Raw genomic sequence first — 57,671 nt, 5'->3', positions numbered from 1 at the left:
TTCGACGGCGCATCATCGATGTCGTAATAAGCCGTCTTTAAACCACCGCCTTTGACAAGCTCTTCCGGATCTCCTGCAGGCCATCGTTCCGGATGAAAATTATGGATCAGCAGCAGGTCTTTCCATCGAACACTGCGCATAGGATACCCCATATTATCATACCGGGAAAAGGAATGCCGTTCGCGCCCCGCATATGTTGCCGCTGCAGTATATGCTCCGGGTTTGCCGGTTATAAGGGGTAACAGGCTTTGTCCGCTCAATGATGCCTGCGCCTTTAATCCGGTGGCGGCAAGGATTGTAGGCGCAAAATCGATCGAGCTCACCAGTGTTTTAATCACCTGGTTGGATCTTACTTTGTTACCCCAGCAAATAGCAAGGGGTACATGAATACCTGCATCTGTACAATTGGCTTTAGCATATGGAAAAGACATTCCGTTATCTGCCGTAACGATGATGATGGTATTTTCCAGTTCACCGATCCGTTCCAGTTCATTGATGCATTTTGCCAGATGTGCATCAAACCAGGAAATTTCTGTAGCATAATCCAGCAGGTCACTTTTAATGCTATCCCTGTTGGGAAGAAAACCCGGAACCTGCGCCTGGTCCATTGTATAGCCCTGTTTTACCCAGGCAGCATTCTCAAAGGGGCGGTGTGGCTCATGGGTGCCCATCCAGAAATAAAAGGGCTGTCCCGGTTTCCGCTCTTTCAGAAACTGTTTAAAATTTGCTGTATAATCGATCCTTGACAGCCCGCTATATGGAGGTTCTAATACCTGGGTATTATATTCCGGACCTGCCGGATTGTGTTTACGACCCGAAACCTCCCAGTTGCCCGGTCCCCATCCCTTACCTGTATAACCGATATGATAGCCCGCGTTTTTTAGTATATCCGGGAAACACTGGTATTTGGATGAAAAAGAGCTGGCATGTGAACCGGCTTCTTCAAGCTGCCAGGGATATAACCCGGTAAGAATACTGGCCCTTGAGGGACTACAGCCCGGCGAGGTTACATATGCGTTTGTAAACAATGCTCCTTTCCGTGCCACACGGTCAAACGCAGGCGTACGAACCATGTTACTGCCATAAGCAGATGCATGCGGGTAAGACTGGTCATCAGCGATTACAAACAGGATATTCGGCTGCTTCATTGCCTTTTGAGCGTAACATGGCCCAACATGCAAAGCAGCGAACAGAATAAGCAAATATGTTAACCTTAAAAACAAGCAACTTCAATTACTGATTGTCGCTAATGTAGCGCTTTTCGCCAATTGAAATCCTTATTCAGCCTACAATATCTACGCAATCGTTGCCGAAAACGATTTCGCGAAAATCCTCTTATGCCCGCTACATAACCACATGAAATTCAATACTAAATACTTCCAAGTACCTGAAGCAACCACATCGTTTAAAGCCGATGATTTTCCTGAAAAGGGGGAATTCTTTTTATCGTTTACATGATGCATCAAAAGGCAGCCAGTCTGAAAGTGGTCAGTACCGCTGCATGATCCGAGGGCCATACATCATCAATCTCCGGCGCTGTTTTAATAATCTTTGAGGCAACCGCTTTTATATTCCGCCCTTTATAATACAAAAAGTCGATCCGGCAATGTTGCAGATGTCCGTAAATTACGGCCCAGGTACCTTCCGGTCTGGCCACTTCATCAGGGTTCATTTCGCGGAAACTATCTTTATATCCCTGTGCAAGCATGTATCGGGAAATGGGAAAAGCAACCGGTCCATAACCAAAATGCAGCGGTGCTGCGGCTTTCGTCCAGTCAAGATGACTGCAGGAATTGAAATCGCCGCCAATAATTGCGGGCAGCGTATCATCCAGATAAGGTCTTGTATCTTTTTCTATAACAGCGCGGGCGTCTGCAAGTCCCAGCAGCGAATCCTCCCTGATCCATGCCTCCGTATCCTGACCCGGTTCCTGGTAAACAGAAGTATACTCAGGACGGTATGCATACCGGAGCCAGCACGCATTTACCAGTAACCGCCGGTCCCCCGGCAAGTTGATGATCACCGGGTTTGAGTTAAAGGCTTTGTAATTTGTAGCAATCCCCGTTAAAGGATAACGGCTGAACAAGGCCAGGTTATCCCTTGGAGATGGCGTGTTCAGATGGTAACCCAGGGAATCTGCAATCCGCTGCTGCGATCCGTAAGCTTCCTGCATGGTAATGACATCCGCATGCGTTGCCCTGATCAGACCGGTTACTTTGTTTACGCCATTGTTGCCTAGATGCACACCACCATGCCAGATATTCCATTGCAGTACTTTTACAATACCCGGATCGGTGTTGCTGCTGGCTGTGATCCTTTTTACCACCGGCTGCAAAGCCATTTCGGGTATATGCAGCTGCTGATTTAACCGGAAAGCAGGGATACCCATTTCCAAAAGATTCCCGATCCCTGCCTTTTCCGCAATATCAGCTGTAATTAAAAAATAATTGATGCCCGGTGTCAGTTTGAATGACTGGCCGGCAAACCGCATTTTCCGCTGGGGATACCTTCCGTTTCCGAATAATTCTTCCCGGATCCCGGAGGAAGGAGTTTTACCGGCATAATATACATGCACACGTTCAATATCTGAAAGTGCCGTTACCTTTGAAAGATCAAGTGTTAGCTCATTCAGCACCAGCGGGGATGTAGTACCGGTTACTGCAATGCGTAACTTGAGGACCGGATCCCCTTTTGTTCCGGCATCTGCATCCCATTCGCTCCCCACCACCACGGCATTAAAAAGTTGTTGCCGCTGCGGTCTGATAAATCCTGGAATGTCCGTTGCCACGGTGTATGCCAACGGCGCATTGCTTTTATAACGGATACGGCCATTGCGCAGGTGATAAGCCTGGTCACCCTTCCCCACCCAGTTCACCACCATCTCGTCCATCGCGTCATCAAATGTATAATACCCCGTGAGTGTTTTAAAGCCTGGATGCGCCGGTGCCAGCGGACGGTTCATCCAGGCACGTAAAGTGGGTGCAGACAGCGCCATACGCCAGATGCGCACTTCATCCATCAATCCGCCAAATACCGTTTCAGCCGATTCCTGCACGCCCAATGCACCCGGCAGTATGGCAAAGGCAACCGGCTTACTATCCGCCAGCATCCCGTCAAGATACAGGCGGGTAACGGCTCCGTCACAACTCAGCGCCACGTGATGCCACCGGTCATCCAGCACCCGGGGTGACCAGAGCCAGGCCCGGGCATTATGCAGCCGGCCGTTTTTTATCACCAGCGGCAATTCGTCCGTGGTACTCAGTTTGCTGTATTCTCCCCCTCCAAAAACAACCTCCGTTTCCTTCCAGGATGTATCATTGCCCTTAATCCAGGCCTCAAGGGTCCAGGGACATTTGATAATGGGCATTCCCGTTCGCACATTGTTATCCTTGCCATCGAGATGCAGCGCCCTGTTATCTGCAGATTGGGCAAATGTTGCCGCTATAAACAGGAAATGCAGTCCTACAATTAACAGATATCTCACTTCACATTTTTTTATTTAACCAGATCTTAAAAATTCAATACATACAAAGCAATTATTATTGATGCGGTAAGGTATCAATTAAATTGATTGAACATTCATTTAATAAAAATAATTAAAGATTCGCTAATACAATCCAACAAATAGCGTAACTCCTGCAGTAATTGCCCCCTGGCAATAGGGTCCATATCAGCGAAGCCGGCTTCAGATACCGGGTCAAAAGAAAAAGCAGCCTGTTTCCAGACTGCTTTTTCTAAATGCCATTATTAATGCGGGCATGCCCTAAACCAGGTCGAACCGGTCCAGGTTCATCACCTTATTCCAGGCTGCCACAAAATCCTTAACAAATTTTCCCTCGCCACCGGCGCTTGCATAAACTTCCGCAAGCGCTCGCAATTCTGCATTGGAGCCAAATACAAGATCGGCGCGGGTTCCGGTCCACTTCACAGCACCTGTAGTACGGTCACTTCCTTCGTACAATTCCTGGTCTGCTCCGATAGCCTTCCAGGCAGTGCGCATATCCAGCAGGTTTACAAAAAAATCATTGGTCAACTGTCCGGGGCGCTGTGTAAAAACACCATGGGCTGATCCATCGAAATTGGCACCCAATACCCGCATACCACCAACTAGTACCGTAAGCTCCGGTGCGGTAAGCGTTAACAGTTGTGCGCGGTCTACCAACAAGGCTTCTGTAGATACTCCGGTTTTCGTTTTCCGGTAATTACGGAAACCATCTGCTGCGGGTTCTAAAAAGGCTACCGAGTCTACATCTGTTTGTTCCTGTGAAGCATCCATACGGCCCGGTGCTACCGGCACATTAATTGTGTGCCCGGCATCTTTTGCTGCCTTCTCAATGGCTGCAGCTCCCGCCAGCACGATCAGATCCGCCAGGGATACTTTTTTACCTCCTGTTTGTGCGGCGTTAAAATCGTTCTGAATACCTTCCAGTACGCCCAGCACTTTTTGAAGTTGTACCGGGTTGTTTACCTGCCAGTACCGCTGAGGAGCCAGGCGGATGCGGGCACCATTGGCCCCGCCGCGTTTATCGCCACCGCGGAATGTGGCCGCCGAAGCCCAGGCGGTAGATACCAGTTCCGCAATGCTTAACCCGGAGGCCAGTACTGTTGATTTCAACGCTTCTATATCACTGTCATTGATCAGTTCATGATCTACTTCCGGGATCGGATCCTGCCAAAGCAGTACCTCTTCGGGAACATCAGGTCCAAGGTATCGGGAGCGCGGGCCCATATCGCGATGCGTAAGCTTAAACCAGGCACGGGCAAAGGCGTCTGCAAAAGCATCCGGATTTTCAAGAAATTTTCTTGATATTTTTCCGTAGATGGGATCAAAACGCAGCGAGAGATCTGTCGTCAGCATGGTGGGCTTATGCTTTTTAGCGGCATCAAATGCATCCGGGATCACCGCTTCCCCATCCTTTGCTACCCATTGATGTGCACCCGCCGGGCTTTTTGTCAACTCCCACTCATGGCCAAAGAGGTTTTCAAAAAAGTTATTGCTCCACTGTGTGGGCGTTTGCGACCAGGTTACTTCCAGTCCGCTGGTGATGGCATCAGCCCCCACTCCTTTTCCAAAGCTATTGTTCCAACCCAGTCCCTGTGCTTCGATACCGGCACCTTCCGGTTCTTTTCCTACATGGGTGGCCGGAGCCGCACCATGGGTTTTACCAAACGTATGTCCGCCGGCAATCAGGGCCACGGTTTCTTCGTCATCCATGGCCATACGTCCGAAGGTATCACGAATATCTTTTGCTGCAGCAATCGGATCCGGATTCCCATCAGGTCCTTCCGGGTTTACATAAATCAATCCCATCTGTACGGCTGCCAGCGGATTTTCCAGGTTGCGGGAGTGGATCTGCCCGTCGGCATCATTATCCGTTACCACCACGCCGCCGCTTTTTTCAACCCCTTCTGATCCATCGTGTGCATAGCGGATATCGCCACCCAGCCAGGTGGTTTCTGAGCCCCAATACACATCTTCATCCGGCTCCCAAACATCTTCACGTCCGCCGGCAAAACCAAATGTTTTAAAGCCCATCGATTCCAGCGCCACATTACCGGTAAGCACCAGCAAATCGGCCCATGAAATTTTGTTACCATATTTTTGTTTGATGGGCCAGAGCAGCCTGCGGGCTTTGTCCAGGCTTACATTATCGGGCCAGCTGTTCAGCGGCGCAAAACGCTGCTGCCCCGTTCCCGCTCCGCCGCGCCCATCGCCTACGCGATAGGTGCCCGCGCTATGCCAGGCCATACGGATAAACAATCCTCCGTAGTGCCCGAAATCGGCCGGCCACCAGTCCTGCGAATCCGTCATCAGTGCATGCAGGTCTTTTTTAACCGCCTCCAGGTCGAGGCTTTTAAATGCTTCCGCATAATTGAAATCTTTATCCATGGGGTTCGACCGGTCAGCATGCTGACGCAGGATATTCAGTCTTAGCTGATTCGGCCACCAATCGCGGTTTTTTGTTCCCCCGCCGCCTACATTTTGTTTTAGGGTACCGTTATGAAACGGGCATTTACTGATGTCGTTCGATTCCTTTTCCATTTTATAAGTTTTTTGCTGTTGACGGATTTTATCTTTGCAGCACCGGGGCCTGCAAACATCTAAACAAACTTATGACATTTAAATCATAAATATAATTGATTAATTTTATGGTTTAATAGATAAAAACTATAAATTAAAGTTTGTGTCCTAATGCATATGACCGCGTGTCAGTTCATTTCTAGTTTATTGGATATCACCATTTTCGGCATCGAGCTTCACTAAAGAAATATTTACTATATTCGATCAGCGTTTTTCCTCAACCGGCAAAAATCATAATCATTGAATCAACAGGATATTTTGAATTTTTGGCGGGATGTTGAAGTATTCAACCTGCCCGATTTTAATACAGACTGTTTTCCCTTCAGCCCGACTTTCTTTTTCCGTGGCAACATCAAGCACCGCTCCGTAACCCCAAGGCAAACACCTGGCGCTATACACTGCTTTTTGGCAAAATCCCTAAAAAGGAGGTAACAGAGACCATTGAGACGCTATTGCATGTAAAGGATATTCCGATGGATTGGGAGGAGCCGGTTTCAGGCGACACCTGCCTTTCGGCATTGCTTTTAGATCAAAGCGGACAGCCGGATCACAAAAGCTATATCCCTGCTGCCTTTGTTTTTGGTATTCATTGTATTAAGGAAGCTGTATCGATCGCAACTCTTCCCGAAAAACTAACGGAAGCACAATCAGCGTTCGAACTTCGCTATAACATACCGCTACCTGCTGATGAACAACCAGAACGAAGAGGATCCGCCGTTACCTGGAAATTCCTGCAACATGAAATCGACTACCTGGATCGCATTACAAAAGGATGGAACAAAACGCCGATTGAGGTTTACTGCATTGCCCAGGAAGTTCCTAAAGATGCTGAACCTGATATTAATTTTCTGAACAGCTTCTATTTAAGCGACCTGAATCTGCTGATTGCAAAAGGAGAACATTATGGAACAGCCTTGCGGCGCTACCTGAGTGTAACCGCCAGCCAGGAGCACCGTGAAGACCTGGTTGCCAACCGGGCGCTTTTATGCAAAACCGTTGACCCGGAACTGATGCCAATGGGAAGATGGCCTGCTTCCATTGGGCACGGCCTGTACACCGCACAAGCAGGAGCGGTTAATTCGGCTATTTCGGGATTAAAAGACAAGTCCGGCATTATGGGTATCAATGGCCCACCAGGCACCGGTAAAACAACGTTACTATTGGATATCATTGCCGATGTAGTGGTAACAAGAGCACTGGAACTGATGCGGATTGGCCCGGATGCACTTTTTAGCCGGTTCAGCAAAATAGAAAAAGAAGAAGGCTTTAGCGGATATTTTGGTTTAAAATCAAACATTGCATATAACAGTGGAGTTGTAGTAGCCAGTAATAACAATGCTGCCGTTGAAAACATTACAAAAACGCTGCCGTCAACCGGTAAGATTGATTATAATGAATTTAAAGATGCAGCCTATTTTACAGCATCTGCGCAACGGCTGATTGAAGGAGAAAGTTGGGGCCTGTTAAGTGCCGCACTGGGCAATGCACAAAACAGAAGTAATTTTAAATGGAAATTCTGGTTAAGTGATGCAGAGAAAGGCATTACCGGTTTTCAGGATATGCTTTGGGATTTGTATCGAAATCCGGACAACGATCAAACCGATATGCACAGGCAGCAATTTAACGATGTAAAAAAGGAATTGAAACGGTTAACCGACGAATTTAATACCTTCAAAAAAGAGGCCGGTTATCTTCATAAACAGTTCCCTGTTATCCGGGATAACAAACTGCAAAAGGACAAATGTGCTGATGATCTTTATAAACTTGAAGCAGCATTTACAAGCTTATGCAACGAAGAGCACAGATATAAACAGCAGCTAAGCGAAACGGATGATCTCATCGATCTTACAAAAAACATGCTGGCCCATATCAAACAACAACGGCCCTCATTTTTATTTTTTCACAAGCTCTTCAATACTTCTGCTTATAAGAAATGGAGCCTCGATTATAGCCACAGTATGGACCAACTGCGGGAACACATCGATAAGAAAACGCTGTTGACCAAACAGCTAAACCGTCTTTGTTCGGAACTCAACAGCAACCGGGCTGCTGCAGCAAATTCAAAAGATACGCTCGCAAAAATAACCAAGACCATCGGACAGTATTTTAAACGGATAAAAGAGCTGCAAACACAATATAAGATCGAGTGTTGCAATATTGTTGATGAAGCTTTTTACAATGAACCACTCGAAAATATACAGCTTAGAACGCCTTATGCATCTGAAACAATCAACCGCCTGCGGAGCCGTATCTTCTTAAAAAGCCTGGAACTGCATCAGCACTGTATCCTGGCCAATGCGAAGCAAATAAGAAATAACCTGAGCCTGTTCTTTGAAATGATTGAAGGCCGGGCGATAGTGCAAACTTCCATTGCGCAAACATTATGGGGTACTTTATTTCTATGTGTGCCTGTTATTTCTACCACTCTGGCGTCGGTAAGCCGTCTGTTTGCTTGCATGGGAAAAGAAAGCATCGGGTGGTTGCTGCTGGATGAAGCCGGGCAGGCCACTCCGCAATCGGCAGCCGGTATGATCTGGCGCTCAAAAAGGTGCATCATTGTCGGAGACCCGCTGCAAATAGAACCCGTGGTTACGATTCCTCCCAAGCTAATATTTAAACTAAGGCAGCAAGCAGATGTTGCCCCTGTATGGTCACCAACAAATAGCTCAGCTCAGATCCTGGCAGACCGCGTTTCGGAAAAAGGAACCTATATGTTAACCGGCGAGTCGGATGAGCATATATGGACCGGTTTTCCCCTGAGAACTCACCGTCGTTGTGATAATCCTATGTTTGACATCGCCAATAATATCGCTTATTCCGGTCAAATGGTAAAAGCAACAGCAGATCTTGCAGCAGACAGTTATATAGGGCCTTCCGCCTGGTTTCATGTTACTGCAGTTCATACACCGGTCAATAAACATGTACTAACGGAAGAACTGGATCTTTTAAAAGAAAAGATCAGCGCATTGAAAGAAAGCGGTTATACAAACGAGTTATTTGTGATTTCTCCGTTTAAATCGGTTGCCAATGCCTGTGCATCTGCATGCAAACAAATGGCTGGCGTTCATTGTGGTACTATTCACCGGTTCCAGGGTAAGGAAGCAGATATTGTATTTTTGGTTCTTGGCGGTAACCCGGCCTCTCAGGGTGCAAGAGACTGGGCCTCGCAAAAGCCAAATATGCTCAATGTTGCCCTTACAAGAGCACGAAAGCGTTTTTATGTAATCGGCAATAAAACCTTGTGGGGCCGGTGCCGGCATTTCGATGTAATGGCAGCCCGCCTGCCGGGGATTGTTGAATCAAATACTTAACCATTAAATACACCTTTAGCCCAAACATGGCGGAGCATTGCGTTCAGCTATTGCTGCAATGCAAACAGGCAGTTATCGGTTGTTAAAATAGGGGATGGATTATAATGAACCAACCCCATACTACTCCCTATTAACGTCAGCAGAGGAACTCATTGCAGCTGCATTTACATCCCGTTGCAGGACACGGCCGGAGCCGCGTATCTTAATAAAACAAGCCGTTTATTATTTCCCAATACAAAACTTCCCAAATATCGTCCCCAATATATCCCGGTCCACTTCTACCTGGCCCGTGATCTCCCCAAGGTAGTGCAGGGTACGGCGAATGTCTATGGCAAGCAGGTCGCCGGTTAAGCCCGCACGCATCCCCGCTTCAATAGCCGTCAGGCTCTCCATCATTTTCGAAAGGGCATCAAAATGCCGGGCATTGGTTACAATGGTGTTTTCGGTATGGATGGCTTCTCCTACCGCACGCTCATACATCTGGCTTTTCAGTTCCTCTATGCCTGTATTTTTTTTTGCACTGATGGATATTTGCGATTTGAAATTTGATATTTGATATTTGATATTTGATATTTGCGTTTTGATATTTGATACCTGATCCGTCTTATTCAGCACCTCAATCGTTTTATCTGCAAAAGGCTTCAGCCATTCGATCACGGAAGTATCCGGATCGGTTACATCTACCAGGTGCAGAATAAGGCTTGCTTTTTCGGCGTTCTTCCGGCTGCGTTCAATACCGATACTCTCGATCTGGTCTGTTGTATGTTCCCGGATACCGGCCGTATCAATCAGCCGGAACAATACTCCTTTAATATTTAGTGTTTCTTCAATGGTATCGCGGGTGGTTCCTGCAATATCGCTTACAATGGCGCGTTCTTCATTCAACAAAGCGTTGAGCAGGGTGCTTTTACCCGCATTGGGTTTACCGATAATGGCCACGCTGACGCCATTTTTGATCACATTGCCCAGGCGAAAAGAATGGAGCAGGTTTGAGATCTGCGATTTGAGGTTTGAGATGAGATCCCGGAATTGTTCCCGGTCGGCAAATTCTACATCCTCATCGCTGAAATCCAGTTCCAGTTCAATGAGCGCCGCAAAATTGATCAGTTGCTCGCGCAGCTTCTCCAGGTCGCCGGAAAAACCACCACGCAGTTGCTGCAGCGCAGCCTGTTGCTGTGCCTGGCTATCTGCAGCGATCAGGTCCGCCACCGCTTCGGCCTGCGTTAGATCCAGCTTTCCGTTCAGAAACGCCCGCTGTGTATATTCCCCGGCTTTTGCCAGCCGGGCTCCGGCGGTGATGGCCGCCTCCAGTATCTTTTGCAGGATATAAGGAGAGCCGTGCCCACTGATCTCTACCACATCTTCGCCCGTATAGCTCCTGGGCCCGCGAAACAAACTCACCACCACTTCATCGATCAGGGTTCCGTCTTCCGGGGCAACGATATGCCCGAAATGCACGGTATGCGATTGTTGTACTTCCAGCTTTTTCCCTTTAAAGATCGCATCGGCCACCGGAAAAGCTGCTTTACCACTAAGCCGTATAACACCGATGGCCCCGATTCCCGGGGCTGTTGCAATAGCTGCAATTGTATCATCAAAACCAGAAAGCACGTTCATTTTTCAAAAGTACGCAATCGGCCGCAGATGAAAAGAAGCGAAAACCGCCTGCATCCGTTACCTTTGCGTTCTTTAATTTTTACTCCATGAAACGTGTGTTTGCTTTTTTACTGCTTCCCCTGTTAATTGCCGGCCGGCCGGTGGCACAGGCTTCTAAATCGCCAAGAGAATATTACCGGTTGCAGGTATTTTATTATACCAGTGTACAGCAGGAACAACAGCTGGATACCTATTTACAGCAAGCGCTTTTGCCGGCATTGCACCGGCTGCAATTGCAACGGATCGGTGTGTTTAAGGCACTGGAAAATGATACTGCTGCAGAAAAAAAGATCTATGTACTGGTTCCCTTCCGCGAGCTGCAGCAATGGACACAGCTGGATGAGCGGCTACAGAACGACCGCAGTTACCTGCAGGCGGCGGCAGACTACTATAACAGCGCCAATAAAGCGGGCATCTATAACCGCATTGAAACCATTTTTTTGAAATCTTTTTCGATGGCACCGGTATTGCAGGTTCCACAGCTGGAAGGGCCAAAAGAACAGCGGGTTTATGAATTGCGTAGCTATGAAAGCAGTTCCGAAAAACGGTTTCGCAGCAAAGTAAAAATGTTTAATGAGGGCGGCGAGATCGGCATCTTCAAACGCCTGGGATTTAATGCCGTTTTTTATGGCGAGGTATTGGCCGGCAAACGTATGCCCAACCTGATGTATCTTACCACCCATGCCAATATGGAAGCCCGCAGCCAGAACTGGAAAAACTTTGGAAAGGATACGGCCTGGAAACAGTTGAATACGCTGGAGGAGTACAAGGAAAATGTATCCCATATTGATGTTAGTTTTTTAAAGGCCACTCCTTATTCCGATCTTTGACCGGCCGGTGCTCCTCCGAACCTCCGGGCGGTTTGAATCCGGAAATACGATTTTTTTGCACCGGATACTTATTTTCGCAACAGATGAAAAAAGAAGACTTAAAAAACATTGACTTTGCTGAAGGGGCCGTACTGCTCATCGACAAGCCACTGGAGTGGACCTCTTTCGATGCCGTACGGAAAGTGCGGAACCTGGTTCGTATAAAAAAAGTGGGACATGCAGGTACACTGGATCCCCTGGCCACCGGCCTGCTCATCATTTGTACTGGTAAATTTACCAAGCAGATCAATGCCTATATGGCAAAAGAAAAGGAATATACCGGCACGTTTACCATCGGGGCTGTAACGCCCACTTATGACCTGGAGAGTGAACCAACGGATTTTAAACCTTATGATCAGCTTACCATTTTTGATATGGAAGCGGCTACGCATCAATTCATCGGGGATATCCTGCAGGTGCCCCCGGCGCATTCTGCTATCAAAAAAGACGGCAAACGGGTTTATGAGCTGGCAAGAAAAGGCATCGATGTTCAACTGGATCCCCGGCCGGTAACCATTTCCTGCTTTGAAATTGACGCTACCCACCTGCCAACAATTTCCTTTAAGGTAGTTTGCTCAACCGGCACTTATATCCGGAGCCTGGCGCAGGATTTCGGACAGGCATTGGGATGCGGGGCCTATCTCAGCAGTTTACGCCGTACCCGCATCGGCGATTTCTCGGTGGAAGATGCGCTTACTATAGATGCATTTACGGAAGGGATGAGAGCGCAATAGTTTCAGGTTTGATTTTGTTCATACCTGATGTGCAATACTGATGGCTGAACGCTGATAGCAGAAGTTTTTGGGGGACATGTAGACTGGGGAGACCGTGGAAACTGATAACTGAACGCTAAAAGCTGAAGGCTAAAAAATAAACGGATACCCGATACCGATCTGTAACTGGCTTCCCTTTATGAACGGATATGCAAAAAATTTGTTCTGATAAGACGCATTCTCCGGGGAAGGACTGGGATCTTTAACCTTGTACGCATAATCGAGCCGGATCACAAAAAATCCAAGATCTACCCGAACACCGGCGCCGGAGCCAATGGCAAGATCGGTGCCCAGGCGACCCAGTTTAAAAATCTCATCCGGTAAGCCCGCATCTTTTTTCAGCAGCCATACATTTCCTACGTCCGTAAATACAGCCCCGTTTATAGGAATGCCGCCCATCTTAAACAGGGGCATGCGGTATTCGATGTTTCCCTCCAGCTGCATATCTCCAAAACGGTCTGGAAAACTATAGTCTCCCTCAAAGCTTTTAATGGAAGAACCCGGCCCTAAGCGTCTTAATTGCCAGGCACGCATACTGTTGGGCCCGCCACTGTAATATTGTTTAAAAAAGGGCATCTGCGCCCGCTTATCGGGGTTTACCGTAGATTCCAGCTCATACCCCGCCCCTGCAAACCCACGCAATACCAGTGATGTCTTTGTCCATTTGTACAGCTTTGCGTATTCCACATCCAGTTTTACAAAACGGTACAGGTGCTTATCAAAAAGCGGATTCCGGATCAGCCCCGTTAAAAGGCCCGATTCCTCAAAATTTGCACGGATCACATTGGTGTTATGTCCGTTGATACTGCCCCAGGGCATAATAAACTTTACAATAGATGAGGTAACCAGGCCATCGGAAAATAAATTCTTGATCGATGGATTCTTGGCGATCATTTTATCCAGGCTATCGCGCCGGATCAGGTACGAGTACTCGATATTCGGGATCTTCACTGACAGGTTAAAGGTGCGGTTATTGCTGCTGTAGTCCTTACCCCTCCAACCAAATTCATAGCCCCAGGCACTGCTGAATGAGGTCAGATTAAACAGGTAACGCCGTTCTGTACTGGCGGCGCTCATAGTAAACAGTGACCGGAAATTGCCCCGGAAGTTTTCCTTAAAGCCCTGCATTCCCGGAAAAATGAACCGGGGATACGAAATCGTGTTCGTTGCGCTGAACTGTTGTGTTTGTATAATATTCCCGGCAGTCAGCTGTCCCAGTTCTACCAGGTAATTCACATTTGTGCTCATGAGGTTAGCGGCACGGGCAAAATTTCGGTTCTGCAACCCCAGGCTGAAGCCCAGCCCCACAAAATTTCCCGAAAGAACGCTCTGGCTAAAACTTCCTTCCACATTGGTGGTAAAATTGTATTTTTTTGCGGGCAGTAATTTGATGGCAAAGTCTACTGTGTCCTGGTTATCGCGCGGCAGCTGGGCAATATCTACCATACGCCAGGAGCCGATATTATTAAACCGGTTCAGCGTTCGTATATAGCGGCGCTGATCGTATGGTTCGCCTTTTTTTAGATAGATATTAGGGGGGAATATTTTTGGTTTGAATGCGTTGCCATTCTGGATAACGGTTACGTTATTCAACACGGTTTCTTTCCGGTTTGCCCCGGAAGTATCATTGCTATTGGGATATACTACAAAATTTCCCACAAAATATTTCCGGATGGCAACACTGTCTTCTATCGGTCGCGTACGGATCTCAAGGTTAGCCGTAGGATTCAGCCGCTTGTGCTTAAGCCGCTCCAGCTGCAATGCCTGGTCCAGGGGATCGAGGGAAGGCTGCAGCAGCGCTACATCCAGGGTATCCCATAATCCAAACAGCAGTCCGCGCGAGAACCGGAGATATCCGTTATTGCGATACAGCTCCACCAGGCGGTCCATTTCTGCCGATATGGGTCCCTGGGCAAACGGATCGCCTTTTTTTATAAAAGCATTCTTCAGGTTGTCTTCCGTTACCTTTTGCAGACTATCGTTTTGAAGTACATAGGCCAGTGAATCGATCTTCGTAACCTGCCTGGGCCATACAGAAAACTGGATAGAGGCCCGCTGCTGCTGCTCTACTTTTTTAACATCAACAGCGTAGCCGATTGAATCCTGGAAATAGCCCTGCGCATTGAGGTAATAATGCATGTTCTGAATCGACTTACTGATCTGGCCGGTGTCAAGCCGGGGTGGATTTTTGATCACCGCCCACAGGACCTTATCTACTTTCCGCGACTGAATGCTATCATCCAGCTGCTCCGTAAGCCCAGCCTCCAGCCGCTCCTTTTCTTCTTTGCTTGACGCGTTCTCTACCTTTACCCGCGTTTCAAAAACAAAAGGCACTTCCTCCGGATATTTTTTTACCACGGTAAAAACGTTGCAGGAAGATAAAAACAGCAACGTAAAACCGCAGGCAAAAGGAAGAAATGTATTTTTGAATGATTTTACCAGGGTTATATGGTTTAAATGTTCAATAAGATGCTTAGTAAATCTGAAATCAAATATATTCAAAGTTTGTTCCAAAAAAAATTCAGGGACACAGAAAACTGTTACCTGGCAGAGGGACCAAAAATAGTAGATGAGGCGCTGAATGCACCCGGCACAACTGTTAAAAAGGTATGGGGGCTGGCGGAATGGGTACAACAGCACCAGCCGGTGCACCCGGAAGTAGCAATGATACCGGTTGCGGACTTCGAACTGGAGAAGATCTCCCAGCTTAAAACACCGAACGAAGCGGTGGCGCTTATTGAAAAAAAGGACCACGAAAATCTCGGTTGGCAGAATGCGTCCGGCCTGGTACTGGCACTTGATGGAATACAGGACCCCGGAAACCTCGGAACGATTATCCGTACAGCCGACTGGTTTGGGGTACCGGGTATTGTTTGCAGTCCGGATTGTGCCGATGTATACAATAGTAAGGTAGTGCAGTCTACCATGGGCAGCCTGTTTCGCATGCCGGTTATATATGCAGACCTTCCCGGTTGGCTGGCCGGCCAAAACAATGTTGCAGTTTATGGAGCGGTGTTAAACGGGCAACCCCTGAGTAAAGAGCAAGCGCCCGGCAGGGGAATTCTGATCATCGGGAATGAATCAAAAGGCATCCGCCCCGAAACAGCGGCCCACCTTACACATAAGATCACCATCGAGCGGATCGGCGCCGCGGAGTCGTTGAATGCGGCGGTTGCTACGGGTATTTTGTTATCGCATCTGAGGTAGTGATCAGACGTCAGGCCATAATGCAGAATAGAATGTGAGAATGTGGGAATTTGAAGATTTGAAAATGAAGCTACCGTTACTGCTCGATGATCGTTGCATCTAACGTCAACTTTAAACCCCAAACCTTGAGCTTTTAACCTCAACCTGATCCTATCTGAAATGAATGGCTTTTACCACCTGTACTTTTTTTACGATATAGGTGGGAATCATCAGTACCAACAGGCATACGAGGAATGTTCCAAAGCAGATGGCCAGCACTTCCCAAAAGGAGATCTTAACGGCCGCCTCACTAAGATAATAAGCGCTTTCATCCAATTTGATAAAGCCGGTCTTTACCTGCAAATACAATAAGCCCAGGGCCCCTGCTGCTCCGGCAAGGATGCCGGTGATGGTAATCAGCAGGCTGTGCTGCAGGAAGATCTTTTGAACCGTCCAGTCCGTAGCACCAACCGCCTTTAGCACGCCGATCATGCGCATCCGTTCCAGCACCAGGATGATGAGGCAGGTAACCAGGTTGATCACCGCCACAACGATCATGATTGCGATGAGCAGGTTGCGGGTTACATCCTGCATATTCAGCCAATCGAAAATATTGGGTGCAAAATTCTTGATATCCTGGGCATCCCACTCTTCAGGCATCTGGGGCAGGGCGGTTAACTCATCGGTTACCGCGCCGATCTTCTTATAATCCTTTAAAAAGATCTCATACCCGCCGATCTGGTCCGGCTCCCAGTCATTCAGCCTGCGGATCAGCTTGATATCCCCAATGGCAAATGTTTTATCATATTCTTCAATCCCGGTTTTATAAATACCGGTGATGGTCAAACGGTCCGGCCGCAGGGAATTATCCGGACGGATAAAATAAATCAGCACCCGGCTGCCGGTATCCAGCTTCATTTGCTTCGCCGTATACTCGGATATCATGATCTCCCGGGTATAGGTAGTATCTACAAAGCGGGGAGGGCGCCCGCGTTGCATAAAGGATTGCAGGTTACCGAAATCATAGGTACTGTCAACCCCTTTTACCAGTACGCCTTCCAGGTCGTCCTTGGTTTTGATGATGGCATAACGGGTGGCAAAGGGTTGTACCGTGCGTACCTGCGGATTTTTCTTTATCCGGGCAACCAGCGCCGGGTTGGCATTAATGGGTATTTCTTCAGATACCACATATTGATAAGGGGCCATCTCCTGGATACGGATATGGCCCCAAAAACTAAATACTTTTTCGCTTACCTTTTGCTGAAAGCCGTTGGCGAATGCCAGTGTAATAATCATTACCGCCACACTGATCGCCGTAGCGACAATGGACAATCTGATAATAAACCGTGAAAAAGAACGCTGCTTATTAAAGGCAATCCGGTGGGCAATAAAGGAAGCTGTATTCAATTGCGCATATTATTTTCCGCGAATTTATTGAAGCTTCTTGGCATCATCTAAAAATTTAGCCAACCCACTGTCTGTAAGCGGATGCTTTAGTAATCCCAGAATAGCATCCAGCGGACTGGTAACCACATGGGCGCCCACTTCTGCACAACGGATAATATGATTGGCACTACGCATAGAAGCGGCCAGTACCTGTGTTTTAAAGCCCTGGATATTATAAATGTGCACGATCTGCTCTACCAGCTGCACACCATCCCAGCCACTGTCGTCGATGCGGCCCACGAACGGAGATACATATTTTGCACCAGCCTTGGCACATAAAATCGCCTGCCCCGCATTAAATACCAGCGTACAATTGGTTTTAATACCATTATCGGTGAACCATTTGATCGCTTTTACGCCATCTTTGATCATGGGTACTTTTACAACAATATTCGGGTGAATTGCAGCCAGTTTCTTTCCTTCTTCAACAATGTCATTAAATTCGGTGCTTACCACTTCTGCACTAATATCGCCATCCACCATTTCGCAGATATCCTTATAGTGCTTCATGATGGCATCATGCCCTTTGATTCCCTCTTTTGCCATCAGGGAGGGATTGGTCGTTACTCCGTCCAGGATTCCCAGTTCATTGGCCTCCCTGATCTGGTCGAGATTGGCTGTATCAATAAAAAATTTCATTACAACTGATTTTATATTAAAAAATAAATACGCTTTACGATTTGTAACAGCTGTATGACTTCAATCCTATTAATTGAAATCAAATCAAAAACCAGTTGTAAAATTAGGTAAATTAAGGAGAGAAAAAAAAGGCAGGCTACTCACATCGCACCGCTACAACCACCTATCCTTGCTGTCTTCCGACCCTGGGGAGATTCAGTAGGAGCTGGTCGTATGAGACCTGCCGGGCGCAAATATAGGGTAAAGCTGTTAAAAGGAAAAGAATCGTCAAAAGAAAATCATTTTTTACCGGTTGATGGCGTTTTCCGGGTAACGGCTTTGGAAACCGCTTCTTTTCCAAAGCGGTTCTTAATGGCATCCACGGCTTTGTATAAGTTCATTTTTTCATCCTGGCGGTTGAATAAGTTCATCTGCATGCCATCATCCGCCAGCTGGCTAAAACGCACGCCAATAAGGCGCACCGGGCGTCCTTTCTGGTAAAATTTGTCAAAGATCGCCTTTGCTTTTTGAATCAGTTCATCATCCAGCGCTGTGTAAGCCATCGATTCCTGCCTGTTGGTGGTTTCAAAATCGCTGTAGCGGATTTTTACAGTGATACACCCTGTTAGTTTATTGTCCTGCCGCAGATCATACGCATTCCGTTCCGTAAGTGCAATGAGTTTTTTATACAGGAAATCTACATCCGTTTGGTTTTCATGAAAAGTAGTTTCATGGCTCATACTTTTCTGATCCCAGCGGCCTTCCACCTCCCCGCTACCGATGCCCTGGGACTTACGCCAGAGATCTTCGCCCCATTTGCCCAGCTGACTTATTAACAAATCTTTGGGTGTAAGCGCAATATCTTTAATCGTATGCAGCCCCAGTTTCCGCAGCCGCTGCTCTGTTTGTTTGCCCACACCGTTGATTTTTTCAATACCCAGGGGCCACAAAAAATCCTTTTCCTTCCCGTGCGGCACCTCTAAAAAGCCATTGGGCTTGGCTTCATTGGTGGCCATTTTACTGATAAATTTTGCAGAAGACAATCCGCAGGAAATGGGCAGATTGGTTTCCTTAATGATGTATTCCCGCAGCTGGCGTGTATACCGGCTTACCCCAAAGAACCGGTCCATACCGGTAAGATCGCAGTAAAACTCATCAATCGAAGCTTTTTGATACAACGGCACTTTTGATGCAATGATTTCTGTTACCAGTTTTGAATAGTAGCTGTATTTTTCATAGTTACCCCGCAATACGATGGCCTGCGGACAAAGCCGCATAGCACGCTGCATGGGCATTGCGGAATGCACTCCGTATTTACGGGCCTCATAGCTGCAGGTAGATACAACGCCCCGGGTTGCTGAGCCGCCTACGATCACCGGTTTCCCTTTCAATGCAGGATCTAACAGGATTTCTACCGCCACAAAAAAGGAATCCAGGTCAAAATGAACGATATAAGATTTCGGGTCTGCCACCTCTCCAAAGTTAAAAACCGGATGCTATACCTGAAGATTTATTTACCGGATGTTGCATTTTGCCCCTCTATCGCGTTACAACTTATATCTATACAAATGATCGTCAAATGAAAATACTCAAACCAATCACGTTACTAACAGCTGTAATAACGTTGCTTGCCTGTCATAAAAGCAGCATCAGCAGTAAAAACTGCGATGAATTCTGGATTGCAAAAGCCCAAAAAGAATGGATGCCCCTATCCAGCTGCAGCCCCGAATTCAAACATTATTTGGGAAAAGGCATTTACAAAGACACGGTACTGTATTATACCAGCATCAGCTGTGTAAACTGCGATATCGCTCCGCCACAATATGGTTTTACCTGCAAAGGCGATACCGTACGGGTGGCGAATTGGGCGGAAGTAACCGATACAAAGATCCTGGCTACCTGCAGGAATCTTTAATCAACCGACCGGAGGTATTTTTTGATCATCACGATCTGCCCCAGGTGGTAATGGGCATGCTCCACCTGTCCCTGGAAGTTTTTATAGGCGCTGGAATGTTCCGGCAGCACCGGGGCGTCCAGTTTTTCTTCGTCAAAACCACGGATCACGGCTGCCAGGTCCTGCGCCGACCGGAACAGTGCCGTTTTCAACGTTTCCCAATGCTCCGGAGCGGCTTCCGGTACATCAAATCCATTGTGCACCGCAATAACCGGCATTAATCCCCTGCCCCGCTCAGCAACAATCCCATTCCAGTAGGCAATATGGTTTAGCAACGACGCGATGGTATTGACTGAAAAAGGCACCGGCGCAAATGCTTCCTTCCAGTCAATGTCATGGATCGTATCGGCAATGGCCACGCTGGTCCAGTTGTTTCCCAGATGCACATCTGTCAGATGCTGTGCAATCAAATCTGTTTTCTTCATAGTGCTTATTTTAGATGGGCGTTAAAAAATCAGCTACAAGATACTCCATTTCTTCACTCCCGCCGGCGGGAAGGGCGCTATAAAAAATATAACACAACTATTTTAACAGGTTGTATAAACAAGCTTTCAGACCATTTTTTGGATTTTTTTGAGATTCAAATATAAAAACCTGTCTATCCCGGATAAGAGCCGGCAGGATCTGACCTTGTTTACAGTTTTTTTTGCGGCTGTGATTTTGTAACCAAATCGGTTCGTTCCTTTTTTGTGTACAGCTTTTTTGTGTACAAAATTCTTGTACACAAATCTTTTGTACACAACTTCGCCGCTTCAATGCGGATCCGTTTACCTGCGCTTCATTAAATCTTCATCTTACCCGCCCAACTTCGGTTTAAGGTTTAAACCCATCTATAAAATCTGTGTTATGAAGCAAACTTTTTTAACTGCCGCCCTTGTGGGTTTAGGCAGTTTTCTGATGATTTCCTGCAATAAAAACGATTCTCAAACCGGTAACCAGGCAACCGGCCCCAACACATTCTCTGTTTACCTGACGGACGCTCCCGTAAATTATGACGCTGTATTCATTGATATTGTTTCCATTGAAGCAAAAATCGACTCCAGCACCCATAAAAACGACGACCACTACGGAGACCAGGATGACGATCATAATGACTATGATAAGCGGGTGAACGATCATGATCAATATGGAAAATGGACGAATTTAAATGTTGTCCCCGGGTTATATGATGTTTTAAAATTAAGGAACGGACTGGATTCGCTGGTGGCACAGGCGAATGTAAATGGTACGGTGCGGAAGATCCGCATTCAATTGGGTGATGGCAGCTACCTGATGAACGGAGGCACAAAGTATCCGCTTACCCTCGTTAATGATGCCAACAAAAAGAACTATGTATATATAAAACTCCGTAAAGAAGACCGTGATGAGGATGACGACAACCAGAAGATCTCCGGAGTAAAAGTCTGGATCGACTTTGACCTGGGCCGGTCCATCATCGAAAGAAATGGCAAATATTACCTGTTGCCGGTATTAAAAGCGTTCTGCGACCGGAAGTCCGGAAAAATTGAAGGCAAGGTACTGCCTGCGGATGCGGCAGCCCTTGTTAAAGCCATTAATGGTACCGATACGGCCACCGCATTGCCCGATAAACGGGAAGGATCATTTAAGATCCGGGGTCTCAAAGCCGGTACGTACAAGGTGTGGTACCAGTCTACAAACGGATACAAAGACACGACGATCAACAATGTGGTGGTAACACCGGGTAAAGAAGTGAAATTACCCACGGTGGTTCTGAAAAAATAGCAACGGCTTTGGCACCGGTTGGTGCAATTGCAAATAAGGGCTGTGCAGAATACGCATGGCCCTTGTTGTATATGGGCCCATTCTCCTAACCGGCCAGCCGGCGATTACGCTCTTTTGATTATAATACATTATTTTAGATGCCGGATTGACCTCCATAACGATGCATCCTTTTCAGACATCCGGTTCTAATTTAAAAAATCAATAAATGATCGCACGCTTAATCACGACTTGCCTGCTCGCCTTACTAAGCCTTGCTACCATTGCCCAAACAAAATGGTATAACCCGTTAACCGCAACAGCACCCGTAATTCAAAACCAGGGATGGACGGATGAGATCGGCCGTTCCTTTACCCGCTTGCCGCAACGGGCTGAAACGGCGGTACGTAAGGCCGTTTGGAACCTTTCAAAAAACGCGGCCGGTCTCAGTATCCATTTCTATACCAATGCGCCTGAAATTACCATCCGCTATAGTGTGGCCGGCGCATTTGCCATGAACCATATGCCCGCCACGGGTGTTTCCGGAGTTGATCTGTATGCCATTGATGAGGACGGCAACTGGAAACGGGCCTGGGGCTCCTATGATTTTTCGGATACGATCCGCTACCAGTATCAGCATCTTTTTGCCAGCCGCTATCATAAAAAGGGATTTGAATACCGCTTGTTCCTGCCCCTTTATAACAGTGTAAAATGGATGGAAATAGGCGTACCCGAAAATGCTTATTTCGAATTCATCCCGGTACTAAAAGAAAAACCGGTGATTGTTTACGGAACCTCGATCGCCCAGGGCGGATGTGCATCCCGGCCGGCAATGGGCTGGACGAATATTTTATCGCGCAAGCTCGATTACCCGGTGATCAACCTGGCCTTCTCCGGGAACGGTCCGTTTGAAAAAGCCGTAGTGGACCTGATCAATGAGCAGGATGCCGCGGCCTATGTATTTGACTGCCTCCCCAATATGGGCGCACTTTCGCAGGATGAAGTGTATAACCGGGTGCTTTATGGCGTAAAAGCCATCCGTAAAAATCATAAAGCGCCCATCCTGCTTACAGATCATATCGGGTATTTTAATGATCAAACCGACTCTACACGGGCCGCGGTATGGCAACAGCTGAATGCCACGCAATGGAAGGCCTATACCGAACTAAAGAAGCAGGGCATCCGGGACCTCTACTATCTTACACGGGATTCCATCCGGTTCCCGGTGGATGGCACCGTAGACTATGTGCATCCGAACGACCTGGGCATGCAGGCCTATGCAGATGCCTATGAACCGGTGCTGCGCGCCCTGCTGAAAATGCCCGAAGGAAAAACCGGTACCACAAGGCCGGTAAGCCAACGCAGGGAGGCCGGTGGATACGAGTGGAAAAAAAGACATGTACAGGAGCTTGAGCTAATCCAGGAACGCCCGCCGGTAAACGTAATCATCGGTAATTCCATTACCCATTACTGGGCCGGTGAACCCAAAGCACATGTAGCAAGAGGCGAAAAAAGCTGGAACCAATACCTGGGCAATTTTCAAAATATGGGGTTTGGCTGGGACCGTATTGAAAATGTGCTGTGGCGGGTGTATCATGGAGAACTGGATGGATTTGCCGCAAAGAACATTGTACTGATGATCGGTACCAATAATATCGGGGGCAACACGGATGCCGATATCGTAAGCGGCCTGGCTTTTTTACTGCAGCAGATCCGGCAACGGCAACCAACGGCCAACATAAAGCTTGTAGGTATTTTTCCCAGGAGAAATACGGAAGTACGGATTGCATCCCTGAATAAACAATTAGCGGCAGTTGCTAAAAAAGGCCGGTTTGTATTTGCTGATCCCGGGAAACTGCTGCTGCTGCCCTCCGGAAAAATTAATGAAGCGTTGTTTACTGATGGACTGCATCCCAATGAAGAGGGATACGCGCGGCTTGCAAAAGCAGTTGCCGGTTTTTAACCCAGGTAAATCTCCAGCAGCCCGTCCGGCAATTTTACGGTAATATTCCGGTACTGGTGATCGACCTTTTTCAGGCTTTCTTCATGCAGGGGAATCAGCACTTCCTTACCACGCACCGTAAGCCGGCAGAGCACCTGGTGGGGCTGTTCAATGATTTCCTGTATAACACCCAGCACCTGCTTCCCGTCTTTTACGGTATACCCCAAAAGACTGATCGGCGCTTTTTTATTAGCATAGCGTTTAAAATCGGCGCCGCTGAACCATACTTCCTTCCGCAGCAACGGCTTTGCAGCTTCGGGTGTTTGCACGTCTTCCAGCTTTATGTACGCTTCTTCCTCATTCTTTTTACGCACCCCTTCCACAAACCAGGGTAAGAAGCTTCCCGTGGCATCTTTAATAAAAAGCTGCTGCAGCCCCTCAAACGATGTATCGCCCAACGCATGTTGAAGGATCACCTCTCCTTTAAGTCCGTAGACGCCTGCAATTTTTCCAATGCTGATATAGTCTTCCTGTTTCACTGTTATACACGGTTGTCGAATAAATAAAAAGCGGCCCTGAGCCGCTTTTTATTTTAAGAATCATTTTTCTACTATTATTCTCCGTTGCCTTCAGCGTTTGCTTCAGGAGCAGCAGTTCTGCGCGGAGCAGCGCTGGCCACTCTGCGTTTAGCTTTTCTTTCTTCAATCGCTTTTGCAGTACGTTTTTTAATTTGCTCGTCATGCTCTGCACTCCAGGCGGTGAATTTCTGCATCGCAGCAGCTTCATCAAACAGTCCCAGTTTTACACCACGTAATAAGTGTTTCAGGTATAATACACCTTTAAAGCTTAAAATACGACGCACAGTGTCTGTAGGAGTTGCTCCTTTATTCAGCCATTCCAGTGCTTTCTGACGATCCAGTTCAATTGTAGCAGGAATAGTCAGAGGATTGTACGTACCTAATTTTTGGATGAATTTACCATCACGGGGGCTTCTAGCGTCCGCTACTACGATAAAGTAGAAGGGTCTCTTCTTTGACCCATGTCTTTGCAATCTAATCTTAGCTGCCATTTTAAATAGAAATTTAAGGCTTTTAAAAAAAAATATTTATTCCCATACACCTTATATGGGGCACCAAAAGTAACTCATTTTTGAATAATAACAGTCACATTTTGACAAGTTTAAAAAAAATGACGGATTTTAAGATTTTCTTATCAGGAAGCTGGCCGCTTCCTTAAAGATTTTTAAAAAGACGAACTTCTTATTCGAAACGGATGCAGGATCCACGTTCTTTTTTTGTCATCTGATGAAAATACGCAACCGGATACAACTTGCTTAAAATCAATTCATTTTATACTGATACTCCCGATTTTTAACAATTAAAAAAAATACATCAAACAACTACTGTTTCTTTAATTTCATCCTTAAAAGGATAACAGCAATAGAAAGTATGAAACCAGCGACGAAATCCTGTAAATGCTGGCTGATACTCTCAAATAATCCGTTACTTTTGCAAACTTTATTTATGACGAAGCGGTTTTTAACATTTATTGGAACGATCGGGTTGTTGCTCCTGACCATCAATACTGTTACAGCACAATCAAAGGCAGCGTTTTATACAGCGCTGGCCGGCGGCTCCGTAAAGACCATTGATGCACAGATCGGCCAGGTAGCCGGTTACACCACGGCTGCTGAGGCCCCGGCTTTTATTGGTGCGCTTGAAATGCGAAAGGCAGGGTTGGTTACCGTGCCCGCCAAAAAACTTTCAATTTTTAAACAGGGGCATAAAAAACTGGAATCGGTTATTGCCGCTCATCCCAGGGAGGCAGAGTACCGTTTTCTCCGTTTAATGATCCAGGAAAACGCCCCCAAATCGTTGGGATACTCTAAAAACATTGCAGAAGACAGCAAAATGATCCAGGACCAGTTTGCCTCACTTCCCACTGTTACCCAGCAAAGTGTAAAAAACTACAGCAAAAAATCAAAATCACTGTCGGGCCTTTTATAATTCAGGTATGAGCAAGCATGTATTAGCGGTTTACTTTTCACAATCCGGGCAAACAAAGGAGATCCTTGATTCCTTTTTGCAGCCACTGCTTGCGGATGGTGTTTCTGTAGATTTTTTACAGGTGCAAACCCAGCATTCGTTTCCGTTTCCCTGGAGCATTCCTGCATTTTTCGATACGGTTCCGGAATCGGTGGATGTGATCCCCACCGCGCTAAAACCCTGGTCGGTACCCCGGCAACAATACGACCTGGTGGTGCTGGCCTGGCAACCCTGGAACCTGTCGCCCAGCATCCCGATCAACTCCATTTTACAGGATGCTGCATTCAAAACACTTATAAAAGACACCCCATTGCTCACCATTTGCGGGTGCCGCAATATGTGGATCAATGCCCAGGAAAAGAATAAAAAATTGCTCCAGGAGGCCGGTGCCCGGTTGGTAGGCAATATTGCGCTGTTTGACCGGCATCTGAATCACCTTAGTTATTTTACCATTTTTCACTGGCTGGGCACGGGCAGAAAAGACCGCAAATGGGGTATTTTTCCGAAACCCGGTGTGGCGCCAGCCGATATTGCCAATGCCTCCGTTTTTGGCACTACGGTAAACCGGCACCTGCAATCCGGCAACTGGCAGGGATTGCAGCAGGAGCTGGTGCAGCAAAAAGCGGTGGAGGTGAAGTATTCCCTGATGTATATTGAGCGCAAAGCCGGAAAAATATTCAAAAAATGGGTAGCCATTATCAATAAACACCCGCAAAACAGAAAAAAAATACTTGTAGCCTATAAATATTATCTTGCAGTAGCACTACTGATTGCGTCTCCTATTATTTTATTAGTAGATTTGATCCTGGTGCGCCCGTTCAGCCAAGGGAGGATCCGGCGGCAAATGGACTATTATGCAGGTGTGGAATGGAGGGAAAAGATTTAATTGCGCAAAGATCAGTAACCGTACTGTAGTTGAAGGGTGCGATCCCGCTTTTAGCGGGACAGGCTCCGGAAAAGCCCGATAATAACGTTGGGCGTATAAAAAAATAAATGATTAAAAAACATTATGAACTTGAACGACGTTTATATTAACCGTACCGCTCATTATTTTCCCAACAGCCCGGTGTCCAACGACGAAATGGAGGAGTACCTGGGCTATATTAATGGAAAACCATCCAAATCCAGACGCATCGTTTTGAGAAACAACGCCATTACCAACCGCTATTATGCGTTGGAAAAAGGCGGAAAGATCACACACACCAATGCCCAGTTAACCGCGGAGGCCATTAAAGAATTGTTTAAACAGGACCGGGAAGGCATGAAACAGGTAGATGTGCTTTCCTGCGGTACTTCATCGCCCGACCAGATGATGCCCTCTCATGCCGTAATGGTGCATGGCTGGCTGCCGGAGTTGGACTCTATTGAAGTGGTATCTCCGGCCGGCGTATGCTGTGCGGGCATGCATGCGTTAAAGTATGCGTATATGTCGGTAAAAACCGGTGATGCCGCTACTGCGGTTGCCACCGGATCTGAGCGCTTTTCGGCCTCACTGGTAGCCAACCAGTTTGAGGATGAAGTGCATAAGCTGGAGGCCCTGGAGGAAAATCCCTATATCAGCTTTGATAAAGAATTTTTGCGCTGGATGCTGTCGGATGGCGCTTCCGCGTTCTTAATTTCCAATAAAAAGAATGAAGAAGGCCTGAGCCTGAAGATTGAATGGATGGAAGGCATTTCTTATGCCGACCATATGGAAGCCTGTATGTATATGGGCGCCGAAAAACAGGAAGACGGGCATTTAAAAAGCTTCCTGGAATTTAATCATGAAGAGCTGAACGAAAAATCGATCCTGAGCATTAAACAGGATGTGAAATTGCTGAGTCCGAATATTGTGCCGCTGGGTGGAAAGCTGCTGCCGGAATTGTTTGAGCGCCGCGGACTGAACCCGGATGATATTACGTGGTACCTGCCGCATATGAGCAGCAACTTCTTTAAGGATAAAATATACGACGAGCATATTAAGCTGGGTCATCATATTCCTTACGAAAAATGGTTTGTAAACCTGAGCACAGTTGGTAACGTAGGTGCTGCTTCTGTTTATTTTATGGTGGATGAACTGTTTAACAGCGGCAAGCTGAAAAAAGGCGATAAGGTGTTCCTGCTGGTGCCGGAAAGCTCAAGGTTCAGCTATATGTATGCATTGCTTACGGCGGTGTAAGAAAGTGAATGGTCTATAGTGAATAGTGAAAAACACAAAATGTTTTTCACTATTTTGTTTCAGCTATGTAAAAACCGCGAGATTTTGCGAGCATCTCGCGGTTTTTACATACCTCGATTTAGCGAATATTATATCGCTAATTTTTATTAGTTTGCCTCACTTAAATTTTTTTTCAGGATATGAAAAAAGAAGAAATCCCGCAGGACAATGGTGCTCTTGGCAAAATAGCCAAAGAGGTAACTTATGTGGTTGATGAAAATGGAAACTACTCCACCGGACAAAGTACCGGCTGGGACGTAAAAACAGAGGCATTGAATGTGGCCTGGCATGATGTGGAGGCAAAGATCGAAGCGGCCAAACAACAGGTACTGGCCGGCACAGCCAGCCCGATCCTGTATTTTATGGAGAAGAAGATCATGGATCTGAACATCATGTCCTCCTACACCGGCTATTGGAAATGGACCATCAAAAAGCACCTGAAGCCCGCTGGTTTTCAGAAACTACCGGAAGATAAACTGAAAAAATACGCCGCCCTTTTTGAGGTAAGCGTAGAAGAATTAAAAAATCCGTTTAAGCAAAACAGGGAATAGCAAGTAGCGAGCAGGGAAATCAGCCCTATTAACTATTCGCCATTGACCATTGACTATTACCTTCTCACTCCTAATAAAAAAAACTTGGAACTTCAACATACAAACTTTAAACATCTCCAGGCAGCTCATTGCGAGAACGGCGTTACCACAGCATTATTGCGGCATTACGGTATTACAAAAATTACCGAACCCCTGGCTTTTGGCATGGGATCCGGGCTATTTTATATACAGCTGCCGTTTATGAAAGTGAATGGCGGTCCGGCCATTTCTTTCAGAACCATGCCCGGGCTGATCTTTAAGCGCACCTGTACCGCACTGGGCGTTCCGGTTACCCGGAAAAAATTCCGTTCGCATGAAAAAGCCATGCAGGAGCTGGATGAGCGCATACTCGCGGGCAAGCCTACAGCCTGCCAGGTTGGTGTTTTTTACCTGACTTATTTTCCCAAAGAATACCGCTTTCATTTTAACGCACACAACCTGATCGTTGTAGATAAAAAAGGAGACGATTATTATATCAGCGATCCCATTATGGAAGGACTGGTTACTATGAATAGCTACGAACTGGAACGCGTGCGTTTTGCTAAAGGTGCTTTTGCGCCACGCGGACAAATGTATTATCCCGGCGATCATTTGAAGGAGCCCACAGATGAACAAATGAAACAGGGCATTATCAAGGGTATCAAACGCAACTGCCGGGATATGTTACATATTCCGGGATCATTTGGCGGTGTGAGCGGCATTGCTTATACCGGCCGGCAGATCAAAAAGTGGAAGACCAAACTGGGCGATGAAAAAGCCCGCAGCTACCTGGCCCAGCTGGTGCGGATGCAGGAGGAGATCGGCACCGGTGGCGGTGGATTCCGGTTTATATACGGAGCCTTTTTGCAGCAGGCACACCCCTATTTAAAGGCCGACGAGCTGTTTGATCTCTCCAAACAATTTACTGCAACGGGTGACAAATGGCGGGATGCCGCCATCCAGGCTTCCGGCATCTATAAAGGCCGGCTGAATACCCAGGCCGACTATGACAATATGGGCGACCGGTTGATTGAAATATCTGCAATGGAAAAACAGGCGTTTCAGCAACTGAAAGCATTGATGGGGAAAATGAAATAATTTAACGGATCAGTTGCGGAGGTCCTGGTGTCCCTCGTTTTTCAGGGCTTCTGTTACCCGTGCCTCAAATTTTTTAAGATCCAGGGATGGCGGGGTTTTTAAAACCGGCATTTCATTCTTAGTTTTTACAGTTGGTGTATAACCGCCCGCCGCCATGTAAAAACGATCCGGATATTTTGACGATACGCCCTGTTCATAATCTACCCGCTGACCGGTTTTGCCATCGGTATTGGAAAAGCGCACTTTATTAAAGTTGATCCATTTATTAGAAACGGCTTCCACACCCCAGGCATTGTAATAATACGCTTCCCGGCGCAGCTGACCGTTGGTATAGCCGTAGTTTTCAAGAAAAGAATAAAAGCCGTCGAAAAAACGCTTTTCATGAGGCGCCCGCCAGGAGGCAATGTAATGCCAGCCCTCATTTGCTACCTGGTACCATGCTGAAAGCACTACGGAGTTATTTTCCTGAGGCAATACATTCATTAAAAACTGCACCGGCTTACCCGTTTTCCAGTTGGCATCCTTTACAAAAGATTGCCCGCCCGTGCCTTCACCGCCAAATGATTTAACCGTAGTAGCCGGATCCTTGTCTACCAGGCTTACAAAATCGGCCTTTGTGATACTGGAATCCTTTTCGGCGTCTTTGCTGTCCCAAACGGAAAACAAAACCCTCCGCTCTGTGGGTGCATTGGTTTGTATACCCAGGTACCCGCGGTAAAACCCCAGGGACATATAATAGGTATACAAGGGATCTTCGCCCTCCGGAACCAGGATTTCCTCGTACAGCCAGTTATAGGATTTAGTAGTCGGCTCTGTAGTACTGAATGACAGGTGCACCGATGGCGTTGACTGGTAATTGATAAAATTCACCCAACCATCCGGTGTAGCCGTCCGGAACAATAGTGTTGTGATGGTAATGGCTTGCTCCGGATCTGTTACGGGTGTCAGTGTATATTTATAATAGCCTTCAGCTGGGATCTTAACATGCATTCCATATAAGGTATCCTTTCTCCCGGTTCCGTTAAATGCAAGATCACGGCTTACCGGCTTCAGTTCCGGTTTCGGATAGGTGCTGTTTACATCCAGTTTGAAGCGTAATTTTTTACCGGCGGTAACCTGGTTGTCGAAATACAGGTCATAAGCTCCCGGCTTTTGATAGACGACCCAGGAAACCCGTTTGTTCCTACTCCGCCACCGGCTGATACTACCCGTGCTTTCCGGATATCCAACCGGGATGGAAACACCCGGATCACCCGGCGTAAAAGGCTCTGCGTATGCTTTATTAGCAGGTATGGCAAATTGTTTCATTTCTGCTGATGAACCAGGCGACTGCGCCCGCAGTCCGGAAAATGAAAAAAGAAAACAGCTTAAAGCCAGTACAAGGCGGCAACGGTACATATACAAAAGATTTTTATACGCGTGAACCTCAAAAATAACGGCTGCCGGGCGGTTGACAAACATTTATTATTTTTAATGCCCTGCAAATCAAAAGGGTTCAGGAGATTGTGTTTTATCATTGTAAAATAATGTCTAAAAAAAACGTACAGAACCTTATTACCATCGGCCTCTTTGCCCTGGCCCTGGCACTTTTTGTATTTCCCGAATTCAAGGCAGTGGTCCTTCGCGGGTTGATGAAAGTGGGATTCTTTCAACCGCGGGTAGAGACCACCAAAACAGCACCACCGGAAGCCGCTGCCACATCGGTACAGTTTATTACCGCAACCGGCGAAACCTATACCCCGGAATCCTTCAAAGGAAAAGTAGTGTTTATTAATTTTTGGGCAACCTGGTGTCCGCCCTGCATTGCGGAAATGCCGGCGATCAGCGAGCTCCAGGCCGCGCTTAAAAACCATCCCAATATGGTATTCCTCCTGGTAGATGCGGACCAGGATCTGCCCAGGGCAACGGCTTTTATAAAGAAAAAACAACTCGATCTGGAGGTATCCAGCTTCCGGGGAACGGTGCCTGCCTCCTGGTATAGCGGTACCCTGCCCACCACCCTGGTACTGGATAAAACGGGTACCCTGGTGTACCGGCACGAAGGAACAGCTGATTTCAGCAATAAGAAGTTCCGGGCGTTTTTGGAGACATTACTGAGATAACAGAATGCTAAAGATTCATCGCGCAACGATACAACTATGGACCCAGGTTTAGGGTGTGCTCCCTATAGTTTATACGTTAACCGCAACGTACGCGAAGCATCCGCAATGGACGCAATGAGAACCCTATAAATCTTAATGCTTTCCTTAGCGAACCTCGCGGAAACCCTCGTGCTCCTTGCGGTTCAAAAGAAGGTAAATTCGCCGCATTTGGCTAAATTTGTCCCATGTCGCACACATCATCCCAATTTCAAAAGAAGAGCAAGGAAAAGGCCTACGACCGTGAGCACCGGAAGGTGATCAATTTTAATATTTCCCGGTATAATGCGGCCGTTCCGGGCGGACAGGCGCAGTTTGCTGATCTTAACCTTGCGCGGGAGCGGGCCAAGAATTTAAAATGGAAAGCCATTGAGGTACTGGATCAGACTCTTGAAAATTTTGAAGCCAATATCACCAGGCGGGGTGCAAAAGTGATCTGGTGTGAAGATGCCCAACATGCCAATGAAGTGATCCTGGAGATCTGCCAGCAAAAAAATTGCAAAACGCTGGTGAAGAGCAAGAGCATGGTTACGGAAGAACTGCACCTGAATGATAACCTTGCCAAACATAATATTGAAAGCGTAGAAACGGATCTGGGAGAATACATCCAGCAGCTGGCAGGAGAACCGCCTTATCATATTGTTACGCCGGCCATGCACAAAAGCCGGGAACAGATTGCGGAACTATTTGCAGAAAAACTGGGCACCGATCCCAACGACAGTGCAGAGAAGCTCACCCTCACAGCCCGTGAAAAGCTGCGCCAAAAATATGCAGAAGCGGAGGTAGGCGTTACCGGTGCCAATTTTATTATTGCAGATATCGGTGGTATTGCCATTACCGAAAATGAAGGCAATGCCCGGTTGAGCTGCTCCATGCCCAAAACGCATATAGTGGTGGCCGGCATTGAAAAGGTAATCCCTTCCATGACAGACCTGGCGTTGTTTTGGCCATTGCTCAGCAGCTTTGGCACCGGCCAGCGTATTACCTCCTACAGTACCATTGTAACCGGCCCCCGGCAGCAAAATGAAGTGGATGGTCCTGAAGAAATGTATGTGATCCTGCTGGATAATGGTCGCAGTAAAATGCTGGCAAACGAAAAAGCACGCGAGGCCCTGTATTGCATCCGTTGCGGAGCCTGCCTGAATGCTTGTCCGGTTTACAAAAACATCGGTGGGCATACCTACAATACCACGTACAGTGGTCCTATTGGTTCGGTGATTACTCCCCAGCTTAAGGAAATGAAGGAGTGGAAGCACCTCAGTCATGCATCCTCCCTTTGCGGCAATTGTACTGAAGTATGCGCGGTAAAAATAAACCTGCACGAGCTGCTGCTGGAAAACCGGTATGAGGCTGTAGAAGAAGGCTATGCCCCGCTGGTTGAAAAATTTTCCTGGAAGATGTGGAAAACAGCCATGCTTAAACGCAGCATGGTCAACATGGTTAACGGCAATTTCAAAAGTACGTTTATCAATATGGTAGCCGGCGCCTGGACTAAAAACCATAGCAAGCTTAAATTTCCCAAAAAATCATTTAATGAGCAGTGGGAAGAGCGGAAGAAACAGAGAAACCTGTAAGTCAGTACACTTCGGCGTCCCAGACGGCGTCTTTTTTTGCCCCGGCTGTAGTGCAGGTGGCAGCTGCGTTGCGTCGCACACTTGTGCTTCAGTGCATACGGAAGCAACAGGCGGCCTTATATGAGCCGTGCCTACGGCACTCCCCGCTCCATAGCATCTTCTGCCTCCCGGAATAAATTCCGGAGTTACAAACCGGATCAGGCCAACGGCCCTACAAAACCAGGCTGAGCATACTTATTTAATGCGCAACTCCATGTCCCCACCAGTCACACCCGAGTCGCCTAATTCTCAATAATTGCCAGATAATGCAAATTCAGTAAAACCTACACGATCCGTGGTATAAACAAACCTGCAATATTCATCTTATTTTTGAACCACCATGTTGGTCTATAGCACGCATATCACCCCAAGGTTGCAATATATTACCCGGTTCTTTTCAAAAGAGTTGGGCACACCGGAATGGCAGCTTACAGATGACGCACAGGCATTTCTGACAGAACAGGGCGCAAGGATCAATTATTCTGCAGCTACATTAGATACGCAATGTTTGCACATACTACCGCATGACCTGCTATTCCAAACAGGTATTCAGCAGCAACCGGTAACCGTTACGCAGGTAAACGGATTGCCCGTTTTTTTTCAAACAGGTGGCACTTTGGGCTTTGATCTGTTTGCAGCGGCTTTTTATTTACTGAGCCGTTATGAGGAATACCTGCCTTTTGAAAAAGACCGGTATGGACGGTTTCCGGCTACGCAATCGCTGGCTCAAAAGAACGGCTTTCTAAAACTACCCCTGATCAATCATTGGACGTTGTTGCTAAAACAACAACTCCTGCTGCAGTTTCCAGATGAACCGTTCAGGGAAACAACATTTCAGTTTTTACCTACCTACGATATCGATATGGCCTGGAGCTACCGGAATAAGGGTATCTGGCGGAACGGGCTTAATTTTATAAAAGAAGCAGTCAGCCTTCAGCTTTCAGCTTTCAGCAAGCGCTTTAGCGTATTAACCGGAAAAGAAAAAGATCCGTTTGATCAGTTTGGCTGGTTAAACGGGCTGCATGAAAAGTACCACCTGAAGCCTTATTATTTTTTCCTGGTTGCGGAGCACACTAACCGCTACGATAAAAATATTTCGCCGCAGCATAAAGATATGAAGGCACTGATTGCAGATCATGCCATCCGCTACCCCGTTGGCCTGCACCCTTCCTGGCAAAGTAACCATGCGGTTGCGGTGTTAAAGAAGGAAAAGGAATGCCTTTCCACCATCACCGGCACCACTGTAAATGCTTCCCGTCAGCATTTTTTAAAACTCTCTTTTCCGGAAACCTATCGCAGCCTGCTGAAAGCGGGTATGCTCTTTGATTTTTCTATGGGTTATGGCGATGATAACGGGTTCCGCGCTTCGGTAGCTTCACCCTTTTGCTGGTACGACCTCGAAGCGGAAACGGCCACCGATCTCCTGCTCTTCCCGTTCTGCTTTATGGAAGGCAGCTCTATCTTTTATAAAAAAGACACCCCGGAAAAAGGACTCAACGAATTGCAATACCTCTGTAGTGAAGTGAAAAAAGTGAAAGGCTTCTTTAGTATGATCTGGCATAACTCCTCTTTTACGGATGAAGGCGCGTTTAAAGGATGGAAGCAGGTGTATGAAACGTTTATAAAAGAAGAAGCAGGATAACGGTCTAAATGAGCACTGTGACCTACTGGTGCTGCTGAGCGTGCAGATCTTTCATTTTTACAAAAGCTGTTACTAAACTCAGCGAGGCAACCGGGAAACAGGATTATACAGGAATTCTATCTGATCCTTTCCCGAAACCTTTTCAATATGGCAGCCGTTGTTTTTAAAAACATATGGCTCGTTTATAAGGACCTGGTCATTTTTTATCCCGATAAACCGCAATTCCATGCTCTTTCCTTCCGGCAACAGCAGCTGCTGGCCGTCGCTGATCACCGTATAATATCCATCGCCTTTCCCCGGTACTGTGTTGTTTACATGAAAGGTTCTATTCGTGGCCACAATACGGGTATAAAACGTATCCAGCATTACCGCACCGCCGGAGGCATCTGTCACTTTGATATTATAGAACCGGTATTCCTCAGTGCAAATCCGGCCCTTCTCTATTAACGGCTTCGTACATGCTGCCAATACTCCGATTCCGAGCAAAAGCAAAACGATTGTTTTCATATCCTGGCTGTTTTTTAATAGAACGTAAGCCGGAGAAAAAACGCAACCAAACCGGTGAATCTTTTAAAAAGAAAGGGAGTAACAAGACTGAAACTCCCTTTTAAACCTTACTTAAACCTTATTAAACCGCTAAAATTCAAATTCCGCTATCAGGGTTTGCCCATCGGCACTATTGGCGTTACTTCCTTTTGCGTCCTGGAACACAACGATCTTCCGCTCTTCATTTCCCGATGCATAACGCAGGAATATCTCTGCCATCAACGTGGGTGGCCCGGCCACGGTAACCTGGCGCTCCCCAAAGAAATTGGTTTTGATCTGGTATTTTCCCCGCACAGCTTTCTTCAGCAGGAACTGTTCCGGCCCAAAGCCATCCGTAAAATCATCGCTGATCCGCCCGCCCAGGGACGTTTCTCTACTTCCGTAATAGCATTCCTCATTTCTGGGATCCGTTACATGCAAGTCGATATCCGTATGATCCATATTCCAGTTCAGCACCACCCGTATATCCACCGGCAGCTGATACAATAACGCCTTATCAATCTTTGATGTGTTTACCCTTGCATTATAACGGCTCACAATATTATTAAGCTCCATCAGCAGCACTTCCTCAATCCCATTATCCCGGTTCCTTGCCTCTTCCGTATAGCTTTCTGTCAGCGCTGTATACAGGGTATCCAGCGCCTGCTGATAGTTTCCGTTATCCTGTAAGGCCAATGCATAATCACGATAACTCTGCGGATCCATGGGACGCCAGTCCAGCACTTTTTTGGTAATGACCAGTTCCTTATTGTACGCACCATATTTTTTCAAAAGATAGGCGACTGTTTTATACAATACCGCATCTTCCAGCTCCAGTTCTACCAGGTTGCTTACAATGCTTACAGCCCGGCCGGTTTCCTTTTTGCCATAAAACCAGTTCGCCATATCAAAGTAAAAGGAAGGGGTTGTCTGATAATTTTCCCGCAACCGCAGATAGGTTTTGTACGCTGCTTCTGTAGTTGCGGCCGCGTTCATCGGCTTCATATATTCCGCATCACTTTTGATTTCAATGGCCGTCACCTTCCCTTTTAATGCAGCACTGTTCCCCACAACAACAACCTCATCCATCCTGGAATCTGCCGCTTTCACGCTTAACCCGGCCACTCTTCCCTGAATGGGTTCAAGCACATTGGCAACGGTTGCATCCTTTAGCGCTTCTCTTGAAAAAGCTTGCGATTGAATCTCCTGTACCCTTGCCGGCGCCATCACCTCCCTGTCTTCCACAACCCGGGGTACTGTAAACTTTGCTGTGGTTCTTTTTAGCGGGTAGCTCGTATTCCACCACACTTTCAACTCCTGCATCCGCTCCCGGGCCGCGGCCAGGTAATTACCCCAGGCCTCCTCCTGTTCCTGCTTTCGTTGCTTTACGAGCGCCTTGTACTCCTGTAATAATTCACCGGGTGGTGTTATTTTATATTTTACATAATCGGCCACGGTTTCCAGTACAATCAAACTGGTATTGGGCGTAACAATGCCAAACTCTTTGCCCAGCCGGGAAATGGCTGCTTTATGCTGGTCATAAAAGGGTTCTAACTGTGTCAGCTGCTGCTGCGCCCAAAAAGTTTCAATTGCCCAATCACCGGCTGTTTGTTGTGCATTCAATGTAACCGGTATTTCCTGCTCCACGGTATTCCCGTACCCGAATTGCAGGGTAATAGTTACCGGTAGTTTGCGGGTAATACCTGTAATCAGCAGGTTGTTTCCTGAAATAACTGTTGTTGCCGGACTAACACCGCTGATATCATATAAATATTTTACACCTAAAAAACGATAGGGCCTGCGAGTTACCTGCGCCACAGCATCTGCCACATCGGTTTGATTGAGATCGATCAGCTGTCCGCCGGTACTATTGCTGTAATAACGCAGTTTGCTGTAGTTGGCCACGGGTGTAGCCACCACCGGGTAAACCGGTCTTTCCGGCAACCGGCTCCATTCTCCAAAATTGGACAAACCGTCTGTAAAAAACAATACATCACCGCCGGCGGCCAGGGATGCCGGGATGGTACTGTAATCCGTGGCGCCATCGTAAGTCATTTCATCCACAGCTTTCAATAATGCTCCGATGGCGCCATTGGATAGAGCGTAATCACCCACTTTTTTAGTGGCGGTAGCAACGGCATAAAGTGTAACATTTATATTGCTTTTGGTTGCAAACAATTTTTCTAAAAAGGCCTTCTCCTTTTTATGATCCCGCTTAAGACCGCTGAGGGAATTGTCCCATAAAATCGTAACCTGCTGCAACGGCTTTACTACGGAAGCGGGCGGTGTCATCTGTACATTGGTTAAAAAATACCAGGAATCTGCATCTTTCTTTTTTACCAGGGTTTGGGGTGCATGCTCCTGTTGGGGAAATTCAATTTTTAATGACTGGCCTGGTGTAAAATTGGATTTGCGGATAGCGGCCTGCCACATATTTCCTTTTTTCTCAAAAACGAAACCACCATCCGGTTTTTCAACAAGCCGGGGCACATCAGTTGTTTCATACACACTGGCCGACAGTGAAAAAGTGCCGATCGTTTTATTGGCCAGGGGGAGGTAATATACCAGCTGACCATTACTGTTGCGCAACTCCTGGTTATAGGTGATCTCAATTGTTCGGGCACCATCCGGATTTAACGGATAAATACGGGTTCTGAAATTATTGCCTTCTGTTTTTTCCAGGATACCGGGGTCTACCCGCCGGCGTTCGATGCTTTCAAAAACCGCCGTGGCCTTTTCTTTTTCAACCGGCACCGCCTTCCGCAGCACCCCGTTAATGTCCAGCGCAAAGCCGCTCACGCTTACTCCTTCAGGCAGGGGAAACGTCAGTCGCCCTTCTTTTAACCGGTTGGAGCGGTTATAAAAGCGCAGCTGCATGGTGGTGGTGGCAATGTTCCCGATGATCTTTACATCGGCGGAAAGCTGCTCCAGTACCACCGTTTGATCGGGCTGGTATTTCCCGTTTTCCTGTATCTCCATTACCGGTACCTGCGCCCGGGTAAGAACAGCCAGTAATAATACCAAGGGTGTTAATATAAGCCGGCAGATCCATTTCATATACATCTTCATCTCGCTCTTTTGGGTATAAGATGCAGAAAAGAAATAATTACATAACAGGATCCGTATATTCTTCCATCATTAGTGGCGGGCCCAATATTCTGCTGCAATGACCAGCAAACCCGAAAGACTGTATCAGACCGGCACCGGTAATATTTTATTACCTGCTGCTGTTGCGTTTATGGTAAATCCGGCGTTATCTGCGTTAGGGCTCCTGGTTCTGTGCATTCGGGCTTTTTACTGCTCAGCAAATAAGAAAACATATACCCTAACCAATAATAAACAAGCATATGAAAAAAAAGCTACTGGCCTTAACAGCATTGACTGCATTCTTCTGTAGCAGTATTTTAATTTCTTCCTGTAACAAAGGCAGCGCGGAAAACAAAACTTATCCCAAGGCGCTGGCCAATTACGCTGATTTCAAAAACCTGGTAAGCTCGATAGAGCAACACCGGCAGCAACGGCTTGTGAGTCTTGATGATTTTCTTAAAATGCAGAAAGAGCCCAATACCGTTCTGCTGGATACCCGTTCTGCCAACCGCTATGCTGCACGGCACCTGAAAGGAGCTGTATCCCTGCCTTTCACGGATTTTACGCAAGCCAATCTTAACCGGCTGATCCCGGATGTGAATACGCGTATATTGATTTATTGCAATAATAATTTCATGGGCGACCAGGTAAACTTTACTACAAAAACAGCGGCGCCGTCGGCAGCCAACAATCATACCCCATTAACCCTGGCACTGAATATTCCTACATATATTAACCTCTTCGGCTATGGTTATAAAAATGTTTATGAACTGGACGAATTGGTAAATGTAGCGGACAGCAGGATTCAATTTGAAGGGGCAGCTAAATAACAGCCCCAGCTCATAATGGCCGAGGCTATTTTATTAAAATTGATCGTTCTCTGATGGTGTTCATATAAGCCGGCAGACCCATTCCATATACATCTTCATTTCGCTCTTTTGGGTATAAGATACAGAAACGAAATAATTATATAACCGGTAAAAATTTTATTTTCAGGCGGGCGATCTGTTCTTTTTAAAAACGCGCAGGAATCCCAGCACCAGCAATGGCAGTACAAGCACCTGGAAAAGAAAGAGAAAAAGGGAAAGCAATCCTTCCGGTTTCAGATCCCGGTGGCGAAACAGCCATTGCCGGCCCAATGGTCCGTTTGAAAATACGATGATGTTTACCAGGTTCCACCCCAGGTGCAGCGCCACCGGCAGGTATAAGGATCCCGTTCTTGAAAAAGCATAAGCATACATCAATCCGGCAAGGCCGGTGATCAGGAAGATGATCGCCATTTGAACAGGATCGCCAAAGGCACCGTATGAAAACCAGTGATAAATGCCAAAAGCAATAGCGGTGATCCAGCAGGCTTTATGTTCTCCTGTATATTTTATCAGCAGGTATAACAGGGCCCCTCTGAACAGGAGTTCTTCAAACAAGACCGATTTTAATACCCACCAAAAGCTACTAGCAAAATCACGAGCGGTAAACGCAGCATTCCATTGCCAGGGATCCCGCACCACATAAGCGGTGGCAATATGATAAATGGCATTGACGACGCCTGCCACTGCCAACCCCAGCAGCAGCGCCCGTATCCGCCGCTTTGTGGGGGAGATACCCAATGCGTTTAACGACTGCTTTTGAAGCAGCCACAGTAACATCCAGGACAGGAGCAGTTCAGCAATAATTCCCAGCATATCGTTTTTACTTCCGAATATAAATTATATTCAGGACCATATAAAAAAAGATCAGGAGAATCCTGATCTTTTAATAATGTATCCGTCAAATAGCTTGTTTACGATTCGCAACTGCTGCACACGGTGAGTGTGTTCACCAGTTCTTTTGAAACACTCTGACTCCGCTGGTAGTACAGGGTTTTTACACCCAGCTTCCAGGCTTCGATCAGTAATTTGTTTACTTCTTTTACCGGCAGCCCCGGAGGAATATTCAGGTTCAGACTCTGCCCCTGATCCACAAATTTCTGGCGGATCGATGCTTGTTGAATGATCTCCAGCTGACTGATCTCCCGGAAAGTTTTGAATACATCTTTTTCATGTTCTGTCAATCCTTCCAGGTGTTGTACGCTGCCGTGGTTCAGCATAATGCTGCGCCATATATCTTCAGTATCCAGTCCTTTTTCTTCCAGCAGGGTCTTCAGGTATTTGTTTTTGCGGATAAAGTTTCCTTTTGATAATCCTGCTTTGTAATAGTTGCTTACAAACGGCTCAATACCGGGTGAAGATTGTCCCAGGATAGCGGAAGAAGAAGTGGTGGGCGCAATAGCCATTACCGTGGTATTGCGACGGCCATACCCTTTCAGCAGCTCCGGTTCGCCATAAATGCGGGCCAGCTCCATCGTGGCTTTTTCTGTTTTTTCCTGCAGCTCAGAAAAGATGGAATGGGTCAGCTGCTTGGCCTTCATGCTTTCAAATGCGATCATATTACGCTGCAGGTAAGAGTGCCAGCCCAATACACCCAGTCCCAGTGCCCGGTGCCGTTTTGCAAACCGGTTGGCATTGGCCAGGTAATGGTTGTCTTCTGTTTTTGCAATGAACTCCTGCAACACCGCATCCAGGAAGAATACGGCCAGCTTGATGGCGTCGGTATCTTTCCACTCATCATACAGTTCCAGGTTCAGGGAAGACAAACAGCAAATAAATGATTCGTCTTCTGTAGAAGGCAGCATGATCTCCGAACAAAGATTGCTTCCGTTCACCGTCAGGTTCAGATCTTTGTATACCTGGGGCTTGTTCTTGTTCACATTATCCGTATAAAAAATATACGGCAATCCTTTCTGCTGGCGGCTTTCCAGTACACGCGCCCATATTTCTCTTTTTGCAATATCCCCATCAATCATCTCCTGCATCCAGTAGTCGGGTACGCACACTGCGTTAAACAGGTTCTGAATGGGATGCCCGATATCTTTAATATTTAAAAATTCGCCAATATCCGGGTGGTCAATATCGAGGTAGGCTGCAAAAGCTCCCCGGCGCACACCGCCCTGTGAGATAGTGTCCATCGCCGTATCAAACAACCGCATAAAGCTTACCGCACCACTGCTCTTTCCGTTATCTGTAACCGCACTGCCCCTTCCACGCAGCGAACCAAAATACGCAGAGGTACCACCTCCGATCTTGGTCTGCATGATCACTTCACCCAATTTATGTGTGATGCCTTCAATATTATCCGGCATATGTACATTAAAACAGGAAATGGGCAGTCCTCTTTCGGTGCCCATATTGGCCCATATAGGAGAGCTGAAGCTCATCCAGCCATTCTCCACCATTTCTTTAAAGGCTTCTTTCAATTCCGGCTTGTACAGGCGCTGGGCTGCAGCGGTACACACACGGTCAATTGCTTTTTCTACTGTTTCGCCGTTTAACAGGTATCCCCGGTTCAGGATCTGTTCGCTTTCTTCATTTTTCCACCAAAGCCTTTCCATGTAAAAAGTTTATTGTTTAAAGTTCAAGGTTTAAGGTTCTATTGTGCATCATTGTTTTTATACCGGCTGAGGTGCAGGTGGCAGCTTCCTTGCGTCGCACACTGCATCGTTCCGGCTATATAGCATCTTACTTTTTTCCTCCATCCTTTTGAAATGGATAGGATCGCAATCCCTTCATCATTCCAGCTATATTATAGTACCTATTGAGTCTTTCTTTCGCCACTCTCTTTTGGAGAGGGGTTGGGAGCGAGGCTAAAACAGGTCGTTATACGTAATGCTCTTATCGTGCTTGGTATATTCCACCGGCCGTTTTGCAAAGAAATCATCCAGGCTGTTGGCAAATACTTCTTCTTCGAACCATTGCATCGGCCGGTATTCTTCCATCGAAACATTGAATTGTTTGGCGAATCCCAGTTTTTCAAAGCTTTCGTCCACCCGGAACTTCATAAAGTTCAGCAGGTTTGTTTTATTGATGGTATCGATCTCCCCTTCGGAAAAGATCCAGTCAATAATGCGGCCTTCCACTTCAATAGAATCGCGTACCAGGGCCATAATGCGGTATTCCATGGCTTCATCAATCAGTTCGGGGTATTCTTCCCTGATCTTGTTGATCAGGTATACGCCGGCATTGGCATGGATCTGCTCATCTACGGAGGTCCAGGCAATGATATTGCTTACATTCTTCATCAGCCCGCGGAAACGGGTAAAGGAAAGGATGATCGCAAACTGACTGAACAGGGATACGTTCTCGATCAGGATCGCAAACAGGATCAGCGAAAGGGTATATTCCTTTGGATCTGCAGATTTGGCATCCTTTAATGCTTCGGAAAGATATTTAATACGCTCTGCAATCACCGGCTCTTCCACCAGTTTGGAAAATTCGTCGTTATAGCCCAGTACTTCCAGCAGGCGGGAATAAGCTTCAGAATGACGAAACTCACACTCCGCAAAAGTGCTGCCCAAACCGTTTAATTCGGGCTTGGGCATATGGTTGTATAAATTGCCCCAGAATGACTTTACCGCTACCTCGATCTGTGCGATCGCCAGCAGGCTGTTCTTAATGGCATTCCGCTGTGCAATGTTCAGGTGACTGTGAAAATCCTGCACATCCGCCGTAAAATCCACTTCAGAGTGCACCCAAAATGATTTGTTGATTGCTTCTGTAAACTTCAAAACCTCCGGGTACTCAAAAGGTTTATAATTTACGCGTTTATCAAATAAGCCCATATATAATATTCTTGTTCTTTAAAAATCGGTTCTTCAAACGCTGAGCGCAGAGACGACAATTACCCCTTTGGAAATAATACTATTTCCTAACCGGAATAAGACGCTGCTTTCCGCCCGAAAGCATTGTATGATAACAAAAAGGGGAGGCTTTTAGCGGCTTGATCCGGGGATCTTTTACTAAAAAGCCGACTACAAATTAATCATATAAAGTTGAGACGCGGGAAACTTGTTATACACAGGCTGTGGAAATATTTTACCCCTTATTTTGGAGTTTCCCGATGCGACTGTCCAGCAAATTTCTTATTTTATCCACAGCCCCGTTAAAGGCATGGTCCACCGTATCTGCAAAATGCGTTACGGCTTCCGGGTGCAGGTTCCGGGGGCGCACTTCAATGGTGCAGCGCTTATCATGGGTGCCGGTTTTACCGCTGTTTTCATCGCCAAAAAACACTTCAGCAGTAGTAATATATTCGTTAAAACGATGCAGTTTCTTTGTTAATTCGGCGCTTACTTTTTCAAAAAAAGCTTCAGAGGCCGTAAAATTATTATCTGTATTCAAACGTATTTCCATAGTGGGATGATTTGATCTACCAATATTACAATCCGGGGCGCAAAAGGTTGGGTTTTTAGTACTCAGTTATCAGTTATCAGTCTTCAGTTTTTAGTTTCACAGCTTCAGATAATTGAACACGAGACGCTCATCACTGATAACTCATTACTGACAACTGAATACTTTTCCCCTACGCTTCGTATTTCTTAAAAACAGAAGTAGCAATATGTCCGCCAAATCCAAAGGTATTACTCATAGCATAACGTACTTCTTTTTCCTGCGCTTTATGTAAGGTAAGATCAAATATATCTTTGAACGCCGGTTCTATTTCTTTTGAATTGATCGTAGGCGGTATGATATTTTTTTCCACCGCTTTGATACAGGCAATAGCTTCCACTGCACCCGCGGCTCCCAGTAAATGCCCCGTCATCGATTTAGTAGCACTGATATTCAGCCTGCTTTCCCTTCCAAATACCCGTTCAGCCGCCTTCAGCTCGCTTAAATCTCCCTGCAGGGTCGATGTGGCATGGGTATTCAGGTAATCGATGGCTTCCGGCTTAATATCAGCATCTTCCAGCGCAGCCAGCATCCCCAGACGCGCACCATCACCCTCTGGGTGGGTTCCTGTAAGATGATAGGCATCCCCGGCCATACCCCCACCAACGATCTCTGCGATGATGGGCGCGCCCCGGCGTTTTGCATGTTCCCATTCTTCCAGGATGATGGCCCCGGCGCCCTCTCCCATTACAAACCCATCCCGGGTTACATCAAAGGGACGGGAAGCCGTAGCCGCTTCCTCATTATTGGTAGAAAGCGCTTTGGCAGCATTAAATCCACCCACACCCGTTTCATTGATCGCCGCTTCAGAACCACCGGTAATGATCATATCGGCCTTTCCCCATTTGATATAATTAAAGGCATCGATAATGGCCGTATTGGAAGTAGCGCAGGCGGAAACCGTTGTAAAATTGATGCCCCTTAACCCGTATTTGATCGAGATGATACCCGAGGCAATATCCACGATCATTTTGGGAATAAAAAATGGGTTAAACCGAGGCGTGCCATCGCCCTGGGCAAATTCCATTACCTGCTGCTGAAAGGTCTGGATGCCCCCGTTGCCCGATCCCCAGATCACACCGATGCGGTCACGGTTCAACGCTTCAAAAGAGATACCGGCGTTTTGCACCGCCTCTGCAACGCTGATCAGTGCATATTGGGTATACAGGTCATAACGGCGTGCCTCCGACTTTTCGATGTATGTGAGTGGATCAAAATTTTTGAGCTCACAGGCAAACCGGGTCTTGAATTTTGAAGCATCAAACTTCGTAATGGGCGCCGCACCGCTGACGCCATTGATCAGCGCCTGCCAGAAATCATCTACATTATTGCCGATGGGCGTTAATGCACCCAGTCCTGTTACAACTACACGTTTCATGGTTTATGGATTAATTCGTTTATTAATGTTTGTTTTATTTCTTTAAAATCTTTCTTACCGGTAATCCGGGTTAACTGCAGCGCCGCAATCATATTGGTGGTGATCATCAGCGCCTTTGTACGCACCGGCAGGGCAAAGAAAAAGAGCCCTTCATTCTTTCCCTCTTCCAGTATCGACATCAGCCAGTGCAGCACCTGTTGCACCATTTTGCCGAGTGCCTCCTGTATTTCAGCATCCACCGTGTAGAAATCAGTGGCCAGGGACCCCACCAGGCAGATCTTATCCTCTTCCTTAGCAGCAATATACACATTAAAAAAGGCTTCCAGCTTTTCCATTACCGGCCGGTCTTTTAATTCCTGCCGGAGCTGGGCAAACCGTTCCTCATACATTGCGATGATCGCCAGTCCTAATGCTGTTTTTGTAGGAAAATAATAGTGAATAGAGGCATTCCTGATCTGAAGCATCCGGGAAATATCCGAAAAACTAAAGGCATTGAAGCCCCGCTCCCTTAAAAGGGCATCCCCGATGCGTATGATCTCTGACCGCGTACTCATTTCGTCGCCAAAGATACCTACCTATTAGTAGGTAGACAAATTTATTCCGACAATTACCCTGTATATTTTTGGAGACCGATGATAATGAGCCAGGTTCAAAATTATTATTGCTTTCGGGTCTGTGACGGTAATGATCCAGGACCATGGGTCCTGGACCGTTAACTTATGATCCGAAAATTGCCGGTCTTATTGCTGCTGCGCCAGAAAAGCTGTAATCAGGTAAAAAATCCGCTTGGTTCATTACAGGTCGAAAGCCCAGTCTCTTTCAGCAGATGCTGCGCCTAAATGTTGTGATCGGCTTCTCTTTTTGCTTAGCGAATGGCTTGGTGCACTCATCAATCAAAAATTAATCCTTGTTCGCTATTAATAATGAACCGGCATCAAAATTATCTTTATAGGGGGTGTACCTACGGCACACCCAATGATCTTCGGCCGTAACCTGGCTACCAATAGATTGTTCCGATGGAACAAAACAGGAGAAATGGTTTTGGGCCTGTCACGCTTTGCATTTGGATATTTGTTTATGAATGTCATTGCCTTTTCAGAACCCTGTATCAGAACAGCTCACCTGCTGCATACCGGTTGCTCAATAAATTGCCATACTGATAATTTTGATCGCGGTTCATTATAAAGCATTTTCATGAGCAAAATTGCATCAACGCAAAAACGGGCCGCCTCTAACAGCAGCCCGGACTCTACAGGTGGTTTTGGTAAAATTATTTAAGCCGCAAACGGTAGCCCAGCGACAGACCGACGGGCAGGAAGTCGTTTTCAAATTGTGCCCCGTGGTTATTAACGAGCGCATCCCGGTACGTTTTTTCATCTCCATTACGCACCGGCACCGTCAATGCTATAGAAAGGTAATTCTTCCTCAACCTGCCTACACGCCAATCGATACCTGCGGCAAAAGTTGGCCCATAAAACAGTTTATTTAAAGCGGTATTGTTTTCTACTCTTATAGCTGTATGGTACCCGTACATACCCATAAGGAATGGAGAGACTGCCGATCCTTCTTTCAAAAAAAACCGGCCTTTAACGCCTACATTATACCCAAAGCCTGCAAGGGCATAGCCGCCACCTGCAAACACTCCTATATTTTTTTGAGGATACACCAGCAAATTTGCTCCCAAACCTCCATAGTCAAAACCCATACCAACACCCAGGTTTATCTTTTCGGTTTGAGGATCGTATTTTTCATCCTGGGCATCCGATACATTGCAAAGGGAAAAAAAGGCAGCAACCGTAATAATAATTTTCTTCATGTTTTTTTAGTTTAGTATTAAATGTGTTAGAACAGGTATCCCGCTGAAATACAAAATTGGGTGCTCCTCATGGAAATGTTAGATATTTTTTGGCCGGCAACGGACGGTAGCAGGTTCAGAATACCTGCCTGGGCATTGTATTGAATGATCCATTTTTCTTTAAATCTGAATCCCGCTAAAACTCCTATACCCAAATCAAAGGGGCGGGCATATGTTATTTGGGAGGGAAGGTCTTCCCAGTATTGCATGTTCTGTAGCTCTGCTACTTCCTGTTGCGACATATCATCCTTAAAGCGCAGGCTTCCTTCTTTTGTAAATGTATTGGCGCCTTCCTTTAATCTCAGTTTATAAGTGCCGCCCAGGCCATAGGCAAGATACGGACCGCCGCCCAGCAGCAATGCAGCCCTTCCCACCGGAAGCGCGTATACCGCATTAACCGGTAATTCTATGTAAAAAGGTGTTTGCGTAAACCGGGCGGTTATGCCATCAGTACGCTCCTCTTCATAAGCTCCTTTGGTAGAAAACAGCAAACCCGGCTGTATAAAGAAGCTTTTGCTAACCGGAACATCCATCGTAACACCGGCTTGAAACCCGATATTAGGCTGCGTGCCTACCTTTTTGCCATCATTGAGTTGGTATACATTCGAAACGTTGAGTCCTGCCTTTATGCCGGGCTTTACCTGGGCCAAACAAACAGCAAACCAACAAAGCAGTGTTGCGGATAAAAAAAACCTTTTATTGAATTCAGATTTCATTTGCATTATTTAAATATAAGGGGGTAGATCCCGCATTATATCGTTACAACCAGTGAAAATGTCCCTGAAAAAAAGAAGATTTTTTTTAAAGGTTTGCGAAACATACAGCTCCATTCCGGAAAATAGTTTTTGTTACCCGTACTATCTCCCCGGTATTGCCGTTTTTTTAGACGCTTCCTAAAATTTATAGGTAAAACTGGCATTGAGGACCGTTCCGGACCGGGTACTGAATGTAACCTGATCGCCTTTATCTTTTTCATACCGCATGGTGCCGTTTACCAAGCTGTAAGTTCTGCTATCAGTTTTAAAAGCTTTGGCATTGATATAATAGAGCCTTACAGGGTTCAACAGATTATTGACATTTAAAACCAGCTGCCCTTTATTTTTCAAAAGGTTTATGTACAACTGTGCATCCAGCAGGTTTACCCCGTTTTCATATTCAATAAAATTGGGATTGTTATTAACAATAAACATTTTGGGGCCGCTGCGGTTATACCAGGCGCCCATTCCCCATGTATCGCCGGAGTATACAAGGCCGGCGTTAACCACCCAGGGCACCTGGTTAAACAAGGGCCGGTTTGGCCATTTTATTTGCTGATTAGGGTTTTGACTATATACCTCTTTAACCTCCGACCAGTTAGCCGTAGCATTTCCTGTAAAATAAAGTTTTGGGATAAATCCTTTTTTGCTCAAAAATGCCATCGACTTTCGTATCTCTATTTCAATTCCCTTATTTCTTCCACCAACCTGGCTCACATAATACAGGTATCCCATTTCGCCGGTGGTAAGCAGCTCCACCGGCCTTTTCAGCCGCTTATAAAATCCCGAAACGGAAATAAGTTCATCAATTGCCGGGAACCATTCATATCGGAGATCAAAATTATCCACCGTGGTCAATGTAAATTGCTGCCCTCTTATTTCTGCATCCAATTCGTAATCAAAAATGGCAAAATCGGACGCTTCCCTGAAATCCGGCAGCAGCCTGGTTTTAAAATAGGCGGCCCGGATGTTCATTTCAGGCGTAACAGCATAGCGGAGATTTGCGGAAGGCTTTAGCAACCAGCCTTCAATACTGGTAGCAAAGGGATTTACCAGACCCCTAGTATTGAAACCCAGGTACTCGGCCCGGAGCCCTCCTGCCAGCCGGAGCTTTTTAAAAAATGTATTGTCTGCCAGGAGGTAAAATGCGTTGTCGTCTGACCGGCCGGAATAGGCAAGCCCGTTTTTATAATCGGTGTAATAAGGCTTTTTATCAGGTCCTGCGGGCACATAGCTGCGCGCAAACAATACATCGTAAGTACCGCGTATATCATAGCTTTGATCAATAATAGCGGGGAAAATATGCAGGGAACTCAGAACGGCACTTTTAAACAGGCCATTATACCCCGTTTTCAGGAGTACCGATAAGGAAGGCCTGTGCACCAGCCGGGCGGATACTGCAGCACCTATATTGTAAACGGTTTCATCTTTTTGCAGCCACACACGGGAATCGGTCTTCCTGAGATCATATTCGGTATGCTGCGCTCCGCTCCTGAGGATATTGGGCCTGTCGTATTCGGTATCCATCCCTTCTTGGGTCCCAAAATACCTGAATTTCCGTTGGTCGGATATGGTTTGCCTTATATAGGTTACGGCGCCAAAGGCTTCTGCATTTAAAAACCGGTTAATGTCGTAACGCGCCTCTATTTTATGTTGGCGCAGCCGGCTGTATACCGGCTCCTGGAATATATCTTTAAACCGCCTGCGGCTGGAATCTTCGTAGATCCGGTAGGCTTCGTGGTAATTATCCTCAAAAAATGTAGTATAAATATTTTTGAAGCTGCTGTTAAACCTGCGGCCCTGCAAGCCTATATTTAAGATGCTGCCCACCCCTGAGCTGAACCTGTAGATGGCCCCCGGTGCTTCTTCCGGATCGGGCATTTCATTCCACGGCATGAGCTGCGTGCGGCGGATATTACCAGTTAATATCCTGTCCTGGTTTTCCCGGAGGCTTATGCCCGCTACCAGGCCCAGGTTCAGCCGTTCGTTCAAAGCATACGCCCGGCCCAGGGCAAAACCGGCGTTATAGTTAGGAGCCGCTTTATACCTGAGGGGTTTTAAAGCTTCCTCCGGCAACAGGTTGTTACGGACTTCATGCAGGTCTGGCGGCGTCGCCGTCCTGTTTGTCAGACCCCAAAAGCTGCTTACCGGTATTTTACCAAGCCGGTAAAAATCCTGCCCGGTATTTTGCAGGTTGGTACCGGCTCCTACAGTAATGCGTGTAAAAGCAGCATTCGGTATACTTAAGGTATTGATGGCCACCTGCCCGCCGCTGAACTCGGCCGCTTTATCGGGCAAAGCGGTTTTTGAAATCACAATGCTTCCGATCATTTCCTTGGGAAAGATATCGAACGAAAATTTTCTTTGATTGATACTGATGCCCGGCATGGGAACGCCATCGATCAGGGCTTCATTATACCGCTCAGACATGCCGCGGATGCCGATGCTTTTATTACCTACACTGCTGACGCCATTAACCCTTTTTAATACATCGCCCACATATATGTCTGGCGAGGCCAGTATCTGCTCGGCAGACACACCATCGGTGATGGTTGCCGCCGCTTTCCGGCGCACATAGTGCGATGCGATCGTTTCTCCTGTGAGGGTGGCATTCTTCTTTACCTCCGCAAGCGCTGGTTTTGCGGGCCGGAGGGAAAGATCCAAACTGATAGCAGCGCCGGGGGTAATAGAAATGCCCCACACCGTTTTTTTTTCGTAACCAACGTGGCTGAAAAGCGCATTATAGTTACCCGGGGGCAGCGTGGCTTCAAAGCGGCCCTTTTCATCAGAAACCGTATAATAGCTTCCCATTGTAACCGAAACATTTGCCACCGGCTCTGCATTGGTTGCATCAATGATCTGCCCCTTTAGTTTTCCAAAAGGGTTGGGCAATAAAATATAGGTGTTCCCTTTTTGCTGCCGGGCCCGCAGCCCCGCTTCGCTGACAGACGAATTCAGCAGCGCCATAATGTCTGCCGTGCCTGCGCCGAACGCCGGTGCGTACCTGCCGGCAATGCTGTTGGCATCATAAATAAGATGGATATTAAATGCTTTGGTGATCCGCTCAAGCCGCGTAGTTAACAGTTCCCGGGAATATTGCGCCCGTTCCTGTGAAAAAACATTACCGGTCAAAATTGTGATGAATACAATCACCCAAAACAGTCTTCTACGCATTGCTAATAAAATACAAGGGAATCTTTTTCAACGGAATATTGAACATTGTAAAGCGATGAAAGCGCCGCAGCTATTTCCGTAAGGGGCGCATCACCATTAAAGGTTGCATTAAATTTAATGCCCGAGTTCAATTTTCCGGTTTTATCCGTTACTTTTTTATCGAACCGATTCTCAAGCAGGTATTTTATTTCGCTGATACCCGCGTTCGAAAAAACCAGGGCTCCCGATGTCCATTGAGCCAGTGCTTCAGCTGCAGGCTGCACTTCAAAGCCGCCGCTGGTAGGGTTCTGGAGCAACGCCTGCCCCGCCTGAAGCGCAGCCACCGGCTGACCTTTGCGGCTTACGGCAACGCTGCCGCTTCTCACACTCACGGAATTCTTATGAAGCCCGGGTAAGAAAACCACTTCAAAAGAAGTGCCTGTAACCGTAACGGTAAGACTATCTGTTTGAACAATAAAAGGCTTAGCGGTGTTCTTTGTTACCTCAAAAAATGCAGCGCCCTTTTCAAGTTTAACCCGCCTGTTTTCCCTATTATAGCTGCCCGGATCATACACCAGCAGGCTGTTGGAATTGAGATAAAGGCGGGTACTGTCTGGTAGTATAAAAAGCTTTGCGTGTTCTCCTTTGTTACATGCTAAATAAGTGGCCCCATTATCCGTAACGGCAGGCGCAAGCAGGTGCCGGTTTTCTACTTCTTTCCGGGAGCCTGCTATATAAATCAATACAGGAACTGCAAGAATGGCAATTAAGATCGCTGCATATTTTAAAACTGCGCCGGCGCTCTTTTTTGGGGAGTTATTATTTTTTTCCGTTTGATGCCTGTATTCCTGCAGGGCATCCCACACTGCTGCCTGGTCCTTTCCCATTTTCTCAGCAAGGACTTTCGGATCTATTCCCTGTACATTAAACTGATCCACCCAATCGTCCACCAATGCTATTTCTTCGGCTGTAGCTGTGCGGGAACGGATCTTTTCAAAAAGCCCGTATACCCAATGCTCCACCACAGCCTTTTCTTCCGGGCTGGCCTCGTCATTTAGATATTTTCTGAATATTTCTTTTATATCCACAGGATTTGTTTAATAACAGATCGTTGTATCAGCGTAAAATGTCTCTGCTTTTTTAAAATATTTGTAAAATCGAAGGCCCTAATTTAGGGTATTTATTGTATTTTGAAACCGGATCACAACGTTATTATTGCAGCATGACTGACGGGGAGTTACTGGACAGGATAAAAAGCGCTGACGCAGCAGCGTACCGGCGGCTTTATGATAAATACTGGCCTCCTCTGTATACTTACCTGGCTTCCAAAACCGGCAACACGGAAGAGGCAAAAGACATATTGCAGGAACTGTGGCTGAAAATATGGCTCAATCCGGGGTTTGTACTGATAAACAGTGAAGGCGAAGCAAAAGGCTTTTTGATAACCTATTTAAGCTACCGGGTATTGGACTATTTCCGCAATTTGCAGGGACAACGCAAAAAGCGGCATGTGGTTGCCAATATACACGCACAGGCAGAACTTCATCCGGGGGTCCTGGAACAGCTGAACGGGAAAGACCTTGTAAAAGTGATCAATAAAGTTATCGAAACATTGCCCCATACAACCGGCCAGATTGTGCAAATGCGACTCGGTGATCAAACAGTAGACGAAACGGCGGCGCAGCTATCAGTCTCAAAAAAAACGGTAAGAAACAAATTTTCTGAAGGATTAAAAGTTCTGAGAAAAAACTTAAAGCTTCTTCACGTCATCTTTTGAGTCTTTATTCAGCCAAACCACCTGCTGATCTGACGTATGTGCTTTTCCAAGAATGTCTTTATAGAGCTCTGGTCTCCGCGCATTGATATATCGGTGACCTCCGGCTTTTTGCAGATGTTCTTTATACAATCCAGCGGTGACAAAGCCGTCCTCAAAAAAACGGCATTCCGCTATTACATCACCATAGGGATCAATGATCATGGAGCAGCCGTTCTTCAGCTGATCATCATCCATACCTACAGGATTTGAGAACACAGCATACACTGCATTGTCATAAGCCCTTGCCGGCAGCCACTTCATCAGCCAGTCGCGCCCCTTCATACCATCAAACTCCAGCCTAAGGGAGGTAGGATCTTTTTCACGGTTGTACCAAAGCTGCGGATCCACAAACCCCGCACCCGGCCGGGTAGAAGGGGTACACATGGTTACGTGTGGCATAAAAATGATCTCGGCACCCAGCAGTCGTGTAGCCCGTACATTTTCAACAATATTGTTATCGTAGCAGATGAGGATGCCGCATTTCCACCCCATCAGATCGAATACACAATATGCATCACCCGGTAACAGGTGCGGATTGATAAACGGGTGCAGCTTGCGATACTTTGCCACCAGGCCGTTTTTATCTACACAGACATAGGCCTTATATAACCGGTCGTGTTCGTCTTTCTCAAACAGTCCTGCCAGGATGGTGATATTATTATCCAGCGCAATCTGCTGTAGCCGTTGAATACTTTCTCCGTCCGGAATGCGCTCTGCTATCGCAGTAAGTGCTTCTTTGGAAAGATGCCGGGCAAAGGTATAGCCGGTAATGGAGCATTCATGAAAGGCAATCACCTGCGCGCCGGCTGCTGCTGCTTTACGGGCAAGCGATTCAATAACTGAAAGGTTGTATGCTTTATCTCCGCTCCGGTTTTCAAACTGGGCTGTAGCGATCTTCAATCCATCCATAAAATCGTTTTGCTGCAAAGGTTGCGAATAAGTGCATTTAAAAGTTCATGCCCTTGCGTTTTTTTGCCACCAGGACTTTTGAATCCTATAACTTCTTTGTGCTTCTTCGCAATTTTGGGACTTTGTGGTTCTTTCGCCACTAATACAGGAAGGCACTAAAACACACTAAGATTTTTGCCCCCTATAACCTTTTTGTGTTTCTTGGTGGCTTCCTGCCTTCGTGGCCTCCGCAGCCTCTTGCCGTGGATATTAGTGTTTGAAATGCCGCATGCCGGTGATCACCATGGCTAAGTTATTTTGCTGTGCGTACTCGATGGAGTCTTTATCGCGGATAGAGCCTCCGGGTTGAATGAAGGCTTCAATACCCGCCTGGTGCCCGATCTGTATGCAATCATTGAACGGGAAAAAGGCATCACTGGCCAGTACCGCGCCATTCAGGTCAAAACCAAATTGTTTGGCTTTTTCAATGGCATGACGCAATGCATCAATACGGCTTGTTTGGCCGGCGCCCTTACCTACCAGTTGTTTATTTTTTACCAGCGCAATAGCATTTGATTTTAAATGTTTGCCGATGATATTGGCAAATTCCAGGTCTGCTTTTTCTGCTGCAGTTGTTTCCCGGCCTCCGGTCTCTTTCCACTCGGTATAATTTCCTTTATCCTGCTCCTGTATGAGCACACCGTTGAGCACGGACTTACTTTGAGCACTCAGCTTTAAGCCTTCAGCCTTCAGCTGCAACAGGATCCGGTTCTTTTTAGATTTTAATACATTCAACGCAGCCTCATCAAATGCGGGCGCGATCAGTACTTCAAAGAATATTTCGTTGATGGCATTCGCCGTTGCTTCGTCTACGGTACCATTGGTTACCAGCACCCCGCCAAAAGCGCTTTCCGGATCCCCGGCCAGCGCTTCTTTCCAGGCATCACTTACCGTACCCCGTGCGGCCACTCCGCAAACATTGGTATGCTTGATGATGGCAAACACCACGTCTTCTCCCTGTGGAAATTCATGGATCAGCTGTACCGCGGCATCTACGTCCACCAGGTTATTATAAGAAAGCTCTTTACCGTTCAGCTGGTTAAACAACTCCTCCAGGTTGCCATAAAACGTACCCGACTGGTGCGGGTTTTCGCCATAGCGCATGGCCTTGGGGCTGTTTACCGACTGCAAAAAATATTCACCGCTGTTCCCGTTAAAATAATTGGAAATAGCTACATCATAATGTGCCACGATCTCAAATGCCTTTGCAGCAAAGGACTTGCGCTGCTCCACAGACGTTTCACCGTTCTGGGTCTTTAACAGTTCTTCCAGGCCCGCATAATCTTTCTTAGCAGCTACCACTACCACATCTTTAAAGTTTTTGGCAGCGGCACGGATCATGGAAGGTCCGCCGATATCAATTTTTTCGATGATCAGTTTTTCTTCACTGGTTTGTGCCAGGGTTTCTTCAAAAGGATACAGGTCCACAATTACCAGGTCGATCTCCGGGATCTTATACTCTGCCATTTCCGCTACATCTGATTCCAGGTCTCTTCTGCCCAAAATACCGCCAAATACAGACGGGTGCAGGGTTTTCACCCGTCCTCCAAGGATGGAAGGATAGGTGGTTAGCTGCTCCACGGGCACTACCTGTATGCCCAGGTCTTCAATAAACTTTTGCGTACCACCGGTGGAATAAATGGTAATTCCAAGGCGGGATAATTCCCTTACGATGGGTTCCAGGCCATCTTTATAAAAAACGGAAATCAGTGCGGATTGTATCTTTTTGTTCATAAAAACTGAATTGGAGTGCTTATTGAGCCGCAAAGGTAAGCGTTCAAAGGCTCATTACAAAAGCTCCTTTCTCCAAAACATGGTGGCAGGGGATCTTTAATGAATCACAATCTCTTTGCCAGTAGCGGGCCTTCCAGGCCGGTACAGCGCCGTCGATCACGATCTGGCCGGGCTGTACTTTTTTCAGCAACTGCGAAATATACAGGCGTGGATTCCCGGTAAGAATTACAAGATCTGTGGCTCCATAAACGGTATCTTCCAATGGTGCTCCTATAAATAAAACCGACCGGCCACCGAACAACAAACGATCGTTTTTTGGGATTTTCTCCACGGCTCCCGGTGACCGCAACCGGTAATGGACCGCAGCCGGTTGAAAAACATTTTTGCTGATAACAGGATCTGCTGCAGCCATGGAATCGGCATATAACCAATGATCCCTGCCACTGACAAAACTAACAGCGGCGGCCCGGGGAATATTATATACAATGATTTGCTCCTGGTCCAATGTCTTGTAAAATGAAGCCATCCGGAGCCCCATGATGGTGCATAATGAAAAGACTGCAACCCATAAACCAGCCTTCTGCTTTTGTATGCACGCAGCGGCCATACCCGTTATAAAAATATAAAGGAGCAACACCTGTGGTATACTCACCAGCAATGCTTTCCATAGTGCAAAGGGATAATGGCTCAGGTTTTCGACCATGCTATTCATCCACCAGATAATGCCACTGAGCATGCGCCCGGAAAAAATCGCCACCGGCGTTACCGGGGCCACTAACACCAATACCAGCTCGCCGATCAGTACCACGCTGGAAACAGGCACCACCAGCAGGTTGGTGATCAAAAAATAAACGGGGAACTGATGAAAGTGATAGATGCTCAACGGCGTAGTAAGGATTTGAGCGGCCATACTTACAGCGCAAAGCTGCCATATAGCATCCAGCAGTTTATTGTTTACATTTATAAGATGGTAGAGCGGTTTGTAGAACACAACAATGCTCAGTACAGCAGCATAAGAAAGCTGAAACCCCACATCCCATAACCAGTAAGGATCATAACAAAGCAGCAAAAAAGCCGAAGCCGCCAGCGTATTATAAATAGAGGCGTTCCGTCCGAATTGTTTTCCAAGCAGTATACAGGTAAACATAACAGCAGCACGTATAATGGAAGCAGCGGCCCCCGCCAGCAGGCTAAAGATCCACAGTATACCCAACACAAGAACGGGATGCAGCCAACGCGTTTGCCGCCTTTTCAGCAAGGGGCTTAATAAAAGATTCAGCAGCCAGTAAATCAATCCCAGGTGCATGCCGGAAACGGCGATCACATGCACCACTCCGGTATCGCTGTACGATTGCAGCAGGTCCTTGTCGATATCATCGCGGTAGCCGATCAGCAACGCCTCTGCCAGGCCCTGCTCTTTTGATCCGGGGATGTATTTTTTTAAAATACCCAGAATGGATGCCCGCAGCCGGTAAAGCCATAACCCGATACCGGATTCTTTTTTTGCGCCCGGTACCGCCAGCTCTTTTTGTGCAAGATATACCTGGTGTGTAATGCCATTCATAAACGCATAACGCTTATAATCGAAAGCGCCGGGGTTGCCGGCATTTTTGATCTCCTGCAATTCTTTTTTAAATACCAGCTGGTCTCCCGCATTGAGCCGGCCCACCTCCCGCTCTTTTTTAAAATAAATAATGATGCGTCCGCCTACAGCTACTGCACCATCATGAGCAAGCAGGTAGCGGACAGCTGCCTCTGCTTTATAAGAACGGGCTTTTTCAACCGGCTGCTCCAGCAGGGTAACGCGGAAATACACACCGGGTCTGTACCGGTTCCCAAACCAGTTGTCGCGGGCCCGCACATCTTTACCTGCAGTAATCAGCATGCCCAGAAAAAGAAGAACAGCGGCAACAAACAGTGCTTCCATCCATTGGAGCCTCAACCGCCGGTATCCCCGGAGTTTCCGGAACAGCAGCACTATGATAGCAGCGATCAGCAAGCCCGCTATATAAGTCGTCAGCGGCACCGGGCAAACTACATGTAACAGGATCCCTCCGGTAAAAGGGAGCAATAATTTTACAAACGGTGCCCGGGCAAGGAACAGGGTGGTGGAAGGTTGCATAGGTATTGTGTTATACCAATTAGACATTAAATTTATATTTAAAGGTTTTTAGGTAGAATTCATTTCCGCAGATTGATTTTGTAATGATTGTAGTAATGTTGTTAACGACTTGCGTTAGCCTTTGTTGTAAGTCTTCAATGTTATTGTAGGCAATCATGCTCATTCTGTCTTTTATATAG

The 57,671-nt window shown here is 46.8% G+C and carries 44 protein-coding genes and 1 other RNA gene (1 of these 45 running past the window's edge); 17 read left to right on the top strand and 28 right to left on the bottom strand.

Annotated elements, in window-relative coordinates:
- The 3 genes from Q1V85_RS15505 to katG form a co-directional block, all read right to left on the bottom strand.
- On the bottom strand, positions 1–1,148 hold the 5' portion of the coding sequence (locus Q1V85_RS15505; RefSeq protein WP_300601379.1) for a sulfatase. The gene continues 286 nt to the left of window position 1, outside the view; the window shows 1,148 of its 1,434 coding nt (coding positions 1–1,148); its start codon is at positions 1,146–1,148; its stop codon lies beyond the left edge, outside the window.
- 314 nt (positions 1,149–1,462) lie between these two features.
- A complete protein-coding gene (locus Q1V85_RS15500; protein ID WP_300601378.1) occupies positions 1,463–3,484 on the bottom strand; it encodes an endonuclease/exonuclease/phosphatase family protein in 2,022 nt (673 codons plus the stop codon).
- Positions 3,485–3,763: 279 nt separating this feature from the next.
- Positions 3,764–6,043: a catalase/peroxidase HPI gene (katG, locus tag Q1V85_RS15495; protein WP_300601377.1), complete on the bottom strand. Its 2,280-nt coding sequence runs from the start codon at positions 6,041–6,043 to the stop codon at positions 3,764–3,766.
- Positions 6,044–6,555: 512 nt separating this feature from the next.
- Between katG and Q1V85_RS15490 the strand changes: the two genes are divergently transcribed.
- Entirely contained in the window at positions 6,556–9,393 is a 2,838-nt protein-coding gene (locus Q1V85_RS15490; RefSeq protein ID WP_300601376.1) for an AAA domain-containing protein, read from the top strand.
- A 222-nt stretch (positions 9,394–9,615) separates the two neighbouring features.
- Here the strand turns inward: Q1V85_RS15490 and mnmE are convergent, their stop codons facing one another.
- Positions 9,616–11,010, bottom strand: a complete 1,395-nt coding sequence (mnmE, locus tag Q1V85_RS15485) for a tRNA uridine-5-carboxymethylaminomethyl(34) synthesis GTPase MnmE (RefSeq protein WP_300601375.1) — start codon at positions 11,008–11,010, stop codon at positions 9,616–9,618.
- 86 nt (positions 11,011–11,096) lie between these two features.
- On the opposite strand from mnmE, the gene Q1V85_RS15480 reads away from it, so the two are divergent.
- Entirely contained in the window at positions 11,097–11,879 is a 783-nt protein-coding gene (locus tag Q1V85_RS15480; protein WP_300601374.1) for an NIPSNAP family protein, read from the top strand.
- A gap of 83 nt (positions 11,880–11,962) precedes the next feature.
- Complete coding sequence (gene truB, locus Q1V85_RS15475; protein WP_300601373.1) at positions 11,963–12,652, top strand: tRNA pseudouridine(55) synthase TruB; 690 nt, start codon at positions 11,963–11,965, stop codon at positions 12,650–12,652.
- Positions 12,653–12,781: 129 nt separating this feature from the next.
- Here truB and Q1V85_RS15470 read toward each other — a convergent pair whose 3' ends face one another.
- Complete coding sequence (locus tag Q1V85_RS15470; protein ID WP_300601372.1) at positions 12,782–15,049, bottom strand: BamA/TamA family outer membrane protein; 2,268 nt, start codon at positions 15,047–15,049, stop codon at positions 12,782–12,784.
- 111 nt (positions 15,050–15,160) lie between these two features.
- On the opposite strand from Q1V85_RS15470, the gene Q1V85_RS15465 reads away from it, so the two are divergent.
- On the top strand, positions 15,161–15,898 hold the full coding sequence (locus tag Q1V85_RS15465) for an RNA methyltransferase (RefSeq protein WP_300601370.1): 738 nt from the start codon (positions 15,161–15,163) through the stop codon (positions 15,896–15,898).
- A 150-nt stretch (positions 15,899–16,048) separates the two neighbouring features.
- On the opposite strand, the gene Q1V85_RS15460 is transcribed toward Q1V85_RS15465, so the two are convergent.
- From Q1V85_RS15460 to dinB, 4 genes are all read right to left on the bottom strand, one after another.
- Positions 16,049–17,284: an FtsX-like permease family protein gene (locus tag Q1V85_RS15460; RefSeq protein ID WP_300601368.1), complete on the bottom strand. Its 1,236-nt coding sequence runs from the start codon at positions 17,282–17,284 to the stop codon at positions 16,049–16,051.
- Between the two features lie 24 nt (positions 17,285–17,308).
- Complete coding sequence (fsa, locus tag Q1V85_RS15455) at positions 17,309–17,962, bottom strand: fructose-6-phosphate aldolase (protein ID WP_300601366.1); 654 nt, start codon at positions 17,960–17,962, stop codon at positions 17,309–17,311.
- 126 nt (positions 17,963–18,088) lie between these two features.
- An RNA gene (gene ffs, locus Q1V85_RS15450) (signal recognition particle sRNA small type) lies at positions 18,089–18,188 on the bottom strand.
- Between the two features lie 52 nt (positions 18,189–18,240).
- A complete protein-coding gene (gene dinB, locus Q1V85_RS15445) occupies positions 18,241–19,413 on the bottom strand; it encodes a DNA polymerase IV (protein ID WP_300601365.1) in 1,173 nt (390 codons plus the stop codon).
- Positions 19,414–19,520: 107 nt separating this feature from the next.
- Between dinB and Q1V85_RS15440 the strand changes: the two genes are divergently transcribed.
- The gene (locus Q1V85_RS15440; protein ID WP_300601364.1) at positions 19,521–19,856 is read left to right on the top strand and encodes a hypothetical protein; all 336 of its coding nucleotides are present in this window, start codon (positions 19,521–19,523) and stop codon (positions 19,854–19,856) included.
- Here the strand turns inward: Q1V85_RS15440 and Q1V85_RS15435 are convergent.
- Entirely contained in the window at positions 19,853–20,320 is a 468-nt protein-coding gene (locus tag Q1V85_RS15435; protein ID WP_300601363.1) for a DinB family protein, read from the bottom strand. The two genes, Q1V85_RS15440 and Q1V85_RS15435, sit on opposite strands and share 4 nt — an antisense overlap.
- Positions 20,321–20,741: 421 nt before the next feature.
- Between Q1V85_RS15435 and Q1V85_RS15430 the strand changes: the two genes are divergently transcribed.
- On the top strand, positions 20,742–21,638 hold the full coding sequence (locus Q1V85_RS15430) for a DUF4382 domain-containing protein (RefSeq protein WP_300601362.1): 897 nt from the start codon (positions 20,742–20,744) through the stop codon (positions 21,636–21,638).
- Positions 21,639–21,843: 205 nt separating this feature from the next.
- Positions 21,844–23,577 (top strand): SGNH/GDSL hydrolase family protein, encoded by a 1,734-nt coding sequence (locus tag Q1V85_RS15425; RefSeq protein ID WP_300601361.1) that lies wholly within the window; start codon positions 21,844–21,846, stop codon positions 23,575–23,577.
- Here the strand turns inward: Q1V85_RS15425 and rimM are convergent.
- Together rimM and rpsP are read right to left on the bottom strand one after the other, a co-directional pair.
- Entirely contained in the window at positions 23,574–24,095 is a 522-nt protein-coding gene (gene rimM / locus Q1V85_RS15420; protein ID WP_300601359.1) for a ribosome maturation factor RimM, read from the bottom strand. The genes Q1V85_RS15425 and rimM overlap by 4 nt on opposite strands.
- A 74-nt stretch (positions 24,096–24,169) precedes the next feature.
- Positions 24,170–24,625, bottom strand: a complete 456-nt coding sequence (gene rpsP, locus Q1V85_RS15415) for a 30S ribosomal protein S16 (protein WP_090389462.1) — start codon at positions 24,623–24,625, stop codon at positions 24,170–24,172.
- A 454-nt stretch (positions 24,626–25,079) separates the two neighbouring features.
- Between rpsP and Q1V85_RS15410 the strand changes: the two genes are divergently transcribed.
- The 5 genes from Q1V85_RS15410 (at position 25,080) to Q1V85_RS15390 (ending at position 29,465) form a co-directional block, all read left to right on the top strand.
- Complete coding sequence (locus Q1V85_RS15410; RefSeq protein ID WP_300601357.1) at positions 25,080–25,562, top strand: hypothetical protein; 483 nt, start codon at positions 25,080–25,082, stop codon at positions 25,560–25,562.
- Positions 25,563–25,569: 7 nt separating this feature from the next.
- Complete coding sequence (locus Q1V85_RS15405; RefSeq protein ID WP_300601356.1) at positions 25,570–26,487, top strand: hypothetical protein; 918 nt, start codon at positions 25,570–25,572, stop codon at positions 26,485–26,487.
- Positions 26,488–26,610: 123 nt separating this feature from the next.
- Positions 26,611–27,759 carry a beta-ketoacyl-ACP synthase III gene (locus Q1V85_RS15400; protein ID WP_300601355.1) on the top strand — a complete coding sequence of 383 codons (1,149 nt, stop codon included), beginning with the start codon at positions 26,611–26,613 and terminating at the stop codon, positions 27,757–27,759.
- 179 nt (positions 27,760–27,938) lie between these two features.
- On the top strand, positions 27,939–28,349 hold the full coding sequence (locus Q1V85_RS15395) for a hypothetical protein (RefSeq protein ID WP_300601354.1): 411 nt from the start codon (positions 27,939–27,941) through the stop codon (positions 28,347–28,349).
- An 84-nt stretch (positions 28,350–28,433) separates the two neighbouring features.
- Positions 28,434–29,465, top strand: a complete 1,032-nt coding sequence (locus Q1V85_RS15390; RefSeq protein ID WP_300601353.1) for a BtrH N-terminal domain-containing protein — start codon at positions 28,434–28,436, stop codon at positions 29,463–29,465.
- A gap of 9 nt (positions 29,466–29,474) precedes the next feature.
- Here Q1V85_RS15390 and Q1V85_RS15385 read toward each other — a convergent pair whose 3' ends face one another.
- Positions 29,475–30,863, bottom strand: coding sequence for a DUF3472 domain-containing protein (locus tag Q1V85_RS15385; RefSeq protein ID WP_300601352.1), 1,389 nt, complete (start codon positions 30,861–30,863; stop codon positions 29,475–29,477).
- Between the two features lie 128 nt (positions 30,864–30,991).
- Between Q1V85_RS15385 and Q1V85_RS15380 the strand changes: the two genes are divergently transcribed.
- The 3 genes from Q1V85_RS15380 (at position 30,992) to Q1V85_RS15370 (ending at position 34,858) form a co-directional block, all read left to right on the top strand.
- Positions 30,992–31,567, top strand: coding sequence for a TlpA disulfide reductase family protein (locus Q1V85_RS15380; RefSeq protein ID WP_300601351.1), 576 nt, complete (start codon positions 30,992–30,994; stop codon positions 31,565–31,567).
- A 224-nt stretch (positions 31,568–31,791) separates the two neighbouring features.
- Positions 31,792–33,177: a LutB/LldF family L-lactate oxidation iron-sulfur protein gene (locus Q1V85_RS15375; protein WP_300601349.1), complete on the top strand. Its 1,386-nt coding sequence runs from the start codon at positions 31,792–31,794 to the stop codon at positions 33,175–33,177.
- Between the two features lie 379 nt (positions 33,178–33,556).
- Positions 33,557–34,858, top strand: coding sequence for a polysaccharide deacetylase family protein (locus Q1V85_RS15370; protein WP_300601348.1), 1,302 nt, complete (start codon positions 33,557–33,559; stop codon positions 34,856–34,858).
- 78 nt (positions 34,859–34,936) lie between these two features.
- Here Q1V85_RS15370 and Q1V85_RS15365 read toward each other — a convergent pair whose 3' ends face one another.
- Both Q1V85_RS15365 and Q1V85_RS15360 read right to left on the bottom strand, forming a co-directional pair.
- Complete coding sequence (locus Q1V85_RS15365; RefSeq protein WP_300601347.1) at positions 34,937–35,365, bottom strand: hypothetical protein; 429 nt, start codon at positions 35,363–35,365, stop codon at positions 34,937–34,939.
- Between the two features lie 129 nt (positions 35,366–35,494).
- Positions 35,495–38,452: a VIT domain-containing protein gene (locus Q1V85_RS15360; protein WP_300601346.1), complete on the bottom strand. Its 2,958-nt coding sequence runs from the start codon at positions 38,450–38,452 to the stop codon at positions 35,495–35,497.
- Between the two features lie 278 nt (positions 38,453–38,730).
- Here Q1V85_RS15360 and Q1V85_RS15355 point away from each other — a divergent pair, with 278 nt between their 5' ends.
- Positions 38,731–39,300: a rhodanese-like domain-containing protein gene (locus Q1V85_RS15355; protein WP_300601344.1), complete on the top strand. Its 570-nt coding sequence runs from the start codon at positions 38,731–38,733 to the stop codon at positions 39,298–39,300.
- Positions 39,301–39,462: 162 nt separating this feature from the next.
- Here Q1V85_RS15355 and Q1V85_RS15350 read toward each other — a convergent pair whose 3' ends face one another.
- The 10 genes from Q1V85_RS15350 to Q1V85_RS15305 form a co-directional block, all read right to left on the bottom strand.
- Positions 39,463–40,152, bottom strand: coding sequence for a CPBP family intramembrane glutamic endopeptidase (locus Q1V85_RS15350; RefSeq protein ID WP_300601343.1), 690 nt, complete (start codon positions 40,150–40,152; stop codon positions 39,463–39,465).
- Positions 40,153–40,250: 98 nt separating this feature from the next.
- Positions 40,251–41,897, bottom strand: a complete 1,647-nt coding sequence (locus Q1V85_RS15345; RefSeq protein WP_300601342.1) for a ribonucleoside-diphosphate reductase subunit alpha — start codon at positions 41,895–41,897, stop codon at positions 40,251–40,253.
- 252 nt (positions 41,898–42,149) lie between these two features.
- A complete protein-coding gene (locus Q1V85_RS15340; RefSeq protein WP_300601341.1) occupies positions 42,150–43,124 on the bottom strand; it encodes a ribonucleotide-diphosphate reductase subunit beta in 975 nt (324 codons plus the stop codon).
- Positions 43,125–43,377: 253 nt separating this feature from the next.
- Positions 43,378–43,695, bottom strand: coding sequence for an HPF/RaiA family ribosome-associated protein (locus Q1V85_RS15335; protein ID WP_300601340.1), 318 nt, complete (start codon positions 43,693–43,695; stop codon positions 43,378–43,380).
- A 169-nt stretch (positions 43,696–43,864) separates the two neighbouring features.
- On the bottom strand, positions 43,865–45,109 hold the full coding sequence (gene fabF, locus Q1V85_RS15330; protein ID WP_300601338.1) for a beta-ketoacyl-ACP synthase II: 1,245 nt from the start codon (positions 45,107–45,109) through the stop codon (positions 43,865–43,867).
- The gene (locus Q1V85_RS15325; RefSeq protein ID WP_300601337.1) at positions 45,106–45,663 is read right to left on the bottom strand and encodes a TetR/AcrR family transcriptional regulator; all 558 of its coding nucleotides are present in this window, start codon (positions 45,661–45,663) and stop codon (positions 45,106–45,108) included. The genes fabF and Q1V85_RS15325 overlap by 4 nt, the downstream gene beginning before the upstream one ends.
- A gap of 716 nt (positions 45,664–46,379) precedes the next feature.
- Positions 46,380–46,925, bottom strand: a complete 546-nt coding sequence (locus Q1V85_RS15320; protein WP_300601336.1) for a hypothetical protein — start codon at positions 46,923–46,925, stop codon at positions 46,380–46,382.
- 26 nt (positions 46,926–46,951) lie between these two features.
- On the bottom strand, positions 46,952–47,680 hold the full coding sequence (locus Q1V85_RS15315; protein ID WP_300601335.1) for a porin family protein: 729 nt from the start codon (positions 47,678–47,680) through the stop codon (positions 46,952–46,954).
- Positions 47,681–47,857: 177 nt separating this feature from the next.
- Positions 47,858–50,893, bottom strand: coding sequence for a TonB-dependent receptor (locus Q1V85_RS15310; protein ID WP_300601334.1), 3,036 nt, complete (start codon positions 50,891–50,893; stop codon positions 47,858–47,860).
- Between the two features lie 2 nt (positions 50,894–50,895).
- Positions 50,896–51,960 carry a FecR family protein gene (locus tag Q1V85_RS15305; protein WP_300601333.1) on the bottom strand — a complete coding sequence of 355 codons (1,065 nt, stop codon included), beginning with the start codon at positions 51,958–51,960 and terminating at the stop codon, positions 50,896–50,898.
- 134 nt (positions 51,961–52,094) lie between these two features.
- On the opposite strand from Q1V85_RS15305, the gene Q1V85_RS15300 reads away from it, so the two are divergent.
- Positions 52,095–52,649: a sigma-70 family RNA polymerase sigma factor gene (locus Q1V85_RS15300; protein WP_300601332.1), complete on the top strand. Its 555-nt coding sequence runs from the start codon at positions 52,095–52,097 to the stop codon at positions 52,647–52,649.
- Here Q1V85_RS15300 and Q1V85_RS15295 read toward each other — a convergent pair.
- The 3 genes from Q1V85_RS15295 to Q1V85_RS15285 all read right to left on the bottom strand — a co-directional run bounded on the left by Q1V85_RS15295 (position 52,623) and on the right by Q1V85_RS15285 (position 57,492).
- The gene (locus tag Q1V85_RS15295; RefSeq protein WP_300601330.1) at positions 52,623–53,615 is read right to left on the bottom strand and encodes a nitrilase family protein; all 993 of its coding nucleotides are present in this window, start codon (positions 53,613–53,615) and stop codon (positions 52,623–52,625) included. The genes Q1V85_RS15300 and Q1V85_RS15295 overlap by 27 nt on opposite strands.
- Before the next feature lie 231 nt (positions 53,616–53,846).
- Positions 53,847–55,370 (bottom strand): bifunctional phosphoribosylaminoimidazolecarboxamide formyltransferase/IMP cyclohydrolase, encoded by a 1,524-nt coding sequence (purH, locus tag Q1V85_RS15290; protein WP_300601329.1) that lies wholly within the window; start codon positions 55,368–55,370, stop codon positions 53,847–53,849.
- Positions 55,371–55,413: 43 nt separating this feature from the next.
- Positions 55,414–57,492: a ComEC/Rec2 family competence protein gene (locus tag Q1V85_RS15285; protein WP_300601328.1), complete on the bottom strand. Its 2,079-nt coding sequence runs from the start codon at positions 57,490–57,492 to the stop codon at positions 55,414–55,416.
- Positions 57,493–57,671: the final 179 nt, after the last annotated feature.

Source organism: Niabella sp., assembly GCF_030150205.1.
Lineage (GTDB): Bacteria > Bacteroidota > Bacteroidia > Chitinophagales > Chitinophagaceae > Niabella.
The sequence above is the reverse complement of the archived record's forward strand: the minus strand, read 5'-3'. Positions and strand labels throughout refer to the sequence as shown.

What these genes read in the sequence shown, in the direction of transcription:
- Q1V85_RS15355 (WP_300601344.1), top strand. Translation starts at nt 38,731, where the DNA reads ATGAAAAAAAAGCTACTGGCCTTAACAGCATTGACTGCATTCTTCTGT.
- Q1V85_RS15340 (WP_300601341.1), bottom strand. Translation starts at nt 43,124, where the DNA reads ATGGGCTTATTTGATAAACGCGTAAATTATAAACCTTTTGAGTACCCG.
- Q1V85_RS15300 (WP_300601332.1), top strand. Translation starts at nt 52,095, where the DNA reads ATGACTGACGGGGAGTTACTGGACAGGATAAAAAGCGCTGACGCAGCA.
- Q1V85_RS15405 (WP_300601356.1), top strand. Translation starts at nt 25,570, where the DNA reads ATGAGCAAGCATGTATTAGCGGTTTACTTTTCACAATCCGGGCAAACA.
- Q1V85_RS15425 (WP_300601361.1), top strand. Translation starts at nt 21,844, where the DNA reads ATGATCGCACGCTTAATCACGACTTGCCTGCTCGCCTTACTAAGCCTT.
- katG (WP_300601377.1), bottom strand. Translation starts at nt 6,043, where the DNA reads ATGGAAAAGGAATCGAACGACATCAGTAAATGCCCGTTTCATAACGGT.
- mnmE (WP_300601375.1), bottom strand. Translation starts at nt 11,010, where the DNA reads ATGAACGTGCTTTCTGGTTTTGATGATACAATTGCAGCTATTGCAACA.
- rpsP (WP_090389462.1), bottom strand. Translation starts at nt 24,625, where the DNA reads ATGGCAGCTAAGATTAGATTGCAAAGACATGGGTCAAAGAAGAGACCC.
- Q1V85_RS15440 (WP_300601364.1), top strand. Translation starts at nt 19,521, where the DNA reads ATGAAAATACTCAAACCAATCACGTTACTAACAGCTGTAATAACGTTG.
- fsa (WP_300601366.1), bottom strand. Translation starts at nt 17,962, where the DNA reads ATGAAATTTTTTATTGATACAGCCAATCTCGACCAGATCAGGGAGGCC.
- Q1V85_RS15370 (WP_300601348.1), top strand. Translation starts at nt 33,557, where the DNA reads ATGTTGGTCTATAGCACGCATATCACCCCAAGGTTGCAATATATTACC.
- fabF (WP_300601338.1), bottom strand. Translation starts at nt 45,109, where the DNA reads ATGAAACGTGTAGTTGTAACAGGACTGGGTGCATTAACGCCCATCGGC.
- Q1V85_RS15325 (WP_300601337.1), bottom strand. Translation starts at nt 45,663, where the DNA reads ATGAGTACGCGGTCAGAGATCATACGCATCGGGGATGCCCTTTTAAGG.
- Q1V85_RS15285 (WP_300601328.1), bottom strand. Translation starts at nt 57,492, where the DNA reads ATGCAACCTTCCACCACCCTGTTCCTTGCCCGGGCACCGTTTGTAAAA.
- Q1V85_RS15435 (WP_300601363.1), bottom strand. Translation starts at nt 20,320, where the DNA reads ATGAAGAAAACAGATTTGATTGCACAGCATCTGACAGATGTGCATCTG.
- Q1V85_RS15350 (WP_300601343.1), bottom strand. Translation starts at nt 40,152, where the DNA reads ATGCTGGGAATTATTGCTGAACTGCTCCTGTCCTGGATGTTACTGTGG.
- Q1V85_RS15380 (WP_300601351.1), top strand. Translation starts at nt 30,992, where the DNA reads ATGTCTAAAAAAAACGTACAGAACCTTATTACCATCGGCCTCTTTGCC.
- Q1V85_RS15315 (WP_300601335.1), bottom strand. Translation starts at nt 47,680, where the DNA reads ATGAAATCTGAATTCAATAAAAGGTTTTTTTTATCCGCAACACTGCTT.
- Q1V85_RS15400 (WP_300601355.1), top strand. Translation starts at nt 26,611, where the DNA reads ATGAACTTGAACGACGTTTATATTAACCGTACCGCTCATTATTTTCCC.
- Q1V85_RS15430 (WP_300601362.1), top strand. Translation starts at nt 20,742, where the DNA reads ATGAAGCAAACTTTTTTAACTGCCGCCCTTGTGGGTTTAGGCAGTTTT.
- purH (WP_300601329.1), bottom strand. Translation starts at nt 55,370, where the DNA reads ATGAACAAAAAGATACAATCCGCACTGATTTCCGTTTTTTATAAAGAT.
- truB (WP_300601373.1), top strand. Translation starts at nt 11,963, where the DNA reads ATGAAAAAAGAAGACTTAAAAAACATTGACTTTGCTGAAGGGGCCGTA.
- Q1V85_RS15335 (WP_300601340.1), bottom strand. Translation starts at nt 43,695, where the DNA reads ATGGAAATACGTTTGAATACAGATAATAATTTTACGGCCTCTGAAGCT.
- Q1V85_RS15320 (WP_300601336.1), bottom strand. Translation starts at nt 46,925, where the DNA reads ATGAAGAAAATTATTATTACGGTTGCTGCCTTTTTTTCCCTTTGCAAT.
- Q1V85_RS15480 (WP_300601374.1), top strand. Translation starts at nt 11,097, where the DNA reads ATGAAACGTGTGTTTGCTTTTTTACTGCTTCCCCTGTTAATTGCCGGC.
- Q1V85_RS15310 (WP_300601334.1), bottom strand. Translation starts at nt 50,893, where the DNA reads ATGCGTAGAAGACTGTTTTGGGTGATTGTATTCATCACAATTTTGACC.
- Q1V85_RS15375 (WP_300601349.1), top strand. Translation starts at nt 31,792, where the DNA reads ATGTCGCACACATCATCCCAATTTCAAAAGAAGAGCAAGGAAAAGGCC.
- Q1V85_RS15345 (WP_300601342.1), bottom strand. Translation starts at nt 41,897, where the DNA reads ATGGAAAGGCTTTGGTGGAAAAATGAAGAAAGCGAACAGATCCTGAAC.
- Q1V85_RS15395 (WP_300601354.1), top strand. Translation starts at nt 27,939, where the DNA reads ATGAAAAAAGAAGAAATCCCGCAGGACAATGGTGCTCTTGGCAAAATA.
- Q1V85_RS15465 (WP_300601370.1), top strand. Translation starts at nt 15,161, where the DNA reads ATGCTTAGTAAATCTGAAATCAAATATATTCAAAGTTTGTTCCAAAAA.
- Q1V85_RS15365 (WP_300601347.1), bottom strand. Translation starts at nt 35,365, where the DNA reads ATGAAAACAATCGTTTTGCTTTTGCTCGGAATCGGAGTATTGGCAGCA.
- Q1V85_RS15360 (WP_300601346.1), bottom strand. Translation starts at nt 38,452, where the DNA reads ATGAAGATGTATATGAAATGGATCTGCCGGCTTATATTAACACCCTTG.
- Q1V85_RS15490 (WP_300601376.1), top strand. Translation starts at nt 6,556, where the DNA reads ATGGATTGGGAGGAGCCGGTTTCAGGCGACACCTGCCTTTCGGCATTG.
- Q1V85_RS15410 (WP_300601357.1), top strand. Translation starts at nt 25,080, where the DNA reads ATGACGAAGCGGTTTTTAACATTTATTGGAACGATCGGGTTGTTGCTC.
- Q1V85_RS15385 (WP_300601352.1), bottom strand. Translation starts at nt 30,863, where the DNA reads ATGTACCGTTGCCGCCTTGTACTGGCTTTAAGCTGTTTTCTTTTTTCA.